The sequence below is a fragment of the Cupriavidus lacunae genome, assembly GCF_003353055.1.
GTDB lineage: Bacteria > Pseudomonadota > Gammaproteobacteria > Burkholderiales > Burkholderiaceae > Cupriavidus > Cupriavidus lacunae.
In genome coordinates this window covers 113,152-169,515 of the sequence record NZ_QKWJ01000006.1, presented here as the reverse complement: position 1 = coordinate 169,515, position 56,364 = coordinate 113,152, and the positions used below count along the sequence as shown (strand labels likewise).

The window sequence follows — 56,364 nt, the reverse complement described above, 5'->3', positions numbered from 1 at the left end:
TCTGGTCGAAGGTGATGACGCAGAAGGCAGCGTGGTCGAGCAGCCCGGCATAGCGCGCGGCCTGCACCGCGGCGGATGCCTGCGCGCGCCGCTCGGGCTCCAGGTCCGTGATCGACCACAGCCAGTGCGGCGCGCCGCCTTCGGCGGCGGGCAGGCGGGCCGCGCTGGCGCGCAGCGCGAAGCGGCTACCGTCAGCGCGCACGCCTGCCAGTTCGCGATGGACCTCGGGCCGCGCCGCGGCATCGCCGGGAACGACACCGGTAACGCCGGTAACACCGGTCGCGCCGGGAACCAGGGTGTCCAGGCTGCGGCCGGCCAGACGCTGCGCATCGGTGCCGAACAGTTGCCCGGCCCGCTCGCTCGCGCGCACCACTACGCCCTGCGCATCGGTCATGAGGAAGCCGTCGGCCGACTGCGCCAGGCACGCCTGCAGCATGGCGCTGTCATCTTCCCAGGCATGCACGGCCTGCGCTTCGCGCTGGCGCGCGGCGCGGCCCTGGCGTGCCAGCGCATGGATGAGCCATGCCAGCAACAGCGTCGCCAGCGCGCCCGCGGCCAGTACCTGATATCGCTGCCGCGCGCCATGCGCGGCTTCGAAGGCAGGACGGGTGGCGGCGCGCAGCGTCCAGTTGCCCCCGCCATACTGGACCTGACGATCGCCCTGCAGCAACGGCGCCCTGCCGTCTTCGCGGCGTTCGCCCTCGGTGGGACCGCCAGACAGCAGCGCGCCGAGGGCGGCGGGGCTGCCCTCATACAGCGACAATTCCAGTTCGTTCGCCGCCGGGGCACCGACGGCGCGCAGCAGGTCGCCCAGCCGCAGCGACAGGTAGACGTAGCCGAGCACGGCCTGGCGCCGCTGCGCCACCGTGCTGACGGCGGCGCCGCCGCCATAGACCGGCAGGAAGACCAGCGCGCCGCGCTGGCGCTGCGCCAACTCGGCGTCGCGGACCAGGTCCAGGCCGGCGGTGAGGCGCGGCTCACCGCTGTCGCGGGCGGCTTCCAGCGCGGCCCGGCGGGTCGGATCGGACAGCATGTCGAAGCCGGCGGCGCGGGTATTGCGCCCGTCCAGCGGATCGATATAGAGGATGGGCGCGTACACGTCGCGCGTGCCGCCGGGATGGATGCCGTAATCGGCAAGGCCGTCGGCGCGGGCGGCCTGCACCAGCCGCGCGGCCTGGTGCTGCGGTGTGAGCGGAGCGTAGCCGATGGACTGGGTGCCGGCCGGCAGGTCGTCGAGCTGGGCGGTATAGAGATAGTTGCGCCACTGCGCGCGCGAGGTGCCGGGGTTGGCCGTCATCACCGCGGCCACGCCGCGCAGCAGCCGTTCGTTCTCCAGCATGCGCTCGCGCAGCGCGCTGCCGGCTTGTCCCAGCAGGGCGTCGAAATGCTGCTGCGCCTCGCGGCGCTCGAGCCGCTCGGCCTGCAGCCATGCCCCTGCCGTCAACAGCGCGCCGCCGGCCGCGACCAGCAATGACAACAAGGCAGGGGGAAGCGAAGTCAGTCTCATGTTGGATCGGTTCCGGCATGCAGCAGGGGCTTGCCGACTGCGTGGACGTGCCTTCGCATTAACGGGGGACTATACCGTGGCACAGGCAGCCCGCACACCCCCGCCCAAGGGTTGAACCCGTTCGGGGGGAAGACCGCATGCCCCGCCATGGCGGCATATGGTAGGGTTGCACCCGAGACGCCCCCCTCCAAGTACGCGACAGTCCGCGCCACCAGCGCAACTGCGCCCCACATGCCCGTCTACACACCCACGCTGAAAGCGCGCATTGCGATCATCACCACCGTGCTGGCCGCGGTGTTCGGCACCGGCATCGTGCTGACCGCCCTGTACGATGCACACCGCGACCTGCACGATGCGCTGCAGGTCCAGCAGGACTCCGTCGTCAAGCTGACCGCCAGCCAGCTCGACACCGCCATGAACGACCGCATCGCGCTGCTGTCGCACCAGGCTGCGCAACTCAGCGGCCTGCTGGCGCAGGCGCACGGCGCGCAAGCCGCCGCGGTGAGGGAGCGGGCGCTGGATGCGCTGTCCGCAGCGGTTCCGGTGCCGGCGGCGTTCAACGCGCTGCTGGTCGCCGACATGCAAGGCGATATCGTCAGCAACCGCGGCGCCGGGGCGGACATTGGCGACCGCAGCTATTTCCGCGAGGCCGCCCGCTCGCTCGTGCCCGTGGTGTCTGCACCCATCCGCTCACGCACCAACGGCCAGATGGGGGTGATGGTGGCGGTGCCGGTGCTGGCGCCGAACCAGGCCTTCGTCGGCCTGGTGGGCGGCTGGCTGGACCTGTCCAGCGCCAACTTCCTGGTCGAGATCCTGCACAACCGCCTCGGCACCACCGGCTACTACTGCCTGGTGTCGGCCGGCCCCGAGCCGGTCTACATCCGCCATCCCGATCCCGCGCAGGCGCGCCAGCCGGCCCTGGCCGTAGCCGATACCTGCGGCGAGGATGACAGCCCCGCGCCGCTCGAATTCCTCACGCCGGCGCGGCCAGTGATCGCCCGCTACCTGATGTCGAGCACCGGCTGGGAACTGGTGGCGCTGTTGCCCGCGCATGAGGCCTATGCACCGCTGCACCTGATGCAGCAGCGCTTCCTGGGCATGGCCGGGGTGGCCATGGCGGCAGTGGCCCTGCTGATCTGGCTGGCGGTGCGGCGCCAGCTGGCGCCGCTGGCGCGCCTGCACAAGGTGGTGCACGCCAGCGCCAACGACCTGTCCGCATTCGAGCGGCTGCCGACGCGCCAGCAGCGCGACGAGATCGGCGACCTGACGCGCGCCTTCATCAAGCTGATGCGCGACGTGCGCGAGCGCCGCCAGGCCCTGGACCACAGCGAACGGCGCTTGCGCGCCGTGACCGACACACTGCCGTCGCTGCTGGCCTTCATCGACCCCGATCAACGCTATGTGTTCAACAACCAGGCCTATGAGCGTGTCTTCGGCCTGAAGCCGGAGGAGCTGCGCGGCAGGCACGTGAGCGAAATACTGGGCCAGGCCCGCTACGCGCACGTGCAGCCGTTCCTGCAGCGCGCGCTGGCGGGCACGGCGGTGACCTTTGAAACCGAAGACAACGACCCCGAATACCACTGCATGGAGACCAGCCTGCGCCCGGAATGGAGCGCTGACGGCAGCGAGGTGGTGGGCGTGCATATCCATGTGCAGGACATCACGCAGCGCAAGCTGGAAACGCAGCGCCTGGCGCGCATCTCGCGCACCGACCACCTGACCCAGCTGATGAACCGCAGTGCCTTCGAAGGCCAGCTGCACGCGGCCATGGCGCGCAGCCGCGAGCACGGCACGCTGATGGCATTGCTGTACCTGGACATGGACCGCTTCAAGGCGGTCAACGATATCCATGGCCACGCCGCGGGCGACCTGCTGCTGCAGCACTTCGCGCAGCGCGTGCGCAGCTGCGTGCGCGAGACCGATACCGTGGCCAGGCTGGGCGGCGACGAGTTCGCCGTGGTGCTGGCAGACATGGCGCAGCCCGCCGCGGCGCGCCGCGTGGCGCAGGCCATCCTGCAGGCGATGGACGCCCCCTTCGACTTCGAAGGCGTGCGCGCCGACGTCGACGTCAGCATCGGCGTGGCGCTCTACAACGGCGGCCCGGCCCAGGACCGCGAGCTGATGCGGCTGGCGGACGTGCTGCTATACCGCGCCAAGGGCGCGGGCCGCGGGCGCTATGAGATCGGCCCGCCGGAACTGGCGGGCGAACTCAGCCCCCGGTAAGCCGCCGCCGGGGCTCAGTGAATGGTGCCGGCGGGCTTGTCCGACGCCGGGCCGCCCGCGCCTTCGGGCTCGAACGGCACGTGGCGGCCATCGCTGGACTGGTAGCCAAGCTGCGCATCGGCGCCCAGCATCTTCTCCCAGGCGATCATGGCCTCGGCGACCGCGTCGGGCGCGCCCTTGAACACCACCACGTCGTTGCCGCAGCTGGGGCATTCGCCGCCGAACACGGCGTCGATGCCGCGCAGGCCCGGCACGTCGAGTGCGTCAAATTGCGTGAACGCGGTCTTGCAGTGCCCGCAGACCAGCTGGGCGGGGCGCAAGGCCTCGATCTTTGCGCGTGCCTGTGCCGCGCGCTCCTCGGGGGTACCCCGTCGTTTTGCCTCGCCCATGATGTGCCTTCCTTCCCCGTGCTGCCGGTGTGTGTTTGCATCGGACCGGCCAGTGCGGCCGGTCCGTGCCTGTTAGATGCGCGATGCGGGCCGGTGGTGCCCGGCCATTGCCGCAGGTGACGGCCGCGTTGCGTGCGCGCTGTCGCCAATCTGCTGCGCTCAGCCGGCATTGTAACCAGCGCGGCGCAGCAAATACCGGGCCGACAGGAAGCCGCAGCGCCTGCTATTGTGGATAACGATGCCCGGTGCCGGTACGGATGCGCCGCTTCCGGCACCGCGGGCATGCAGGTTTCATCCACCTACCCCCGAAGGAGGACGTTCCATGATCCGACCCACCGTGCAGGAAAACGCCGCCCGTTACGCCGACTGCATTGCCGCCTGCAATGCCGCGGCCGCAGCCGCACTCAAGTGCGCCGCGGCCTGCCTGGAAGAACAGGACGTGCGCAAGATGGCACGCTGCATCGCGCTGGACATGGATTGCGCCGGCATCGCCCAGCTGGCCGCGTCCTACATGCTGCGCAACAGCGAGTTCGCGGCGCTGGTGTGCGAAGACTGCGCCGAAGTCTGCAAGTGGTGCAAGGAAGAATGCGAGCACCATGACGCCGAGCACTGCCAGGAATGCGCGCGCGCCTGCGCTGCCTGCATGGAGCAGTGCCTGAAGATGACGGCTTAGCGGTCCCCGCCCGATTCCTGCTGCCCCTGCGGCGGCTCGGCCAGCGCGACAAAGGCATCTATCAGCCTGGCGCCGCGCCGCTCGCGCAGGCAGTAGAGATACTCGTGCAGGCACGGCGAGGCATCGGTGAAGCCCAGCACGCGCAGGTCAGGGTGGCTGGGCACCTCGTGCCGGGCGATCACCGATACGCCCAGGTTGCGGATCACCGCCTCGCGGATCGACTCCCGGCTGCCGATCTCCATCTGCGCGGCGGGGCTCACGCACGCCTGCGCCAGCATGTCTTCGGTGGCGATGCGCGTGGTGGAGCCCAGTTCCCGCATCAGCAGCCGGCAACCTGCCAGCGCGCTGACCGGCACCTCGGTGTGGCCGGCCAGCGCATGGGTGCGATGCACCACCAGCATCAGCGGGTCCACACCCAGCAGCACGCGCGACAGCCGCGCATCGTCCACGCGCTGCGACGAGGTGGCGATATCGACACGGTATTCCTGCAACGCTTCCAGCACTTCTTGCGAGTTGCCCGTCACCACGCTGACATCGATGGCTGGAAAGCGCTCGCTGAAACCGCGGATCAGCTCCAGCACATAGTAGGGCGCGGTCGCCCCCACGCGCAGGCTGCCGGTGCGCAGGTCGCCGGAATGGCGCAGGAAGAAGCCGATTTCGGTTTCCTGCTGCACCAGCGCCTCCACGCGCGGCAGCAGCGCCAGCCCCGCGTCCGACAGCGCCAGCCGGCGCCCGCCGCGGTGGAACAGCTCGACCCCGTACGCTTCCTCCAGCCCACGTATCTGTGCGGTGATGGTGGGCTGCGACAGGCCCAGGCGCCTGGCGGCCTGGGTAACGCTGCCGATGCGGGCCACCATGAAGAAGGACTTGAGCTGGGCGATAAGCATGCTAAGGCAGGGCGAGGCGGCAGACGCCTGGGCGCCTGTCACGGTGAAGCGGTATTCTAATGGACTGCACCAAGCCACCCGGTCCAACCGTTCGCTGCCTTGCAAAGGAGTCCGCCCATGTCTGACCCGTCCACCTCCGCCACCCGCATCGAGAAAGACAGCCTGGGCGATGTGCCCGTGCCCGCCGATCACCTGTGGGGCGCGCAGACCGAGCGCTCGCGCCAGAACTTCCGCATCGGCACCGAGAAGATGCCGCCGTCGCTGATCGAGGCCTTTGCCATCCTGAAGCTGTGCGCGGCACGCGCCAACGGCGAGCTCGGCGTGCTCAAGCCCGAACTGGCGCAGGCGATCGAACAGGCCGCGACCGAGGTCATCGAAGGCCGCTGGCCCGACGAGTTCCCGCTGTCGGTCTGGCAGACCGGCTCCGGCACGCAGACCAACATGAACCTGAACGAGGTCATCGCCAACCGCGCCATTCAGCTGCTGGGCGGCAAGGTCGGCAGCAAGACGCCGGTGCACCCCAACGACCACGTCAACGCCAGCCAGTCCTCCAACGACAGCTTTCCCACCGCGATGCATATCGCCGCGACGCGCGCGATCCAGCAGGAACTGCTGCCGGCGCTGGAGGCGCTGCAGCAGACCTTCGCGCGCAAGGTGGAAGCCTTTGCCGATATCGTCAAGGTGGGCCGCACCCACCTGCAGGATGCGGTGCCGCTGACACTGGGACAGGAGTTCTCGGGCTACATGACCCAGGTGGCCGATGCGCAGTCGCGGCTGCAGCAGGCCATGCTGCGCGCAATGCCGGTGGCGCAGGGCGGCACCGCGGTGGGTACCGGCCTGAACGCGCCGCACGGCTTCGCCGCGGCGTTCGCGCGGGCGCTTGCCGACTACACCGGCCTGCCGTTCGAGCCCGCGCCCAACCGCTATGCGCTGCAGGCTTCGCACGACGCACTGGCCGACCTGTCCGGCGCGCTCAACACCACGGCCTCGTCATTCCTGAAGATCGCGCGCGACTTCATGCTGCTGGGCTCGGGCCCGCGTGCCGGCTTTGCCGAGCTGGTGCTGCCGGCCAACGAGCCGGGCTCGTCGATCATGCCGGGCAAGGTCAACCCGACCCAGGCCGAGGCGCTGGCAATGGTGTGCTGCCGCGTAATCGGCAACCACACCACGGTGACGCTGGCCAACGGGCTGGGCACGCTGGAGCTGAACGCCTACAAGCCGGTGATCATCTACAGCCTGCTGCAGTCAGTGAGTTTGCTGGCAGGTGCCGCGTCGAGCTTTGCCGAGCATATGGTCGAAGGCGTCGAAGCCGACCGCGAACGCATCGCCGAGCTGCTGGAGCGCTCGCTGATGCCGGTGACCGCACTCAACCCGCATATCGGCTACGACAAGGCCGCGGAAATCGCCAAGCTGGCGGTCAAGCGCAACCTGTCGCTGCGCGAGGCGGCGATCGCGTCCGGGCATGTCACCGAGGCGCAGTTTGCCGAGTGGATCGACCTGAAGGGGATGACGCGGGAGGTGTAGGCGGGGGGTGTAGCAGAGATGCGCCCCGGCGCGGACCGATCCGCGCCGGGACAAGCCGGCTTTAGTCGATGAAAATCTAGCCGACGAAAGCCTTTTCCAGCACGAAATGGCCGGGGTGGCTCATATTGCCTTCGGTGAAACCGCGCCCTTCCAGGATGCCGCGGACGTCCTTGAGCATGTCCGGGCTGCCGCACAGCATGATGCGGTCGTTCTCGGTCGAGAACGGCGCCACGTCCAGGCGCTCGAACAGCTCGCCGGAGGCGATCAGGTCGGTGATGCGGCCGCGGTTGTCGAATTCCTCGCGCGTCACGGTCGGGAAGTACACAAGCTTTTCGCGCACCAGTTCGCCCAGGTGCTCGTGCTGCGGCAGGTGTTCCTGGATCAGTTCGCGGTAAGCCAGTTCTTCCACGAAGCGGCAGGTGTGGGTCAGCACGACCCGGTCGTAGCGCTCGTAGACCTCCGGGTCGCGGATGATCGACAGGAACGGCGCCAGGCCGGTGCCGGTGGCCAGCAGCCACAGGGTCTTGCCGGGCAGCAGGTTGTCCACCAGCAGGGTGCCGGTCGGCTTCTTGCCCACATAGATCTGGTCGCCCTCGCGCAGGTGCTGCAGGCGCGAGGTCAGCGGGCCGTCGGGGACCTTGATGCTGAAGAATTCCAGCGTTTCTTCATAGTTGGCGCTGGCGATGCTGTAGGCACGCAGCAGCGGGCGACCGTTCACCTCCAGCCCGACCATGGCGAACTGGCCATTTTCAAAGCGGAAACCAGGGTCGCGCGTGCAGGTAAAGCTGAAAAGGGTGTCAGTCCAGTGATGGACGGAAAGAATGGATTGCTGGTTCAGGTTGCTCATGGCGAAATGCGGCTACAGCGGCGGAATACAGCACCAAAGACGGCTGGAAAGGAAGGATCTTAACGCATGCTTGGGGGCGGCGCAGGCGGAGCCAGCAATGCCAGCGCGGGAATTCCGCGACGGGGGCGCCAGTGCGGCGCATGCGGCACGCCGGGGTCTTGCGGGGATGCGGGGAAGTTCCGGCTAATGCATTGGGTTTCCCGCCTCAGCCCCCCGGTGTCGGCACTGACAGTTCGCAGCGCTGGCGCGCCAGCGCCTCGCGCGAGTAGCCATGGCGCACGCGCAGCTGGTGCTCCACGGCGTCGGCCTGGTCCAGGCAGGCAAAGACCAGGTCGTCTTTCACGCGCTGCGACACGCCCTTCAGGCGCGGCGCCTCGTATGCGACCTGGCGCGCGCGGCAGCGCAGGAACAGCAGCGTTTCCTGCGAGGCGGTGACAAGTTGGTCGTGCTCGATCCGCTTGCATTCGACCAGGTCCTGGGCAAGGGCGCTGGCGCAGGCAAAGAGCAATGGCAGGCACAGCCATCGGCACAACGAGCGGTGCATGGCAAACAGGGGCGCAGTGGGCCAGTTGAAGGTCTGGCTCGCATCATTGCCCAGACCCGCGCACAGTGCAAGCCGCAGCGCGTGCAATATCCTGTAGCGATTCGGCGCCAGACGGTCCTAAGCGGGATTCAGTGTCCAGCCTGGCGAACAATCGCCCGCAAACCCTGATGGTTGCGTCGCGGCTCAGTGATTATGCCGCACCGCAGCACACGGAATGGTGGGCAGGTCGCCCGGATCCGGCTACGCTTGGGTGGCAAATGCGCCGCAGTGCGCGCCAGTTCACGCCCCAGACCTATGGGCTCCCCGCCCGGCCTTCCCCGTGTTCCTCCTTGCCGCTCCGCCATGCCGGCGGACCTGCGGCCGCCGCATTTCCGGCCTATGCTGCCTGCACTGCGAAGCGCGACCTGACCCGCGGTTGCCACGCGCGACCCTGACTGCCAAGACAAAAAACATGACCGATCTCACCGCCACCCAAGCCCGGACGGCACCCCCGAGCCCCGAGGAAGTGCGCAAGCGCATCTTCGCCATCGTGGCCGCATCCTCTGGCAACCTGGTCGAATGGTTCGACTTCTACGTCTACGCCTTCTGCGCGATATATTTCGCGCCGTCGTTTTTCCCCAAGGCCGATCCCACCGCGCAGTTGCTGAACACCGCCGGCGTGTTTGCCGCCGGCTTCCTGATGCGCCCCATCGGCGGCTGGCTGTTCGGCACCATTGCCGACCGCCACGGCCGCAAGAACTCGATGCTGATCTCGGTGGTCATGATGTGCGCCGGCTCGCTGATGATCGCCTGCCTGCCCACCTATGCCAGCATCGGCAACTGGGCACCGGCGCTGCTGCTGCTGGCGCGCCTGATCCAGGGCCTGTCGGTCGGCGGCGAGTATGGCACCACCGCCACCTATATGAGCGAGGTGGCGCTGCGCGGGCGGCGCGGCTTCTTCTCGTCGTTCCAGTACGTGACGCTGATCGGCGGCCAGCTGCTGGCGGTGCTGGTGGTGGTGATCCTGCAGCAACTGCTGGACGAAGCCGAACTGAAGGCCTGGGGCTGGCGCATCCCGTTCGTGGTCGGCGCCATCACTGCGGTGGTGGCGCTGTTCCTGCGCCGCACGCTGCACGAGACCTCGTCGGCCGCCAGCCGCGGCAGCAAGGAGGCCGGCAGCGTGGCCGAGCTGTTCCGCAACCACAAGGCGGCTTTCTTCACGGTGCTGGGCTATACCGCGGGGGGCTCGCTGATCTTCTACACCTTCACCACGTACATGCAGAAGTACTTGGTGAATACGGCCGGCATGTCGATCAAGACCGCCAGCTATGTGATGACCGGTTGCCTGTTCCTGTACATGTGCATGCAGCCGCTGTTCGGCGCGCTCTCCGACCGCATCGGCCGGCGCGCCAACATGCTCCTGTTCGGCGCGCTGGGCGCGCTCTTCACGGTGCCGATCCTGACCGCGCTGGGCACGGTCAGCAGCCCTGAGCTTGCCTTCGTGCTGATCGCCGCGGCGCTGGCCATCGTCAGCTTCTACACCTCGATCAGCGGCATCGTGAAGGCCGAGATGTTCCCGGCCGAGGTGCGCGCGCTGGGCGTGGGCCTGGCCTATGCCATCGCCAATGCGATCTTCGGCGGCTCGGCCGAATACGTGGCGCTGGGCATGAAGACGCTGGGCCACGAGACTGCGTTCTACTGGTACGTGACCCTGATGATGGTGATCGCCTTCCTCGTCAGCCTGCGCCTGCCGCGCCAGGCCAAGTACCTGCATCACGAGCATTGATACGCACCCGCGGTGCAATGCCGCGGGACCCCTGCGCGAGCATGGCAATATACGGGGGCTGCAATCGCCCCCGTCTTTCATTGATCACCCCATGGACCTGAACGCCCTGCGCCTGTTCGTCGACATCGTCGACGCGGGCAACCTGAGCGCGGCTGCGCGCAAGCTCAAGATGACGCGCGCCAATGTCAGCTACCGGCTCAAGGCGCTGGAAGAAGAGCTGGGCGTGCAGCTGCTGCGCCGGACCACGCGCCATGTCGAGCCGACCCCGGTCGGCGCTGGGCTCTACGAGCACGGCCGCAACATCCTGGGCGAGGTGGCGGCCGCCAATGCGCTGATCAGCAATATGGGCAAGAGCCTGCAGGGCCATGTGCGGCTCTCGGTGCCGACCGGTCTTGGTCATTCGCTGCTGTCGCCGCTGCTGGTGCTGTTCAAGCAGCGCTATCCCGACATCACGCTCGACGTGGTCTTCGACAACCGCGTGCACAACCTGGTGTCCGAGGACGTGGAAGTGGCGCTGCGCATCATCTCCACGCCGCCGGATTCGGTGATCGCCACCGAGATCGGCGAAGTCGACTGGATCGTGTGCGCGTCGCCGGTGTACCTGGCCGGCCACCCGGCGCCGCAGACGCTGACCGGGCTGCAGGGGCATGCGTTCGTCTGCGCGTCGCCCGAGGGGCAGAAGCTCAAGGCAACGGGCACGCGGCACGATGGCGGCGATGGTGCTGTGACCCGGGAGCAGGTGGTGCTGGAGCCCACGCTCACCTCCGAGAACTTTGCCTTCCTGAAAGAGGCGGTGCTGGCAGGCCTGGGCATCGGCTTCTTCCCGATCTATGCGATCGGCGCGGAACTGGACAGCGGGGCGCTGGTGCCGCTGCTCTCCGACTACCGCATCAGCGTGTTCGGCAGCAAGCTCTATATGCTGACCATGCCCAACCGCTACCAGACGCTGGCCACGCGCTACCTGCTGAACTTCCTGAAGACCGAGCTGCAGGCGGTGTGGCCGCGGCTGCGTCGGTAGCTCGCCCCGTCAGGGATGGCGCCAGGCACTATAGTAGGAGCACAAGGATAACCGTTGGCGCATCCGCATCTAAGGAGCCACCATGGCCCTGGCTAGCACCCTGGCAAACTGCCTGAGCAGCAAGAACACCCAATATGACATCATCCGCCACCCCTACACCCTGAGCAGCATGGCCACCGCAGAGGCCGCGCATGTGCCCGGGGACCGTCTGGCCAAGACGCTGTTGCTGGAAGATGACCGCGGCTACGTCGCCGCTGTGATCCCTTCGAGCCATCACCTGCAGATGGCCGCCATCTGCGAACAGACCGGGCGCAACCTGGTGCTGGCGCATGAGGACGAGATCCGCGAGATCTTCAAGGATTGCGACCTTGGCGCGATTCCGCCGGTGGCCATGGCCTACGGCATGCAGACCTACGTGGACGACAGCCTGATGAAGCAGCCCGACGTGTATTTCGAGGGCGGCGACCACCAGGAACTGGTGCACATGAGCGGCGAGCAGTTCTCGCAGCTGATGTCGGATGCGGGGCATGGGCAGTTTTCGCGCCGCATGATGTAAGCGGCGCGCGGTAGGGCCACCACGCGGGTTGCGTACCCGCGCTGTGGCCGTTTTGCATTCTGGCGTAGGGCGAATTCAGCCCGCGGGCAGCGCCGGCACGCTGTCGTCCTTCAGGTCCACGCCGGAGCGCCCCAGCGCCGCCGCGCCGCGCAGCAGGAAGGCCAGCCGGTCGGCGGCCTGCACATAGGGCAGCCCTTCGGGCCGCACGTTGGAGATGCAGTTGCGCTCGGCATCGGTGCGCCCCGTGCGCGGCCCATGGGTCAGGTAGATGCCGAGGCTGTCGGGCGAACTCAGCCCCGGTCGTTCGCCGATCAGCATCACCACCTGGCGCGCGCCAAGGATCTCCCCGATCTCATCGCCCAGCGCCACGCGCGACTGCTCGGCCACCACCACCGGGCCGATGCGCCACTCTTGCGGCAGGCGCTGGCGCGTGGCATCCAGCAATGGCAGCGCATGGGTCTGCGTGGCCAGCGCGGACAGGCCATCGGCCATCACGAACACCACATCCGGCGCCTCGCGCGGCCGCGCCGCGGCCAGCCGCTCGCGGCTGGCATCGTCCAGTCGGCGGCCCAGGTCGGGGCGGCGCAGGTAATCCGCGCGGTCGGGCGCCGCACTGTGCACGGCCACGTTCGGCACTGCTGCCGCATCCAGCGCCGCGGTCACGGCGCCCACGTCCAGCGGCAGATGCACGGCATCGCGCGCCTGCGCATGGGCCAGGCCGAAGGCCAGCACGGCGTCGGTGGTCTGGCTGTGGCCGGTGCGGCCCAGCGCAATGCGCGCGCGCGTGAACCGGCGCAGGCGCTGCCAGGGATCGTCGTCGACCTCGGCGGCGGTGGCGGGACTGGCAGGGGGCTGGCGTCTGGCCGTCATCGGCGGGTCCTTACAGGCTGTGGGCCATCTGCAGCAACGGCTGGCGCGCCGCGGGCGCCAGCAGCCGGCCGGTGCTGTCGGCAATACCCATGCGCTGCAGCCAGGCCTCGAACTCCGGCGCCGGGCGCAGCCCGAGCACCTCGCGCAGGTACAGCGCATCGTGGAACGAGGTGCTCTGGTAGTTGAGCATGATGTCGTCGGCACCCGGCACGCCCATGATGAAGTTGATGCCGGCCACGCCGAACAGCGTCAGCAGCGTGTCCATGTCGTCCTGGTCGGCCTCGGCATGGTTGGTGTAGCAGACGTCGCAGCCCATCGGCACGCCCATCAGCTTGCCGCAGAAGTGGTCTTCCAGACCCGCGCGGATGATCTGCTTGCCGTCGTACAGGTACTCGGGCCCGATAAAGCCCACCACCGTATTGACCAGCAGCGGCGAGAACGCGCGCGCCACGCCATAGGCCCGCGCCTCCATGGTCTGCTGGTCGACGCCGTGGTGCGCGTTGGCCGACAGCGCGCTGCCCTGCCCGGTCTCGAAGTACATCACATTGTCGCCCACGGTGCCGCGCGCCAGCGCCTGCGCGGCGTCGTGCGCCTCGGCCAGCAGCGACAGGCTGATGCCAAAGGCCGCGTTGGCGCGCTCGCTGCCGGCCACGGACTGGAACACCAGGTCCACCGGCGCGCCCTGCCCGATTGCGCGCAGGGTGTTGGTGACATGGGTCAGCACGCAGGATTGCGTGGGAATGTCGAAGCGGCTGCGCAACTCGTCGATCATGCGCAGCAGCGAGACGATGGCGCCCAAGTTGTCCGAGGCCGGATTGACGCCGATGGTGGCATCGCCGCAGCCATAGAGCAGGCCGTCGATGATCGACGCGGCGATGCCCTTGGGATCGTCGGTCGGGTGGTTGGGCTGCAGCCGCACCGAGAGCCGGCCCGGCAGCCCCACCGTGCTGCGAAAGCGCGTGACCACCTGGCACTTGCGCGCCACCGCCACCAGGTCCTGGTTGCGCATCAGCTTGCTGACCGCCGCGGCCATTTCCGGGGTGATGCCCGGCGCCACCCGCGCCAGCATCGCGCTGTTGGTCTCATGCCGCAGCAGCCAGTTGCGCAGGTCGCCCACGGTGGTGGCACCGATGGCGGCAAAGGCCGCGGTATCGTGGCGGTCGAGGATCAGGCGAGTGACCTCGTCCTCCTCGTACGGCACCAGCGTCTCGTTGAGGAACCGGGTCAGCGGCACCTCGGCCAGCGCCAGCCGCGCCGCCATCCGCTCCTGCTCGCTGGCCGCGGCAACGCCGGCCAGGGCGTCGCCGGAGCGCGCGGGGCTGGCGCGGGCCAGCAGCGTACGGAGATCGGCAAAGACGTGGCGCCGGGTGCCGATAGTATGGGAGTAGGCCATGCGTTCCATTCCTGGACTTGGGGCCAGACGACGACAGCGGTGCGCCGGGCGCGATTCCCCCTAATATAGACACCCTTTGTGTGTGGCGTTATGCCAACATCGCGAAGACATTGCGACAGCGCGCGCGGCCTGACGCAGGCACAACATCTGGATCGGCGAGAATCCAGAATAATTTTCAGCAAATTGCATGCCGGAGACCCCGATGAAAGACCCCGACCCGACCACCACCCCGCGCCTGCTGCCGGCCGCGTGGTATAGCGTCGGCACCGTCGCCTACCTGCTGACCGCCCTCGCGCTCCTGACCGTGCTGCACGCCAACCTGGTGGCGGCGCTGCTGTCCGGGCTGCTGCTGTACTCGCTGGTGGACGTGCTGGCGCCGCGCCTGAAGCGCCTGAACCAGCGCCACGACGCGCTGGCGGTGGCCATCCTGTCGGCGGTGATCCTCTTCGGGCTGACGCTGGCGGGCTGGCTGCTGGTGCGCTTTGTCAGCGGCGAGGGCAATAACCTGGACGGACTGCTCAACCGTGTGGCGGACATCATCGACCGCTCGCACGGGCAGTTGCCGCGGTGGCTCAGCGATGCACTGCCCAATGGCGTGGACGAACTGGCCAACACGCTGATCGAGACCCTGCGCGAGCACGCCGCGATGGCACAGAAGCTGGGTGCCGAGGTGCTGCGCACACTGGTGCATATCCTGATCGGGCTGGTGATCGGCGCGATGGTGGCGCTGTACCGCGCGGTGGCGCGCCCCAACCGACGGCCGCTGGCGGCGGCGCTGGTGGCGCGCGCGCGCACGCTGCAGCAGGCGTTCTCGCAGTTCATCTTCGCGCAGATCCAGATCTCCACCATCAACACCCTGCTGACCGCGATCTACCTGCTGCTGGTGCTGCCGCTCTTTGGCGTGCACCTGCCGCTGACCAAGACGCTGGTGGTGATCACCTTCGTGGCCGGGCTGCTGCCGGTGCTGGGCAACCTGATCTCGAATACGGCCATCGTGGTCGCATCGCTGTCGGTATCGCTGCCGATCGCGGTGGCGTCGCTGGTGTTCCTGGTGGTGATCCACAAGCTGGAGTACTTCCTGAACGCGCGCATCATCGGCGCGCGCATCCAGGCCGCGGCGTGGGAACTGCTGATGGTGATGCTGCTGATGGAAACGCTGTTCGGCATCCCGGGCGTGATCGCCGGGCCGATCTTCTATGCCTACCTGAAGCGGGAGCTGGCCGGCGCCGGGCTGGTCTGAATGCCGCCGCCGGCACGCCGGGGCGGTGGTAGGACCAATGTCCGGCCAGGCGGCTCAGGCGCCGTCCTGCTCCACCCGGCTGCGCACGAAGTCGATATGGGTCTGCATGGCGGTGCGCGCCTCTTCCGGGCGGCGCGCGCAGATCGCATCGCACAGCGTGCGATGCTGCAGCAGGAGCAGGTCTGACGCGCTGTCGTCCTGTTCACGCAGGCCGGTGCCGTTGATGGTGATGTGCTCGCGCAGCATGCCGATCACGCTGGTATGCAGGTGCAGGAACATGGTGTTGTGCGAGGCCTGGGCGATGGCGTCATGCAGCCGGGCATCGGCATCGGCCTCCGCCTGCTTGTCGTCGGCGGCACGCGCGCGTTCCAGTTCGGCCATCAGCGCGCGGATGCGCTTGACGTCGGCGGTGTCGGCGCGCAGCGCCGCGAAGTAGGCCGTGGCACCCTCCAACACGCGGCGGAACTCCAGGATGTCGTCGCGCAGCGCGGGATGGTCCGCCACCAGCTGGCCCCACGGCGAGGCAATGCCGGCGCGCAGCTGGTCGGTGGCGTAGACGCCCGCGCCGCGCCGGCTCTGCAGCAGGCCGCGCGCGGCCAGGCGCTGGATCGCCTCGCGCACGGTGTTGCGCGCCACCTCGTATTGCCCGGCGAGCACGCGCTCGGCCGGCAGGCGCGTGCCGGGCGGCCAGGTGCCGTCGAGCAGCGCGGTCTCGATCCGGCGCATCACCGACTCCACGCGTCCGCGGGTGCGCCCGTGGCTTGCTGCCGTCATACCGTGTGTCCTCGCTCCTGAACTTGCGCGGGTCGCCGGGAAAACTGGTCCAACCAATTTGTCACGCCGCGCGGAAGCGGGAATTATGCGCCGAAACGTGCGACCCCAGCACGCCCGGAGCGAGACATGAAGGATCGTCAGTACCCCACCGGCCCTGCCCCCACGCAGGTCTACCTGTTTGCCACCTGCCTGGTCGACATGTTCGTGCCGCAGGCCGGCCTTGACGCCGTGCGGCTGCTCGAACGCGAAGGGCTCACCGTGCACTTCCCGCGCGGCCAGAGCTGCTGCGGCCAGCCCGCCTACAGCAGCGGCAACCCCGACGCGGCCCGTTCGGTGGCGCGCGCCCAACTGGACCTGTTCAGCCAGCCCTGGCCGGTGATCGTGCCGTCCGGTTCGTGCGCGGGCATGATGCGCCACCACTGGCCGCAACTGTTTGCCGACGATCCGGTGGCCGGCCCCAAGGCGCTGGAACTGGCCGGGCGCATCTATGAGCTGGGCGAGTTCCTGCTGCACGTTCTGAAGCTGGACTTTGGCGACGCCGCACCGGCGAGCCAGCCGCAGGAGCGCATCGTGCTGCATACCTCGTGCGGCGCCCGTCGAGAAATGGGTACGCGCCAGCACGGCGTGGCCCTGGTCGACGCCTTGCCGGGGGTGACCCGCGTTGAGCATGAACGCGAGTCCGAATGCTGCGGTTTCGGCGGCACCTTCTCGCTCAAGCATCCCGATATCTCCGGCGCCATGGTGCGCGACAAGGTGGCCTCGGCCTGCGCCACCGGCTGCGACCGGCTGGTCTCGGCCGACTGCGGCTGCCTGCTCAATATCGGCCATACCGCCGCGCACGACCGCGCCCCGCTGCAGGTGGAACACCTCGCCACCTTCCTGTGGCGCCGCACCGGAGGTGCCGCATGAGCACGCCCGGCGCCCGCGAACGCATGCTCGGCCGGCTGCGCGCCGCCGCGCCTGCGCCTTCCCCCGCCACTGCGGATCTCGACCGCCGCATCGACGGCCATTTCGAGACCCGCCGCCACGGCACGCCGGCAGTGGGTGAACTGGTCGCCGCGATGCAGGCAGCACTGCAAGGCCTGCATGCCGAGGTCTGGTGCGCCGGCGAAGCGGCGTGGCCGGCGTTGCTGGCCACTGAGCTGGCCAATGCCGACGTCAAGCGCCTGCTGCTTGATCCCGCCAGCAAGGCCGGCGCCGCGCTGGCGGCCGCATTGCCGGCGCATATCGAAGCCGTTGGCTACGACCGCCCCATCGAAGCCTGGAAGGCCGAGCTGTTCGACACCATCGATGCCGGCTTCACCGTGGCGCGCTCCGGCATCGCCGCGACCGGCACGCTGGTGGTCGCGCCCGACGCGGGCTCGCCGCGCACGGTGTCGCTGGTGCCGCCGCTGCATGTTGCGCTGGTGCGCGCGTCGACCCTGCACGCCGACCTGCACCTGGCCGCGCGCGCCGAGCGCTGGTCCGACGGCATGCCGACCAACCTGGTGCTGATCTCCGGACCGTCCAAGACGTCTGACATCCAGCAGACGCTGGCCTACGGCGCGCATGGTCCGCGCCGGCTGTGGGTCGTCATCGAGACCGACACGGCGGAGGCCGGGCAATGAGCCAGCAGACACTGAATTTTGTTCCCCCGCAGGACTTCAAGGCACGCGCCCGCGAGGCGCTGGATGATCCCAAGCTGCGCCAGAGCTTCCGCGGCGCGATGGACTTCCTGCAGGGCAAGCGCCTGGCGCAGTTCCCCGACGCGGATGAGCTGGAGCGCCTGCGCGACCTGGGCGAGGCGGTGCGCCAGCATGCGCTGGCCAACCTGCCGGACCTGCTGGTGCAGCTGGAGGCCAGGCTGACCGCCGCCGGCGTGCAGGTGCACTGGGCCGAGAATGCCGACGAGGCCAACGCGATCATCCACCGCATCGCGGCATCGAAGCAGGCCAGGCGCGTGATCAAGGGCAAGTCGATGGCCAGCGAGGAGATCGAGCTGAACCATTACCTGGCCGAGCGCGGCGTGGACTGCATCGAGTCGGACATGGGCGAATACATCGTCCAGCTCGCAGGCGAAAAGCCCTCGCATATCGTGATGCCGGCCATCCACAAGACCAAGGGCGATATCGCGCAACTGTTCGAGGCGCATATCCCCGACACGCCCTACACCGAGGATGTCGACGCGCTAATCCAGACTGGCCGCCGCGCGCTGCGCCAGGCCTTTGTCGAAGCGGATATCGGCCTGTCCGGCGTGAACTTCGCCGCCGCGGACACCGGTACGCTGTGGCTCGTGGAGAACGAAGGCAACGGGCGCCTCTCCACCACCGTGCCCGACGTGCATATCGCCATCATGGGCATGGAGAAGGTCGTGGCCCGGCTGGAGCATATCGTGCCGCTGTCCACGCTGCTGACACGATCGGCCACCGGGCAGGCCATCACCACCTACTTCAACCTGATCTCCGGGCCGCGCCGCGCCGGCGAGCGCGACGGCCCACGCGAGGTCCACCTGGTGCTGCTCGACAACGGTCGCACCCAGGCCTATGCCGATACGCAACTGCGCGCCACGCTGCAATGCATCCGCTGCGGCGCGTGCATGAACCACTGCCCGGTCTATACGCGCATCGGCGGCCACGCCTACGGCACGACCTATCCCGGCCCTATCGGCAAGATCATCTCGCCGCACTTGCTGGGGCTGGAGGCGACTGCCGACCTGGCCACCGCGTCGAGCCTGTGCGGTGCCTGCGGCGAAGTCTGCCCGGTGCGCATACCGATTCCGCAACTGCTGGTGCGCCTGCGCACCGAAGCCAACCGCGATCCCGAAGAGCAGGTCGCCAACCCGCTGCGCGGCCAGGGCGCGAAGTACAGCCGCGGCGAACACCTGGTGTGGCGCTTCTGGAGCGGCGCGTATTCGCACCCGGCCACGTACCGCCTGTTCCGCTGGGCCGCCACGCGGCTGCGCGCGCTGACGCCGGCGAAACAGATGGGATGGACGCAGCACCGCACGCCGCTGAAGCCGGCGGCGAAGAGCCTGGCGGATTTTCTGAAGGAGAAGGGGCAGCCGGAGTAAGAGCGCCGGCCAGCACCACTAGCGCGGGCGTGCTCCCTCTCCCGCTTGGGAGAGGGCTGGGGAGAGGGCCGGCGCATCGACGAAGTGCAGCACTGTCGCATCACGACGGCCAACCCTCTCCCCCGGCCCCTCTCCCGCAAGCGGGAGGGGAGAGGGGAGCAAATCAGCGGGAGCTTCAAGGCCCGCAAGTCCTCACCAACAAAACAAAGATTTCCCGAAACACCACCAAAGCAGGAGACTAAACCGTGCAACCCTGGACCCAACTCTATACGCCGCTGGGCAGCCTGTGGCTGTCGTCGCTGGCGGCAGCCATTCCCATCGTGTTCTTCTTCATTGCGCTGGCCGTCTGGCGCATGAAAGGCCATGTGGCCGCAGCCGTGACGCTGCTGCTGGCGCTGGCCGTGGCGATCTTTGCCTACGGCATGCCCGCGCAGCAGGCGCTGGCCTCGGCGGGCTTCGGTTTTGCCTACGGCCTGTGGCCGATCGCGTGGATCATCGTGACCGCGGTGTTCCTCTACAAGATCGTGGTCAAGACCGGCCAGTTCGACGTGATCCGCGCTTCAGTGCTGTCGATCACCGACGACCAGCGCCTGCAGATGCTGCTGATCGGCTTTGCCTTCGGCGCCTTCCTGGAAGGCGCGGCGGGCTTCGGCGCGCCGGTGGCGATCACCGCGGCGCTGCTGGTGGGCCTGGGCTTCAACCCGCTGTACGCGGCGGGCCTGTGCCTGATCGCCAATACCGCGCCGGTGGCGTTCGGCGCGATGGGCATCCCCATCATCGTCGCCGGGCAGGTGACGGGCATCGATCCCTTCCATATCGGCGCGATGGCCGGCCGGCAGCTGCCGCTGCTGTCGCTGATGGTGCCGTTCTGGCTGGTGTTCATGATGGACGGCGCCAAGGGCGTGCGCGAGACATGGCCGGCGGCGCTGGTGTGCGGCGGCAGCTTTGCCGTGACGCAGTACTTCACCTCCAACCATATCGGGCCCGAGCTGCCGGACATCACCTCGGCACTGGTGAGCCTGGTGTCGCTGGCGGCGTTCCTGAAGGTATGGCAGCCGCGCAGCGCGTTGCAGCGTGCCGGCGGCAACGCGGGTGGCAACGTCAGCGGCGGCACCGTCGCACTGGCCGGTTTCGGCGGCGGCTTCGGCGGCGCCATGTCCAGCCGCAAGGCCTCGCCCTACACCCTGGCGCAGACGCTGCGCGCGTGGGCGCCGTTCGGCCTCCTGACCGCCGTCGTCACGGTGTGGAGCCTGCAGCCGTTCAAGGCGCTGTTTGGCGCCAACGGTGCGCTGGCCGGCACGGTGCTGAAGTTCAAGATCCCGGGGCTGGACCAGATGGTGATCAAGGCCGCGCCGATCGTGGCCACGCCCAAGGCCTATGACGCAGTGCTGAAGATCGACCTGCTGTCCGCCGTCGGCACTGCCATCCTGCTGACCGCACTGATCTCCGCGGTGCTGCTGCGCATGAAGCCGCGCACGCTGCTGGCGACCTTTGGCGAGACCCTGGTGGAACTGGCGCGCCCGGTGCTGTCGATCGGCCTGGTGCTGGCGTTCGCCTTTGTCGCCAACTACTCGGGCATGTCGTCGACGCTGGCGCTGCTGCTGGCCGGCACCGGCGCGGCGTTCCCGTTCTTCTCGCCGTTCCTGGGCTGGCTGGGGGTATTCCTGACCGGATCGGACACCTCGTCCAATGCGCTCTTCTGCGCGCTGCAGAACACCACCGCGCATCAGATCGGCGTGTCCGACACGCTGCTGGTGGCCGCCAACACGACCGGCGGCGTCACCGCCAAGATGATTTCGCCGCAATCCATCGCGGTGGCCTGCGCGGCAACCGGGCTGGTGGGCAAGGAGTCGGAGCTGTTCCGCTTCACGGTGAAGCACAGCCTGCTGTTTGCCGTGATCATCGGCATCATCACGGTGGTGCAGGCTTACCTGTTGCCTGGGATGATTCCGGGGTAACGGACCGGTCGGCATCGATGGAAAAAAGGCGGCCATGTGGCCGCCTTCTCTCTTGCAACGACGCAACGCCGCGTCTAGTCCAGGAACTCGTTCCCTTCGGTGAGCGGTGCATGCCTGTACGTCGCCGGCGTCCGGCTCAGCTTGACCGGTGCGCCCAGCCCCTTGTAGCCACCCTCCATCTCCACCACCATCTCGCGGTGCTGTGTATGCGGATGCTGCAAGGCATCGGCCACGGACAGCACTGGCGCGCACGGCACGCCAGCGGCCACCAGTTCGTCGGCCAGCACCTTGCCGTCGAATTCGCGCAGGCTGGCTTCCAGCTCTGCCTTCAGCGCCACGCGATTCACCGAGCGCGCGCCGGCCGTCGCATAGCGCTCGTCGTCGGCCAGCGCAGGCAGTTGCAGGTGCTCGCACAGGATGCGGAACTGCCGGTCATTGCCCACCGCGAGGAAGATCGGGTCGGTGGCAGTGGCGACGGTGTCGTACGGGTAGATGTTCGGATGCGCATTGCCGGTGCGCTGCGGCGTCTTGCCGCTCATGAACCAGTTGGCTGCATGCGGATGCAGCAGCGACAGCCCGGAGTCATAGAGCGCGGCCTCGACAAACTGGCCGAGCCCGCTGCGCGCGCGCTCCTGCAAGGCCAGCAGCACGCCGATCACGGCATTGAGGCCCGTCACCATGTCGACCACCGGCAAGCCCACGCGCAGCGGATCGCCATCGGCCTCGCCGTTGATGCTCATGATGCCGGACATGGCCTGGATGGCGGCGTCATAGCCGGGCAGGCCGCCCAGCGGGCCGTCGGCGCCGAAGCCGGACACGCGGCAATGCACCAGCCGCGGGAAGCGCGCGGACAGCGTGTCGTAGCCCAGCCCCCATTTTTCCATGGTGCCGGTCTTGAAGTTCTCGACCAGCACGTCGGCCTCGGCGAGCAACGCGAGCAGGACTTCGCGATCCGCGTCGGCGCTCAGGTCCAGCCGCATCACGCGCTTGTTGCGGTTCAGGCCGAAGTAGTAGGAGGCCACGCCGTCCTTGAACGGCGGCCCCCAGGTGCGGGTGTCGTCGCCCTGCGGCGGTTCGATCTTGAGCACATCGGCGCCGTGGTCGCCCAGGACCTGGCCGCAGTACGGGCCGCCCAGGATGCGCGACAGGTCGACCACGCGGATGCCGGCGAGCGCGCCGGGGCTGGTTTGGGTCATGGCTGGTATCTCTGTGCGGTTCAGTCAGGCGGTTCAGTCCAGCTGGGCGCCGGATTTCTGCACCACGGTGCGCCACTTGCCCACCTCGGCCTTGACGAAGCCGCCGAGCTGCTCGGGCGTGGTCGAGGGCGCGAACTCCAGGCCCTGCGCCTGCAGGGTCTTGCGTACCTCGGGCTGCTTGAGCGCATCGGCAAAGGCACGGTTAAGCTTGCCGATCACCTCCGGCGGCGTGCCGGCGGGCGCGACCACGCCGAAGAACACCGATACATCGAACCCGGCCACACCCTGCTCGGCCACGGTCGGCACGTCCGGCAGCGCCTGCGAGCGCGCCTTGGTGGTCACGCCCAGCGCGCGAAACTTGCCGCTCTTGATAAACGGCATCGCGGTCAGCACGTCGGTGAAGGCCATGCTGACCTGCCCGCCCAGCAGGTCGTTGAGCGCGGGACCGGTGCCCTTGTACGGGACGTGCTGAAAATCCGTGCCGGTGACGTTGTTGAACAGCACCCCGGCCAAGTGCGACGACGCGCCGTTGCCGGACGAGGCATAGGTCAGCTTGCCCGGGTGCGCCTTGCCATAGGCAATCAGCTCGTTGACGTTCTTCGCCGGCACCGACGGATTGACCACCAGCACGTTGGGCAGCTGGCCGATCTGGATCACCGGGGCGAAGCTCTTGACCGGGTCGTAGTGGATCTTGCGGTACAGGCTCACGTTGATCGCCAGCGGCGCCGAAGTGCCGAACATCAGCGTGTAGCCGTCGGGCTCGGCGCGCGCCACCGCCTCGGCGCCGATATTGCCGCCGGCGCCGGCGCGGTTCTCCACCACCACGGGCTGGCCCAGGCTGGACTTGAGCGCGGCCGCAAGCGTGCGCGCCATGGCATCGGTGGGGCCGCCCGGCGGGTAGGTGACGATCATCATGATCGGCTTGGACGGGAAGTCCTTCTGGGCGAAGGCGGGGGCGATAAAGAGCGAGCAGGCGGCGATGGCCGCTACGCGGTGCCAGAGTTTCATGGCGTTGTCTCCTGGGTGTAGGACGTCTCCCGCCCTGGGGCGGGATGGTATTGCGGGGGAATTGGTGCCGGCCGTGGGGCCGGTCAGAACACGTTGACCTGGTCGATCGCGCCGGCGGCGCGCACCGTGCCGTCAGCCGGCGCGACGGTCTCGGCCAGCCACTCGGGCTCGGCCTGCGCGGCCAGCGGGTCTTGCGGCAGCACGCGGTGGCGCAGGACCAGCTGGGCCAGCCGCATGCGGCGCACCGAGCCGATGCGGCCGGCTTCCCATGCCATCGCCACCGCGCTGGTGACGTGGTACAGCGCCGAGGCCGCCTGGCGCGCCGTCAGGTCACCGTCGGCGCCGGCATCGGCGGCCTGCGCGGCCAGCTTTGCAGCGGCGGCGATGGCGCCTTCAAACGTGGCACGCGCGGCCGCATGCATCGGCGTATCGGCCAGCAGGCCGGCCAGGTGCGCCTGCAGCACCGGCAGCGCGCCTTCGCGGCGGATGGCGCGCAGCACGTCGAGCGCGACGATATTGCTGGTGCCTTCCCAGATCGAACCGAGGTGGGCGTCCCGCACCAGGCGCGGATCGCTCCATTCCTCGATATAGCCGCAGCCGCCGCGGATCTCCATGGCATCGCCGGTGACCTTGCGTGCGTCGCGGCAGGCGCGGAACTTGATCAGCGGCGTCAGGATGCGCATCAGCGGGTAGGCGTCGGCCTCGCCCGCATCGGCGCGGCGCAGGGCCTCGGCGGTCTGGAACACCATGGTGCGCGCCTGCTCGGTGGGCAGGGTCAGCTTGAGCAGCTGGCGGCGCATCAGCGGCATGTCCTGCAGGCGCTTGCCGAATGCCTGGCGCTCGCGCGCGATGAACAGGCCCTCGGTCAGCGCGCGGCGCATCAGGCCGGCGGCGCGCACGCCGTTGGACAGGCGCGAGTTGTTGATCATGTCGGCCATCTGCACGAAGCCGCGGCCGGGTTCGCCGACCAGGTACGCATGCGCGCCTTCCAGCCGGATCTCGCCGCTGGCCATCGAGCGCGTGCCCAGCTTGTCCTTCAGGCGGATGATGCGGTAGTGGTTGTCGCTGCCGTCGGCCAGCTTGCGCGGCAGCAGGAACAGCGACACGCCCTTGTGGCCCGGCACGGCGTTGCCAGCCTCATCCTCCACGCGCGCCAGCACCATTGCCAGCGCGGCATCGGGGTTGGAGCAGAACCACTTGTCGCCCAGCAGGCGCCAGCCGCCCTCGGCCGAAGCGTCGCGCACCGCGCGGGTGGCGGTGGCGGCCACGTCGGAGCCGGCGCCCTGCTCGGTCATGAACATCGCGCCCTGGTAAAGATCGTCAAAGACCTGCGTGGTCAGGTTGGGCAGGAAGCGCTCGACCAGCGCCGGATCGCCGAACTTGCGCAGCGTGCGCGTCAGCGAATCGGTCATCGAGAGCGGGCAGCACAGGCCAAATTCGGCCTGCACGAACAGATAGGTGAGCGCGTACTTAGCCGCCGGCGGCATGGGCTTGTCCCAGCCCAGCACACCGCCGCGGTGCGACGCCGCTGCCAGGCCGAATTCGGCAAAGGCCACGCGCTCCAGCTCCACATAGGCCGGATGCTTGTCGATGCGCTGCGCGTCCACGCCGGCGCGGGTGCGGTAGGTGAGTTCGGGGGGATGGTGGTCGGCCACGCTGGCCAGCTCGTCGAGCACGCCGCCGGCCAGTGCACCCATGCGCTCGAGGTGCGGCAGCAGGTGGTTGAACAGGTCGGCCGGCAGGTACAGCGGCAGCAGCGCGCGCAGGTCCGGGTCGGCGGCGAACAGGCTGCCGCCCTGGCGATCCGGTACCGGATGGGCAGCGGCCGGTGCGGCGGGGTGGGCTTGTAGTGTGGTGTCGCGCACGGCGCTGGACGGCATGGCTGGTCTCCTGGAATTGGGCGGGCTCCGGCTGACGGTCCCTTGGACTCCATTATTGGAACCCCAAGGATTCGCGTCTAATTCTAAAATTGGCTTGATCCATATAATTTCTGTATCGCCATGGAATTCCGACACCTGCGTTACTTCCTCGTGCTGGCCGAGGAACTGCACTTTGGCCGGGCCGCGCGCCGGCTTGCCATCTCCCAGCCGCCGCTGTCGCTCAACATCCAGCAGTTGGAGGCCTCGGTCGGGGCGCGGCTGTTTGACCGCGACAGCCGCGGCGTGCGGCTGACCGCGGCCGGGCGCGCCTTCCGCGAATCGGCCACGGCGCTGCTGGCCCAGGCCGAGGCCGCGCGAGTGCTGGCACGCGAGATCGAGGCAGGCGCGGTCGGGCGGCTGCGGGTGGGCTTTGTCGGCTCGATGCTGTATCGCGGGCTGCCGCAGACGCTGCGCACGTTCCAGGCGGCCAATCCCGGCATCCAGGTGGCGCTGACCGAGCTCAACTCGCAGGAGCAGATCGATGCCCTACTGCACGACGAACTCGACGCCGCGTTCATCCACACCGGCCGCGTGCCGGACTCGCTGCAGGCAACGCTGGTGCACACTGAGCCCTTTGTCGGCTGCCTGCCGGCGGACCATGCGCTGGCCGCGCTGCCGGAACTGCCGCTGGCGGCGTTGCGCGGCGAGCCGTTCGTGCTGTTCTCGCGCAAGGCCTCGCCGGACTACTACAGCCGGATCTTCGACATGTGCGCGGCGCAGGGCTTCTACCCGCACATCCGCCATGAAGTCCGGCACTGGCTGTCGGTGGTGTCGCTGGTCTCGCAGGGAATGGGCGTGGCGGTGGTGCCGGCGGCGCTGGCACGCTCCGGCATGGCCGGGGCCGCATTCCGGCCGCTGGCCGACGCGACGGTGCGCTCGGAGGTCTACTGCGCGTGGAAGGCGGCGCCGGACCACCCCGCGCGCGACCACTTTGTCGGCATGGTGCGAGAAATGGCCGCCGCCGCGCAGGGCAGCGCCAAAGAAAAAGCCATCGGTCCATAGGCCGATGGCTTGTGAAGTACGCGTGGAACGGGGTGTTCAGCGTGCTTGCAGCTTAACGCCACCGGCTTTCGGCATCCAATAACGCAAATGAAGTAATTGATCGGTGTTGCATGAGGCTGGTTGCATTCCGTTTCACAAAGCCGAACCGCGCTGCATCGAGCTGAATCCATGCGCAGTCCTCCACACTTTGCGCAATATTGTCGCTAAATGTCCACACATTGCCACACGCTCGTCTAACGGCTTGGCTTTTAGCACTTTTAGCATTTAATCTGCTCAGCGACGCAGAAGTGACTTGGGAGGCCCGCGCTCCGCCAGGCCACTGGACATGGAGCTAGCTGTGCATAACAAGAAGAACGCCGCAGCCTCAGCCTGCACGCCACCGCCGCCTACACCACCAATCTCGATACCGCCACGCGCAACAGCCTGACCGGCTATTCCGGCGCGTGCTGGAGCTGGTAACGGCACGGGGCGCGAGCGGGCATTGCCCCCGCTCGCGCCCTGTCATCCGACCCCTGAGCGGTTATCATTCGCTTCCTGCCGCGCCCTGACGCGGCAATGGCCGGCATGCCCACCCTTTGCGGGGGCAACGCCATGCCTTATTTGCTATACAATGAAAACGATTTTCATTTACAAACCCCGGCGTGGTCGCGCAGACCGCTTGGCGGCAGACCGCGCCACGGACTGGAAGCATGATGCGGTTGTCTGAACTTCCACGGCGCACGCCCGCCGTCGTGCAATCGGTGGACGACACCACCCCCGGGGACCCGGTCGCGCGCCGTCTGCGCGAACTGGGCTTCGTGCCCGGTGAAGCCGTGCAGATCATCGCCCACGGGCCCTTCGGCATGGACCCGCTGGTGGCGCAGGTAGGCTTCACCCGCTTTGCGCTGCGCCGCTCGGAGGCGGCGCGCATCGGCGTAGAGATCGCCAGCGCCTCGGTCACCAGCATCGCCCCCGTCACGCAGGACGGCGACCAGACCGCCAAACCGTCCGTAAAACGGACTGCCTGAGCCTTCCCCGGATTATGTCTGCAGCTCCTTCTACTTCTGCCCTGCGCATTGCGCTGGTCGGCAATCCCAATTGCGGCAAGACCGCACTGTTCAACCGCCTGACCGGCAGCCGCCAGAAGGTGGCCAACTATGCGGGTGTGACCGTCGAGCGCAAGGAAGGCTACTTCGTGTCGCCGGGCGGGCGCCAGGTGCGCATCCTGGACCTGCCCGGTGCCTACAGCCTGCACGCGGCCAGCCTCGATGAAGCCATCACGCGCGACGTCTGCATGGGCGTGCGCGCCGGCGAGCAGCGCCCGGACCTGCTGGTGTCGGTGGTCGACGCCACCAACCTGCGCCTGCACCTGCGCTTCGTGCTGGAGCTGCGCCGCCTGGGCCTGCCGATGGTGGTGGTGCTCAATATGAGCGACGCCGCCGCGCGGCGCGGCATCCAGATCGACCGCGACAAACTGTCGGCCGCGCTCGGCGTGCCGGTGGTGAGCACCGTCGCGGTCAGGCACGACGGCGCGGCGGCACTGGTCAGCCTGCTCGACGACACCCTGCCGCCGGCCCCGCCGGCCACCCCGGAACCCGCCAGCGACATGGACGTGCACGCCGAGGTCAACCGCCTGCTGGCGGCCGCGGTCAGCATGCCGGCGCGCACTGCCGCGCTGGACGACCGCATCGACCGCATCGTGCTGCATCCGGTGTTGGGCCTGCTGCTGCTGGCGGTGCTGCTGTTCCTGATGTTCCAGGCGGTGTTCTCGTGGGCCGCGCCGCTGATGGAAGGCATCGAGGGCGGCGTGCACTGGGCCGGCGAGATGCTGGGCGCATACCTGCCCGAGGGCATGCTCAAGAGCCTGCTGGTCGACGGCCTGGTCGCGGGCCTGGGCAGCGTGGTGGTGTTCCTGCCGCAGATCCTGATCCTGTTTCTGTTCATCCTGACGCTGGAAGAATCCGGCTACCTGCCGCGCGCGGCGTTCCTGCTGGATCGCCTGATGATGGGCGCGGGGCTGTCGGGGCGCTCGTTCATCCCGCTGCTGTCCAGCTTTGCCTGCGCCATCCCGGGCATTATGGCCACGCGCACCATCCAGGACCCGCGCGACCGGCTCACCACCATCCTGGTGGCGCCGCTGATGACCTGCTCGGCACGGCTGCCGGTGTATGCGCTGCTGATCGGCGCCTTCATCCCCGAGCGCACCGTGATGGGCCTGTTCAACCTGCAGGGGCTGGTGCTGTTCGCGCTGTACGTGGCCGGCATCGTCAGCGCGCTGGTGGTGGCCTACGCGCTCAAGTTCTTCCGCCGCGACCGCACTGACCATCCGCTGCTGATGGAGCTGCCTTCGTACCGCATTCCCAACCCGCGCGATGTGGCCATCGGCCTGTGGGAACGTGCCCGCATCTTCCTGTCGCGGGTGGGCAAGGTGATCCTGGCGCTGACGGTGCTGCTGTGGTTCCTGTCGACCTTCCCGTCCGCGCCCGTGGGCGCGACCGCACCGGCCATCGACTACAGCTTTGCCGGCATGATCGGCCATGCGCTGCAGAAGGTGTTCGCGCCGGTGGGCTTCAACTGGCAGATCTGCATCGCGCTGGTGCCAGGCCTGGCCGCGCGCGAGGTGGCGGTGGGTGCGCTGGCGACCGTCTACGCGCTGTCGGGCAGTGAAGAGACCGTGGCCACGCAGCTGGCGCCGATGATCGCCGCCCAATGGTCGCTGGCCACCGCGCTGTCGTTGCTGGCCTGGTACGTGTTCGCGCCGCAGTGCATCTCCACGCTGGCGGTGATCCGGCGCGAGACCAACTCGTGGAAGGTGATGGCGCTGTCGGCGGCCTACCTGACCGGGCTGGCCTACCTGGCGGCGTTCGCGACCTACCGCGTCGCGCTGATGTTCAGCTGAGGCAAGCCGACGCCATGACCCTCTACCACGCCATCGAAACGCTGCTGGTCCCGCTGATCGTGCTGGCGTGCGCGGTGTCGGTGCTCGCGCGCTACGCGCCGCGCACGCGCGAGCGCGTCAAGGCCGCGCTGGCCGGGCGCCTGGGCGGCACCCCTGCCACCGGCTGGCGCGGCCGGCTGGTGCGCTGGCTCGCCCCGCAGGCCGCGACGGGCTGCGCCAGCGGCTGCGACGACGGCGGCTGCAACACGTGCGGCGCCAATACCGCCAACAACGCCGCCAACAACACCGCCAACAACACCGCCAGCGGGCAGGACAAGCCTGCCGAGCAGGTGGTGCGCTTCGTGCGCAAGCGCTGAGCTGCGCGCTTTCCTCCTCCAGATTTTCCACGCAGAAACGGGTACGCCCGCTGCTTCCGCCAGGCGCGGAAGCAGCGGTTTGCGCTTGTCTGCGAGCTGTCTGGCGGTGGTAGAAGGCCCCCGCAAAGGCTTGCGCCGTGGCACGCAGAAACGGGTACGCTTTGCGCGCGGGCTGGCCTGCCGCGCATCTCGTGGACGTGTTGCAAGGGCAGGCCCGGCCTTGTTCTGACGCCATTGGCGGCAGGCGCCGGCATCAACAGAATCCCTCGCGCCGGTCACGCAGAAACGGGTACGCTTTGCCGGCATTTGTTCCGCCAAAGGCAGAACGCCCTCCGGATGGAGGGCGTTTCGCCAGGGGCGGGAACCTGCTGCTTACCTGACCGTACCGTAGAAGACCAGCTTCAGCGGCGTATTGTCGGCGACCGCGGTGCAGGTCGCGGTAATGGTGAAGGCGCCCGCTGCGGTGCCGGTGGCGCGCACCTGGTTCGGCAGCATGAGCAGGCTCGGGCTCAGTGACACCGGACCGGTGCTGGACCATGCCCAGTTGCTGCAGGCGGTGTACTGCGCGTCGTCGCCCAGATGCTTCATGCGTGCCGTCACCTCGACCGGGATCGGCTGCATCAGCAGCAATGTCATCGGGTCCTGGTTGTCGCTGACCAGCGCCCAGGCCGGATTCTCCGTCACCGTCAGGGTGGCGCTGCGGCGCTCGCCAAGCTTGCTGCTGACCGCGGTCACCGTCAGGCTGCCCTGGACCGGTCCCTTGTCATTGGCCAGGCTGGTGCGCACCGTCGCATCATGCGTACCCGCGGCTTCCGATGCGGACAGCGTGGCCGAGGTCGCCGTGTAGGTCCAGGTACCGTCGAAATCCGCAGTCACGTCCTGGCCATCCTGACGCAGCACGCGCGAGGTGAAGGTATCCGGACGACTGCTGAACACCTGCAGCGCGTTGACTTCACGTCCACCCTTGGTGGTCACCACGCGATAGGCGGCGGCGCCGTTCTTCTGCACCGTCACCGCGAGCACGCCACCGAGGGTATGCCCGTCGGGCGCGGTCACCGACACCGAGACACTGGCCGTGGCCGCAGTGGTGGGTGAACTGTTGCTCGCCTTCAGCGTGGCATTGTTCTGGCTGGCGGTGACCTGGACCGCGGTGCCGCTGCTGGACCAGGCCCAGCTGTTGACGCTGGCCGAGACATCGCTGCCGTTGCTGTCGACCAGCGATACCGCTACCGGCAGCTCCTGGCCGTCGCTCATCGACAGGCTGGTGTTCGGGATCGACAGGCTATAAGTCAGCGCCGACGCCGGCACCACGGTGATGGTGGCCGATTGCGCGGGCAGCTGCACCGTCGTGTTGTCGGCGCTCTTGACCGTCGCCACTACCTGCACGGTGGTGGTTCCGGGGGCAACGCCCTTGACCACGGCGCTGCCCGGCGTGGTGGCGCTCGCGTCCACGGTGGCAACGGTGTTATCGGTGCTGGTCCAGTTGAAAGTGGTGCTGCCCGATACGTCGACGCCGGTGCTGTCCACCGCCAGCGCGCTGATGGTAATCGTGCGCCCGACGCCGACCTCGCCGGAGGTCACGCTCATCTTCACGATATAGGTCAGCGGCGTGGTGGTGCCCGCGGCCGGCGCAGCCGGCGCGCTTGAGCCGCCGCCTCCGCCGCAAGCCGCCAGCAACATCGTCACGGCAGAGCCTGCCAGCCAGGATGCCCACGTTCTCATTCTCATGATGATCCCCCAGTCGCTTGTTTTTTTTCCGCGATATCAGCCTAGGCACAAAGGTGCCCGCGCAATACCGTCCAGAGGACTGAGGTGCAGCGCACAGAACATGCGCGTGACTCATCCATTCAGCGCAATGTCACCACCATACGGGCGAGGAAAAAACGGGCGGCAATGGCCCGGCGGCGGGCCGCCCCCAACCGTTTGGCCCAATCCGCGCAGAGCGATCCCCCGATCGGGCCACGCTGGCGTGCCGCGCACTGCCGCACCCCTCCGCCGCTTGACCGAGGTGGGGCTTGTCGACTAATCTTGGCCGGTCATGCGGTCCCGCGCCGCATGCGCACAAACCCAGAGCGGCTCCGGCCCACCCTCTCCAGCCACGATGAACCGTGACACCAGCACTCCCTGCCAGGCTGCCGATGCGTCCCGCATCGCTGCCCGCGCACGCGTGCTGGCTGCCCTGGCATCGGGCCGCGCCCTGCGCGCTTCCTCGCTACTGCTAAGCCTATCGATCGGTTGCCGGGCCTAGCGCCCTGTGGCAGTTCGGCAGCCTTTCGCCACCCTTTTTCCGTGATTTCCGTTTTTGACTTCCTTAGCGAGGAAGGAGACCCCCTATGCTCAGCAATCCCGCCACCAGGTACCAGCCTGCCGCCACCGTCGACATCCCTGACCGCAGCTAGCCCGGCCGTACCATCACGCGCGCACCGCGCTGGATGAGCACCGACCTGCGCGACGGCAACCAGGCTCTGATCGAGCCGATGAACCCGGCGCGCAAGCTGCGCTTCTTCGAGCAACTGGTGAAGATCGGCCTGAAGGAAATCGAAGTGGCGTTCCCCGCGGCCTCACAGACCGATTTCGACTTCGTGCGCATGCTGATCGAGGAGCAGCGCATCCCCGACGACGTCAACATCGTGGTGCTGACGCAGTCGCGCGAAGACCTGATCCGCCGTACCGTCGAATCCGTACGCGGCGCGGCGCGCGCCACGGTGCACCTGTACAGCCCGATCGCACCGGCATGGCGGCGCATCGTCTTCAACGCGTCGCGTGAAGAGATCAGGGAGGTCACGGTATCGGGCACGCGCCTGATCAAGGCGCTGACCGATGCCATGCCCGAGACCGCGTGGACCTACGAGTATTCGCCCGAGTCCTTCAGCCTGGCCGAGCTCGATTTCTCGCTGGAAGTGAGCGACGCCGTCTCCGCCGCGTGGCAAGCCGGCCCGGGCCGGCCGATGATCCTGAACCTGCCGACCACGGTCGAATGCAGCACGCCCAACGTGTTCGCCGACCAGATCGAATGGATGCACCGCCGCCTCGCCCGGCGCGAACATATCGCGCTGTCGGTGCACCCGCACAACGACCGCGGCACCGCGGTGGCCGCCGCGGAACTGGCCGTGATGGCGGGCGCCGACCGCGTGGAAGGCTGCCTGTTCGGCAACGGCGAGCGCACCGGCAATGTCGACCTGGTGACGCTGGCGCTCAACCTCTATACGCAGGGCGTGGCGCCCGGGCTGGATTTCTCCGATATCGATGCGGTGCGCCAGTGCGCGGAACACTGCAACCAGCTGCCGGTGCATCCGCGCCATCCGTATGTGGGCGACCTGGTGTTCACCGCGTTCTCGGGCTCGCACCAGGATGCGATCCGCAAGGGCTTTGCGCAGCAGCGGCCGGACGGCATCTGGGAAGTGCCCTACCTGCCGATCGATCCGGCCGACCTGGGCCGCAGCTATGACGCGGTGATCCGCGTCAACAGCCAGTCCGGCAAGGGCGGCATGGCCTACCTGCTGGAACAGGTGCATGGCATCTACATGCCGCGCCGTCTGCAGATCGAGTTCAGCCGCGCGGTGCAGGCCATGACCGACGACACCGGGCTGGAAGCGAGTGCCGATGATCTTTATGGCCTGTTCCAGCGCGAGTACCTGGCGCAGCAGGCGCCACTGCGCTATGTATCGCACCACCTGGTATCGGACAGCGGTGGCGCCACGGAAATCGAGGTACGGATGGTGCGCGACGGCACGCCGTGCAGCGTGCGCGGCACCGGCAACGGGCCCATCGACGCCTTCGTCAATGCGCTGGACTTCCCGGTACGCGTGATGGACTACCACGAGCATGCGATGACCGCGGGCGCCGATGCGCGCGCAGCGTGCTACGTGGAAGTGCGTGTGGGCGATTCGCCGACAGGGTTCGGCGCCGGCATCGACGCCAACCTGGTCACGGCATCGCTGCGCGCGGTGATCTCGGGTGTGAACCGGCACCTGCAGACCGGCTTCGGCGTGACGCCGCAGCCGGCGGTGACCGCAGTGGCTGACGCGGCCGCCGAGGCCTGACACCGCCAGCGGCCGCAAGAAAACCGGTGTGCCCCGCCCCCACGGGGCACACCCGGAAAGACGCCCTTGCGGACGCCCACGACATGCACGGTGCCGATCCGCGCGCGCTGCCGGCGTGCGCGGATCTTTCGCACAGCGTAAGGGGCGGCACCGCGCGGCGCCACGAATAATTCCGCATGTGTTTAGAAGCCCGGCTGCAAGTCGCGCCTGCGCACGGGCTGCGCTGTGGCGTCATTGCGACGCCGCGCGCCCCATTGCCTTCTGCTTGTTTTGGGTCAAGGCCCCGGCCGGCCTGCCCGGCCAAACTGGGCCCGGATTCGACACCAGACCAAGCAGAACCTCATGAAAACTCTCTCTCTTCGCACCCGGGTCACCTGTTCCGCCATCGCCGCCTGCGCCATGCTGGGCGCCTTCGCCACCCCTGCTGCCGCCGCTGACGACGCACAGGGCAACTGGATGGTGCGCCTGCGCGGCACCTACCTCGACATGGCCAACAGCTCCGACCCCGTCGGCGGCGTCGGCCCGTCGGACCGCATCACGGTCAACAACAAGTGGATTCCCGAACTCGACGTCACCTACTTCTTCACGCCCAACATCGCCGCGGAACTCGTGCTGACGGTGCCGCAGAAGCAGGACGTCTACCTCGACGGCAACAAGATCGGCACCTTCAAGCATCTGCCGCCGACGCTGCTGGTGCAGTACCACTTTATTCCCAACGGCACTTTCCGCCCGTATGTCGGCGCCGGCCTGAACTTCACCCGCATCTGGGGCGCGGACATCGCCAACAACTCGCTGCAGCTCGACAGCTGGAGCGTCGCTCCGGCGCTGCAGATCGGCATGGACTACAAGCTGACCAAGAACTGGTTCCTGAACGCCGACATCAAGAAGATCTGGCTGTCCAGCGATGTGAAGGCGGGGGGTGTGAAGGTGTCCAAGGTGAATCTGGATCCTTGGCTGTTCAGTATGGGGGTGGGGTATCGGTTTTGAGTTAGGTTTTGGGTTGTTGGTTATGGGGTTGGGTGGTGTTCTTGGCGGGCGCGGGCTGTTTCGCCGGCGTGGCCGGCGGGGCTCTTTGCTCGTTGGCTTGGGGGATCTAGGTCGGGTTCCATGTTGTCGTAGGTTTGACCGCCTGGTTCCGCCCTGCTGGGCGGGTCACTTTTTGTCCGAGCGACAAAAAGTAACCAAAAAACGCGTCGCCTCTGGCGGCTGGCCACCAATTTGGTGGTGTTGGTGGTTCGGGCGGAGGTGCTTGCCGTTTTGCGTGGTTGGCCGTTCGACCCTGCTACGCACCCTGTCCGGTGCCTACGTCGACGGACTATTGGACGAACCCGACTTTAGGCTATTGGCACCCTGCTAACGAGGTCATCGGTAGGACGCCTTCGGCTGCGCTGCGCGCACTCAGTATCGTAGGTCGAAGGCACTGGCACGGAGTGCGTCGCTGCGCTCGCACGGCGTTCTCGTGATGCCGGGCAGAAGGCGCAAATCAGGACGTGGTCCGCAGCTCTGCCACGTTAGGGCCGGCGCGAAGCGCAGCCGAAGGCGTCCCACCGACGCGGTGCTTAGCAGGCTGCCAACAGCCTAAAGTCGGGTTCGTCCAATAGTCCGTTGATGTGGGCACAGACAGGGTGCGTAGCAGGCTCGAACGGCCAACCACGCCAAATGGCAAGCACCGCCGCCCGAACCACCCCCACCATCAAATTGGTGGCCAGCCGCCTGAGGCGACGCGCTTTTTGGTTACTTTTTGTCGCTCGGACAAAAAGTGACCCGCCCAGCAGGGCGGAACCAGGCGGTTAATCCTACGACAACACAGGAATCACCCCCCAAGGCCAACCACCCCCCCAACCTCATCACCGAAACGCCGGCTCATCAAAACTCCGCAACTTGCGCGAATGCAACTGCTCCACCCCATTCTCACGGAGGATACGAATCGCCTCCAGCCCGATAGTCATATGCTGACTCACACGCTGGCGATAAAACGCATTGGCCATGCCACGCAACTTGAGTTCGCCATGCAGCGGCTTGTCCGACACGCACAGCAACGTGCCATACGGCACCCGCAGCCGGAAACCATTAGCCGCCACCGCCGCGCTTTCCATATCGATGGCGATCGCGCGCGACTGGTTGAAGCGCGCATACAGCGACTTGGACTTCAGCTCCCAGTTGCGGTCGTCGGTCGACACCACCGTGCCGGTGCGCATGCGGGTCTTCATCTCGTTGCCGGACAGCCCGGTCACGCGCGCCACGGCTTCCTGCAATGCCACCTGGATCTCGGCGATCGGCGGCACCGGCACCCACGGCGGCAGGTCATGGTCGAGCACGTGGTCGTCGCGCACATAGGCGTGCGCCAGCACATAGTCACCCAGCTGCTGCGAGCGGCGCAGGCCGCCGCAGTGGCCCACCATCAGCCAGCAGTGCGGGCGCAGCACCGCAAGGTGGTCGGTCATGGTCTTGGCATTGGACGGGCCCACGCCGATATTGACCAGCGTCACGCCCAGCTTGTCCTCGCGCACCAGGTGGTAGGCGGGCATCTGCGGCAGCGCGCGCGGGCGCGTGGCGTCGTCGGGCTCAGCCTCGCCGAGTTCCTGCATCAAGTCGCCGGGTTCGACAAAACGGGTATAGCCGCCGCCGTCGCTGCTGGCCATCAGCCCGCGCCCCAGCGTGACGAACTCGTCGACATAGCGCTGGTAGTTGGTGAACAGCACAAAGCGCTGGAAGTGCTGCGGCGCCGTGCCGGTGTAGTGGTACAGCCGCTGCAGGGCCAGGTCCACGCGCTCGGCCGGGAACAGCGACAGCGGCCAGGCCTCGCCCGGCACCGGCTCATAGGTGCCGTTGGCGATGCCGTCGTCGATGCGGCTCAGTTCCGGCAGCACGAACGATGCCTCCAGCTCGCGCGCCTGGGTGTAGCTGATGTCGGTGGTGGAGGCCTCGATCACGAACGGCAGCGGGATCGGGCGGCGGCTCAGTCCCACCACCACCGGCACGCGGTGATAGCGCATCAGCCGCTCGATCTGGTCGCGGTAGTAGTCGGCCAGCAGGTCGGGGCGCGTCACCGTGGTGCCGTACACGCCCGGGTAGGCCACCGTGCCCCATGACGGCCGGCTGTCGGTGACCATGGTCTCGATGTTGACCGAAATGCCCAGGTACGGATAGCACGCGTGCGCTGCCGAGGGCAGCGGCTTGCCGCTGGCGAAGGCGTCGAAGCGCGCGCGCACGGCGCCGACCGAAGCATCGTAGATGTCACGGATGCGGGCGATCGCCGCATCTGCGTCGGTGAATTCGGCCAGTTGGTCGGCCGGATGCGCGGAGGAGAAGACTGGGGCGTTCATGGAGGCCATGATACCGCGCCGGCGCGCCCGCGTGAGCAGCCCCCCACCCCGCCGCAGGCCAAATTGACGCGCCCGCGCACGCTCGCTACACTCCGCCAATTGTGCGGCATGGGTTCCCGTGCCGTTCTCGACTCGCGGCGCCCCTGGTGGCAAGGGGCGGCGAGGGGCCGTACACGTTTTACTGGGAGAGCCGCCAATGGAAATCCGTAACTTGTTGCCCGACGACATCGAGGCAGCCAGGCAACTACTGATCGCCAATGGCTGGGCTCACCGGGTGGGCGGCCCGGAGAAATTCGCGCGGCTGGTGGCCAATTCCCAGCGCGTGGTCGTGGCGGTCGAAAAAGGCGAGGTCGTGGGCTTTGCCCGCGCGCTGTGCGACGACGTCTGCGACGGATTCCTGTCGATGGTTGCGGTGGCGCCCAGCCACCGCCGGCGCGGCATCGGCCGTGCCCTGGTGCGGCATATCGTCGGCAACGACCCTGATATCAACTGGATGCTGCGCGCGGCGCGCTCCTCGGAAGCCGCCTTCTTCGGTCAGCTCGGCTTTACGCCATCGATGGTGGCCATGGAACGGCGCCGGCCCTGACCTGCGCGTACCGCCGGCGGACGGTCAGCGTGCAAGCGTACCCAATTCTGCGAGCAGCGGGATGACAGCCTCCGGGCGTCCTGACGAGAACAGGGACCATCCGTCCCATACGCCAGACTGGTCACCAGGATGACTCCCGGCCAAGCGCAACGAACCCGCGTGCGCCAGCCCACGCAGTCCTTCAGGAGGCAACCCCGGCAGGTGGCGGTCCGCGCAGGAGGCCAGCGCTCGGCCCGACTTGGCCGGGCCTTGTCAGTCAAGGCCGGAAGCACCAAAGCGTACCTACTTCTGCGTAAAAAACGGGGCCGCGTGGCCCCGTTTTCCATGCATGGGAGCTTGTCCTGCTCCGTGCTCACTCTGGCTGGATATTCGCCGCCTTGATGATGCGCCCCCACTTGCCGGACTCTTGCGACTGGAACTTCGCCAGCTCGGCGGGCGTGCTGGTGAACACCTCGGTGCCGGTCGCCTTGTAGAAGCTGGCCGCGGTATCGCTGCGCGCGGCCTTGACCATCATGGCGTTGAGCTTCGCCACCAGCGGCTGCGGCGTGCCCGCGGGTGCATAGGCGGCGAACCAGTAGCTCATCTCGTAGCCCTTGACGCCGGCTTCGTCGATGGTGGGCACCTCCGGCGCCAGCGGCGAGCGCGCCTTGCCCGACACGCCCAGCGCGCGCAGCTTGCCGCTCTTGACCTGCGGCAGGCCGGTAGCGGTGTCTGTGATCATCATCTGGATCTGGTTGCCGAGCAGGTCGGTGATGGCCAGCGGGTTGCTCTTGTACGGCACGTGCAGCAGCTCCACATGCGCCATCTGCTGGAACAGCTCGCCGGCAATGCGCGACGACGAGCTGCCGCTGCCGAAGCTGAGCTTGCCCGGCTGCTGCTTTGCCAGCGCGATGAACTCGCCCACGGTCTTGGCCGGCACCTGCGGGTTGACCACCATGATCTGGCCGCCGCGGCCCAGCGCGGTGATCGGCGTGTAGTCCTTGACCGGGTCGTACGGCAGCTTCTTGAACAGGTGCTCGTTGGCCGCATGCGTGGTGTTGGTGCTGATCAGCACGGTGTAGCCGTCCGGCGCGGCCTTGGCCACGTCCGACGCGGCGATGAAGCCGTTGGCGCCCGGCTTGTTGTCGACCACGACGGTGGCCTTGCTGTCCACGGTGATGGCCTGCCCGATGGCGCGCGCCAGCTGGTCGGTGGCGCTGCCGGCGGCAAACGGCACCACGAAGCGGATCGGCTTGTCGGGGAACTCGGCCCAGGCCTGCCCCGCGGGCAGGATCAGCGCAAGCGCGGCAACGGCCAGTGGCTTGAGAAACGGGGTCATGGTGGTGGTCTCCTGTTGAAATCGTTGTCGGTGTGAAGCCATGAATCAGTGGTGATCCGGGGCGCCGCCAGCGAGCCGCGGCGGCACCGGAATCTCAAGCTGCAGCAGGCGGAAGGACAGCGCCTTGCCATGCGTGTCGAGGTTGAGCGCGTCATTGACGCCGCCATCGAGCACGCCGTCGAGGACGAAGTTCATCGCCTGCAGCGACGGCACCAGGTAGCGCGTGACGGCCGTGGGCCGCCGCTCGCGGAACAGCGCGCGCACGGCGTCTTCAGTCACATGCGCGACCAGGTGGTCGTAGTCGCGCGCGTCGTAGGCGATCACGCTGATGTTGGAACGGTTGCCCTTGTCGCCGGTGCGGCCATGGGCGAACTGGTAGAGCGCGGCGGTGGCGGTCATGTGCGGGCCTCCTCAGGCGATAAAGGTATGGGTGGGCGCGACGGCCTCGCGCGGCACCAGGCAGGAGACCGCGTTCAGGCGCGCGCGCTGCGCGGTGCGCACGCCGCCGCCGCCGGCCGGGCCGCAGGTATAGAGCGCATTGACCTCGCGCTGCAGGGCCTGCGCCACCGCCAGGTCGTCATGCGCCAGCGCGGCGCGCAGGCGCACGTCCTGCGCCGCTTGCTCATGTGGCTGGCGCTGCGCGAACATGGCGCCGCCGTCGTCGGCCAGCACGCTGAGCACGCCGATCAGGTCGAAGCGGATCGGCGCGTCATGGCCCAGCAGCTGCATGCGCCGGCGCAGGATGTCGGCGGCCAGCCGCGCGCGGGCGGCGGCGTTGGGGCCGGCGTATGAGATCTCGCCCTCGGCCAGCCAGCCGCCGTGGCTGAAGACATTGGCCTTGAGCTGCGCCGGGCGCGGGTGGCCGCGCACATTGCGCACGGCGACGCGGTCCGGGCCCAGTTGCGCCACGGTGACGGCGCCGATGTCGGCGACCACGTCCGGCGTCAGGTAGGCGGCCGGATCATGGACCTCGTACAGCAGCTGTTCCTTGACCGTGCGCAGGTCCACGCAGCCACCGGTGTTGGCGGCCTTGAAGATCTCGATGCCACCCTCGGCGTCGAGCTGGGCGATCGGGAAGCCCAGCGCATGCACATCGGGCACGTCCTTCATGCCGGGATCGGCAAAGTAGCCGCCGGTGACCTGCGCCCCGCACTCCAGCAGGTGGCCGGCCATGGTGGCGGCGCCCAGCCGGTCCCAGTCGTCCCACGACCAGCCGAAGTGCGCCATCGCCGGCCCCACCGCCAGTGCCGGATCGGCCACGCGCCCGCATACCACCACCTGGGCGCCGGCGGTGATCGCCTCGGCGATGCCTTGGGCGCCGATATAGGCGTTGGCGCTGACGAAGCGATCGGCGTCGAAGGCATCGCCAAGAATGCCTTGCAAGCGCGCGCGCCCCGCATCATCGGAGAGGTCATCGCCCTCCACCACCCCCACGCGCGGCGCGGGCAGGCCCAGTTCCTTCGCCAGCTGCAGCACGCGCCGCGCCGCGGCGCGCGGATTGGCGGCGCCGAAATTGCCGACGATGGGAATGCGGTGTTGCAGGCACAGGCCCAGCACCGGCACCAGCAGCGCATCGAGCAGCGGCTCATAGCCCAGCGCGGGATCGTTGCGCCGTGCCAGCTGCGCCAGCGCCAGCGTGCGCTCGGCCAGGGTCTCGAAGATCAGCGCGGACGGCTGCCCGCAGGCAATCAGCGTGCGCACCACCGGCAGCGCGGCATCGGTGCGGTCGCCGGAGAAGCCGGCGCCGGAGCCGATCAGCAAGGGAGCAGTCATGGTCGGGGGCAGGGTTGTTGGTGGGGTCGATCCCATTCTAGGGCGAGTACGTCCAGCCAAAAAACGGATTATTTGGATTAATCTATCGACTTGCTCGATAAATCCAACAAACCCCATGAACCTCTCGGTCAAGCACCTGCGCGCCTTCGTGGCGCTGGCCACTTACCGCAACTTCACGCGCGCGGCGCGCGCCTGCCACCTGTCGCAGTCTGCCTTCAGCGCGCTGGTGCAGACGCTGGAGGAACAGGCCGGCAGCCGGCTGTTCGAGCGCACTACGCGGCATGTGGAGCTGAGCAGCGATGGCGTGCGCTTCGAGCAGACCGCGCGCCGGCTGCTGGCTGACTTCGAAACCGCGTTCGAAGACCTGCGCGCGCACGCGGAGCGGCGCAAGGGCCGGGTGTCGATCGCGGCGCTGCCCTCGCTGGCCGGCGGCGACCTGCCGCCGCTGCTGGCGCAGTTCCGCGCGCTATATCCGGGCATCGTGCTGGAACTGTTCGACCAGCTCGCCGACGGCTGCATCGAACTGGTCCGCCAGGGGCGCGCCGACTTTGCCCTGGCCCCGGCGCCGGCCCAGGACGACGACCTGCGCGTGGAGCCGCTGGTGCGCGACAGCTTCCACCTGGTGTGCCCGGCGGACCATCCGCTGGCGCGCAAGCGCCGCATCGCGCCGGAGATGCTGGCCGGCCTGCCGTTCATCCAGCTGTCGCGCACGACCAGCGTGCGCCAGCACCTGGACGCCGCGCTGCATCCGTTGCGCCTGACCAGCGTGATGGAGGTGGAACACCTGGCGACGGTGGCGGCGCTGGTGCAGGCGGGGCTGGGCATCAGCGCGGTGCCTTCGCTGGCGCTCTTCCAGTTCCGGCGCGAGGGACTGGCGATCCGGCCGCTGCAACTGCCGTCGCTGGTGCGCGATATCTGCCTGGTGCGGCTCAAGGACCGCGGCGACTCGGCCGCGGCGGCCGCGATGATCGACTCCCTGCGGGCGTTCTACCGCGGTGGCAAAGCGCCGGCACGGCGCTGAAAAGCCGACGGAGAGCCGGCAAAAGCGGCACGCAGAATTGGGTACGCTTTGCTGCCGGCGGCTCGTCAGAAGTGCCCGAGATAGCCGCCGTCGACGGCCAGCACCTGCCCGGTGACATAGGACGCGGCCGGTGACGCCAGGAACACCACCGCGCCCGCCACTTCCTCCGGCTGGCCCCAGCGGCCCAGCGAGGTGCGCTGGCGCAGCCACTCTGCCACGCTCTCGTCCTCGACCATCGGCTGGTTGGGTTCGGTGGCGAAGTAGCCCGGGGCGATCGCGTTGACGGTGACGCCATGGCGGCCCAGGTCGGCGGCCATGGCCCGCGTGAGCGCATCCAGGCCGCCCTTGGTGGCGGGATAGAGCACGTCGCCGGCGCGCGCGACCTGGCCCGCGATCGAGCTGACATTGACGATGCGCCCGTAGTCGCCGCGGCGCATGCGCTGCGCGGCGAGCCGGCACAGCGCGTAGGGGGCCACCAGGTTGGTTTCGAGCATGGCGCGCAGGTCGCCCGCATCGAGCTGCGCCATGGTGCTGCGATTGCGCGCGCCGGCGTTGTTGACGAGGATGTCGAGCCGGCCATGGTCCGCGTCGATGCGCTCGAACGCCGCCGCAACGGCAGCCTCGTCGGTGATGTCGAGCACCAGCGCCTCGGCGCTGCCGCCGCGCGCGGCCAGCGCGGCGACGGCCTCATGCACGCGCTGCGCATTGCGCGCCACCACCAGCACATGGGCGCCGGCATCGGCCAGCCCGGCGGCGATCGCCAGGCCCAGGCCCTGCGCGCCGCCGGTCACCAGCGCCACGCGGCCGTGCAGCGAGAACGGGGTACGGGAATCGGGGGAAGGGGAAGGAGTAGCCATGCGGGGACTATACCGCAGCCCCCCACCCCGACGGGTTTCAGCGAATCAGCTTGCCGGTGGACGAGACGATCGACATTTCCACGAACGACGAACCGGTGTGGCGCGCGGCGCTGTAGCTGATCAGGATGCCGCCGAGATCATAGTCGCGCATGCCTTCCAGCGCCGTGACCAGCCGCTCGCGCGTCAGGTCGGGCCCGGCGCGGCGCAGCCCTTCGACCAGCACCTTGGCGGACATGAAGCCCTCCATGCCGGCGTTGGACGGCTCCACGCCCTGCTGCCTGGCCAGGTTGCGGTATTCGCTGGCCAGCGTCATCTGGCTCGAGTTGGTGCCGGGCACCACCTGCGTGATGATCAGGCCGCGCGCATCCTCGCCCAGCTCGCGGATAAAGGAATCGGCGGCATTGTTGGACAGCGTGACGAACTGCGCCTCGCTGCCGGCGCGGCGCAGTTCGCGGATGATGCGCGCCGCCTCGGAACCCGAGCCGATCACCAGCACCGCCTGCGGATTGGCCTTGTTCATGGTGGCCACGCCCTGGGTGATGTCGCCCATGGGCCGGGCGTAGTTCACCGTCGCCGCCGGCTGCACGCCGCGCGCCTGCAATGCCGTGCTGTAGCCTTCCAGCACGTCCCGGCCGAAGCCGTCGTTGGCGTAGAAGATGCCGATGCGGCTCATGCCAGACGTGGCCAGGTGGTTGATCGCCCGCGCCACTTCGTCCTGGTACTTGGCGCGCACGTTGAACACGTAGCGGCTCACCGGCCGGTGCAGCGTGATGGCACCCGTGAGCGGCGCCACCAGCGGCACCTTCTGCGCGGCGATGATGGGCAGGATGCTTTCGTTCTGGGGCGTGCCGCGCACCATGAAGAGCGCGAACACCTTGTCCTCGTCGATCAGCTTGCGCACGTTGTCGGGCGTGCGCTTGGCATCGAAGCCGTCGTCGTAAGTGACCAGTTCGATGCGCCGGCCCGCCACGCCGCCGCTGGCATTGACAGTGCGCAGGTACACCTGCGCGCCGGCGATCTGCTCCTTGACCGAGCCGGCCACCGGGCCGGTAACGCCGGCCGACTGGCCGATACGGATGGTGTTGCGGGTCACGCCCGCTTCCGCCAGGGCCGTCTGCGCCCATCCCAGCGTGGCGGCCAGCATGCCGCACGCGATCCATTTCGCCTTCATTGTCTCGCCCCCCCCGCCTGTGCGGCTGACCTTCATTGTTGTATTGCGGCGCGGCATGGATGGCCCGCGCGCCGTCATGCAAGTTACCGCATGCGTCTGATGGGGGCAAACCGGGAAAGATGCGAGTGTTGCAGCAGCATCACACCGGAACCGCGGGACGGCTCCGGTGTGTGCCGGGGCGCGCTAAGAGATGCGCGCCGGAACGCGCCGCATGGGCGCGCAGAGACATGCAACAGCGCCGTATGGCGCTGTTCGGCGATGCGTGCCGGTCAGGGGAAAGCTGGTACCGCGGGGTCCAGCCCGGCAAAGCTGGCTTCCGGATGCGCGTTCTGCAGCAGGGTTTCGATTTCCTCGACACGACCGCGCGGAACGTCCAGCATCAGCAGGATCTTGCCAGCCTCGATGTCCTTCTCGAAGGCACGCAGCCTGCTGTTGGGCGCCGAGCTGCCGATCATGCTTGCGGCCCATGCGCCGAACACCGCGCCCAGCACCGCCAGCACGCCGACGAGGCCCCACTGCGGGGAGTCGCTGACGATCGGGAACATCGCCACCACCACGCCGGCCACGACGCCCACGCCGCCGCCCACCATCAGGCCCATTTCCGCGGCATGCACGATGTCGGAGGTCTGGAACAGGTTGGCTTCATGCAGGCCCGTCATGTCGGCACCGTCGCGCGCCACGAAGTGGATGTGGCGGTTCTCGACGCGGGCAAGCAAAAGGTCGTCCATGGTGCGACGGGCACTCGCCAGGTCGGGCAACAACCAGAAGATGCGTTTGCGCATGTCTCTCTCCTTTTTCAGGCCGCACCACCGGTGAGGTTGAACCTGCTAAGAAAGTACCGCTGGCGGCGCGGGGTTATTTCTTTGTACGCCGTTCATGAGGCCAGCGCAAGGCGCGTTTCGGCGCTTGCGCACCGTGGCGCCGGATGTGATGCGCACGCGTGCCCGGCGCATGCGGGGCACGCGTCACGTCCGGCGCAAATGCGCAGGAAGGCGCGTCAGAAAGTGATCGGCAGGCGCAGATTCACCTGCAGGTCGGGCGTATCGCGCGTCAGCCCCGCGCCCACCGACAGGTTCAGCGTGTAGCGGTTGTTGAAGCGGTACGAGTACCCCACCAGCAAGGTGCCCTGCGTCACGCGTACCGAACCCGGCACGGTCTGGCCGTTCTGCTTGGTCGGCCAGATGATGGCCTGGTCGTAGCCGATACTGAACGACGCCTTTTCGTTGAGCGACAGGCCCATGCCGAAGCTGAACTCGAAGATGTCTCCCGGCGCGATCTTGCCCAGGTTCTCCTTCTCGCCGTTGAGCACGGTGCGGCTCACGTTGTCGCGCGCAAAGTTGTGCAGGTAGCTGAAGGTGCCGAAGAACACCGCCGGATCGGTCGGCAGCAGCCAGGTGATGCCGGGCTGGATCGCCTGGAAGCCGGTACCGGTTGGCAGCCCCAGCGGCAGTCCGGTGCCGGTGGTATTGCCCACGCAGCGCGTCACGCAATCGGTCACCACCTCGAACGGGTCCTTGCCGGTGTTGGACTTGTAGCGCAGCCAGCCGATGAAGTACGGGATCTTCTCGTTGCCATAGTTGAGCTGGTAGCGCAGCGTGGCCTCGACGTCGCCAAGACCCTTGCCGCTGGAATCGAACACGTTGTTGACGGCGGTGCCGGTGAACACCTCGCGGCTGATGGTCGAGCCCGAGGTCTGCACGTACGGCACCTTGGCCTCGATTTCCAGCCGCTTGGTGATGCCGTAGCGCAGCGCGATCGATTCGATATAGGTCGAGGTCTTGACCTCGCGTACATCGATCAGGCCGATCAGGATGGCCGGGATGATCGTGTAGCCGACCAGCGCCACCCGGTTGTTCGACGAATAGCCGTACTGGAAGCCGGGCTCGACCACGAACTTGCCCTGCGCGGTGAGCACGCCGGGCTGGTCGATCAGCGGCGCGATCTCGGGCGGACGCTGGTCGCTCTCTGGCGGGCGGCCCACGGGCTGATCCGCGGCCACCGTCTGCGGGCTCGCGGACTCGCCCTGCTGCGCCGCCGTCTGCGGCGGCTGGTCGGTCACCTGCTGCGGGTTGTTCACCAGGCCCGGCGCGCTCTGCGTGGCGCTGGCCGCCGCCGCCGCAGTGGCAGCGTTGGTGACGTTGTCCGCCGGCATCACGCCGGGCCCTGAACGCTGGCCGCCGCGCTTGGTGGCCAGCACATCGTTGCCGATCACACTGCGCAGTTCGCGGATCAAGACCTCTTGTTCGGCCAGGGCGCGCTTCATGGCGTCGAGCTGGCTGGCCTGATCGGCGAGTTCCCTCTGCAGGGATTCAAGTCCGGCCGCGGGGGGTCCCGCATCCGGCGGCGTCTGGGCCTGTGCCAGCCCGCCGAGCAACAGCAACGTGGAGCACCCCGCGGCATTGCGGATGCCCTGCATCGACCGCTTCTTCATCACGTCTTCCTCCCCCGGGACGGCAGACTTGTTGTGCAGGAGCCTGAGACCTGTCCTGCCTGATACCTCGCTAACGGCTACCTCATGCTCGCGGCCCGCAACAGCGCGTTGTTCAGCGCCGTGTTGGCCAGTTGTGACCGGAAGGCCTGCAGCGTATTCACGCTTGCGTCGATTGTCATTAGGCTCCGGATGCTCTGGTTGTTCAGGGTGTTCTGGATCACGGTCACCGGCGTTCCCGCCAGCGCCCCCACCGATGCGGCATTGCCCGGGCCGTTCTGGATCACGTTCAGCAGCCCGTTGGTCACGACCTGGCCGGTAGCGGTACTCACTACTGTCGTCGGCAGGCCTGCCGCAGCTGCCGCACCCGCTGTACCCGCGGCGCTCGCGCTGGCTCCCGGCGCGCCCGCACTGCCGGACGTGCCGCCATTGGCCGCCACCGCGGCAGCCCCGCTGCCCGCACCAGCGGCACCCGCTCCACCAGCGGCCGACGCCGCCGCGCCGGTATTGCCCGCGCTTGCGCTCGCGCCACCGGCGCCCGTCGTAGCGGAGGCACCGGCCGTCACCGGATTGCCAGCCAGCGCGTTGGAGACGGCGGCATTGGTGCTGGCCACGATGGCCGGGCCCAGCACCGAGGCAAGGTGCGCTGCCTGGTCCGCCGTGATGCGGCTGACGTCTGGGATGTTAAGGCGGGTCGCGACCACCAGGTCACCGTTGATGTACACCGCACGTTCGATACCGAACGAAACATGCAGGCCAGACTTCTCGAAGCCGCCCCGCATGTCGTCGAGCTTTTCCTGTGCCACCGGCTTCCAGCCGGCCATGCTGCCGCGCGCGGCAGCCAGAGAGTTGGAACCAGCCGAGTCGCGCGCGGGCATGGCCGCCTGCGACGGCAGCGCCGAAGCGTCGAGTGCGTCGGGCTGCGGCTGCATGCTGGCCTGTGCCGTGCCGGCGCAGGCCAGACCGGCGCCAAGCAGCATCGCGGCGGCCGCCGAAGCGGCGCTGCGAGGGACTGCCGGGGCCGGCAAGGAAGTCTGCAACATGATGCGTTCCTCAAAAATCACTCGCGCCATGCTTGGGCATGACGGTGAAGAACAGGCTATCCCGGTTGACTCCCATCCAGTAAGGGCCGCTGGGCGCAACGCGCCAGTCCGCGGCCAGGTTGAAGCGCGCCATGTCCGTGCGGTTGTGGATCACGAACAGCAGCTGGCTGTCCCAGATCTTCTCGAACTGCGCACGCGACATCGCGCGCGTGCCGCGCGCGGGATCGCCAACCAGCACGCGGTCTCCCTTCACGCCCTTGACCACCACGAAATGGTGGTAGCCGTTCTCCACGATCAGCACGATCGCCGGCACCTGCGTTTCTTCCAGCTTGGACAGCGGCAACTCGAAGCCATCGGCCTCGTAGCCCAGCGCGGCCAGGAAGCGCTTCATGTCCAGCAGCGAGAACCCCTCGGCGCGGATCTTCTGCCGGTCGCCGTTGATGTACATGCTCTGGAAGACCGCGGCCTCGTTGATCGGATGGCCGTACTGGTAGGTCAGCAGCGTGGCCACCGCGGCAGAGCCGCAACTGAAGTCGAACTGCTGGCGGATGGTGGACTTGAAGCGTGCCTCGCGAACACTGGTGACCCTGACGTTGTAGGGTTCGCCGACCGGCCCGTACAACGGGATGTCGGCAGCGTGGGCGCAAGGAACGCCCCCCGCGGCCAGCAGGAACGGCACAGACGCCAACAGGATGCGCAGCGGCTTCATTGCTTGAACTGGACGTTGACGATGGTCGCGTTCTGGATCAGCACGTTGGAGCCCGAGTTCTGGATCGCGGTCGGTATCCCCGCCGCATTCGCGAACGCCCCATCCGAGATGTGGTTGGAGCCGGACAAGGTATTGACCGCGGCGTTGTCGGCCACGGTGCCGTGTAGTCGCATATCGTTGACTGTGACTTCGGCGCCGCCACGGATGACATCCAGTTTAGACACAGGAACAGCTTTCGCCACCCCGGCGAACAAGCCAGCCCTGGCTGCCGGCTGTGCCGTGCCTGTGGCCGCGCGCGCGGCCACCATGGCGGCGTCCAGCCCTGGCGGCTCCGCGTGAGCCTGCAATGGTGGCCAGGCGAGTAATACCGTCGCGAATACGCCGACGGTGAAGCGGACCGGTTGCATGGTGTCTCCCCCCTGCCAGTGCGCCGCCCCCATCCGGTCGGCTGCATGGCAACTAGGCTTGCGTAGGCATGACAGGGCCCGGGCGCCCGCACACAGGATGCGGGCGCCGGTCCTGCCGGCATGACTGCGAAACTGCCGGCCGGCCCAGGGCAAAGTCCCCGGGGTCCGGCCGCGTTGCGCGTCTTACCTGCCGCCCACGTTGAGGTTGGCCTGCACGTTCACGCTCTGCTGCACCAGCGATGCGGCGCCGCTGTTCTGGGTCGCCATCATGATGCCCGCCGCCGTCTGACCAACGCTGGTCATGGTGTTGGACATGTTGAACGTACCCGCGTCGACCAGGACGTAGCCGCCGCTGCCACCAGTGCCGCCAAGGCCGCCGTTGCCGACGCCGCCGGTACCACCGGCACCGCCGGTCGCTGCGCCGCCGCTGCCGCCGCTGCCACCGCTGCCGCCGTTACCACCGTTGCCGCCGTTGCCGCCGTTACCCGCGGTGGCGCTGCCGTTCGTGGCCACGCTGGTGGCCGCCCCGGAGGTGGCCGCCGCACCGCCGCCGCCTGCGCCGCCGATGCTGCTCTGCGCGCCGCCGGCACCGCCAGTCGCCGTGCCCGTGCCAGCCGTCGCCGTCGAGCGCGCGGCGCTCGAACCACCAGCGCCGCCAGTGCCGCTGCCGGCACCGCCGGTTGCGGCCGAGCCGGAAGTACCGGAACCGCCCGCACCGCCGGTCGCGCCTGCGCCGCCGCCCGTGCCCGTGCCTGCGCCGGCCGTGCCGGTTGCGCTCGAGCTTCCTGCGCTGCCACCCGCGCCGCCATTACCACCGTTGTCGGCACCCAGGCCGGCACTGCCGCCGCTGCCGCCCGCGCCACCGGTCGAAGCGGCCAGACCGCCCAGGGCACCGCTGGCACCCAGGCCGCCGCCGCCGGTCGCGCCAGCGCTGCCGCCCCGGCCGCCCGCGCCGAGCGAAGCGCTCAGCGCGCCGCCGCCAAGACCAGCGGCATCGCCACCGCCGCCGCCCTTGCTGCCCGCTGCGCTGAGCGCGCTGCCGCCCCTGCCAGAGGCGTTGCCGCCATCGCCGCCAAAGCCGATCGCCGCGCCGCCATTGCCACCGTCACCGCCGTTGGCACGGCCACTGGTCGCCTCGCCAGCCCTGGCGCCGCCGTTGTAGGCAAACGCCTTGGCACCGACCGCGCCGACTGCGCCGGCAGCACCGGCAGCACCGACAGCACCGTTTCCGCCCACGCCGCCAGCACCGGTACCGCCGTTACCGCCGGTGCCACCCTTGCCACCGAGGCCGGTGCCGCCGTTGGCGCTACCGGTGTTCGATGCATAGTTGCCGATGTTGTGGACGTTGTTGCCAGACACCGTGCCGTTCAGCTTGCTGAGCGCGATCGCCTTGCTGGTGTTGAAGGAGTTGGCGATACTCGACGATGCATTGCCGCCATTGGAGCCGGCATTGCCAATGCCATGTTCCATCGTCAGCTTGGCGCGGTTGTCGGAGTTGGTCTTGGTCTTGTTGTTGGAGTTGGTGTTGGTCTTGTTGTTGGAGTTGTTGGTCGACTTGTCGACCGCAACAGTGGCGGTCCTGTTGTTCGAATTCGTATTCGACTTGTCGACATCGATCGTGGTGGTCTTGGTGCTCGTGCTGTGATCGGAGTTGTCCTGGTTGGACGTCGAGTTCTCGTTGGCCGAGGACCCGCCGCCGGATTGGAGTGAGTTGGCGGTGGCGGTCTGGTGGCTCCAGCCATCGGTGTTGTTATTGGTCGGGTTACCCCACGCCGAACCAGCAAAGGCGAGGGCAATCGCCGACGCCAGAAGTGTCTTGTTCATACGATGCTCCCAGGAGGATTTCACAGTCACAGCGGCTCAGCCTCCGAGCGGCGCTCCGCTGTGGAACGACGTCTGGAGGTTCAGGTCCGGCTTCCTGCCAAACCAGCCTGCCCTTGCGCATAATCGGTGCCAGCTTCGTCACCTGCGGCGGCAAGTCCTTGTATTACAAGGGCCACCCGGCGCCCCGCGGGGAACTTTCCGATGTTTGGCCGGACCCACACCGGCCCCGGCATTGTGTGCGGCAGACGACATGTCACATCGCTGTGACAGTGCCGCCCCACGCCGCCCCAATGTGGCGCCTTAGCCTTGAAAAAACACCTTAGTTTTCAGGTGCTTATGACACCCACTCAGGACTTGCCCTGATCAGCCAGTCGCGTATCGAGGGTGAAACACGGGCGCGAGGGTGCCCTCGCCGTCGCCCGTGTGGGGCGGCCCACATAACCTGGCTGACGCGTTTCTGGCGCCATGTGCAAGCCTTGGCCGCCAGCGTTGCCAGGCTGCGCAAGACAGGCCGGCGTGCCGCCAGGCAGACTTGGCCGGCCCTGGCGCAATCGGGATGCATCGCTGCAACAGTGCCGGTTGCCCTGTCGTGAAAACACCTCAGCGTTTTTCCGCGCTAGGCCCCATGTCTGATTTAAAGTACATTAGAGGCATTACAGACTTGTCATCTCTTACGCAAGGGAAACCATGAGTGAAGCCGTCGTTCCCCTGTATCACCAGATTTACGTGGTGCTGCGCCAGCAGATCGTTGAAGGCCGCTTCGGCCAGGGTCCCCTGCCCGGCGAGATCGACCTGGCCAAGCAGTTCCACGCTTCGCGCGTGACCATGCGGCGCGTGTTCGACCGCCTGGTGCAGGAAGGGCTGGTGCGCCGCCACCGCGGGCTTGGCACCTTCGTCAATCCGCATCCGGTGCGCCCGGCCGAGGCGGCCGGCGAGGAACGTGGCACCAGCCTGCTCGACAACATCATCGACATGGGCCAGAAGACGTCGGTCAAGGTGATCTCGATCGACGAAGTCCATGCCACGCCAGACGTGGCCGAGTCGCTGCAGATCGAGCCGGGCGACCCGGTCGTGAAGATCGTGCGCGTGCGCCACTACCGCAACCGGCCGCTGTCGCACATCACGGTCTACCTGCCGGCCGAACTGGGCCGGCCGATCACGCGCAAGTTGCTGGAAGAAACCCCGGTGCTGCGGCTGCTGGAAGCCGGCGGCGTGAAGCTGGGACGTGCCAGCCAGGTGTTGTCGGCTCGCCTGGCCGACGTGGTGGTGGCCCCCCTGCTGGACGTGCCGGTAGGCGGCGCGCTGCTGGCGGTGCGCCGCGTGGTGAAGGACCAGGCCGGGCGCCCGGTGCAACTGCTGCTCGGCCAGTACCGCCCGGACCGCTACGAGTACCGGATGGAGCTGTCGCCCGCCGGCGTCGACAGCGCCAATGTCTGGGTGGAAAGCGAGACCCGCCCCGGCCTGCGCGACTGACGCCGCGGGCACTGCAGGCCCGCTGGCAGCGCCGCATGCAGTGCGTCCCGTCACATTCCGGGCGATACTGCGCATTCCTGATCACATCAAGCGAGGAGCCGCCGTCATGCCAGTGTTCCGCCTGGTCCCGTCCAGCCCGTCCCGTTTGCCCTCGATTGCCCGCCGCGCCGTGGTACGACGCCTCGGTGCTGTTGCCGGCTTGGCGGGCCTGGCCGCGTGCGCGCTGGTACTGCCGCTGTCCGCCGCTGCGCAGGCCCAGCTTGCCGGCGGCAAGCCGATCCGGATCCTGGTAGGCGCGCCCGCCGGCGGCACCACCGACACGCTGGCGCGCACCATCGCCCAGGAAATGTCCCAGGAGCTCGGGCAGCCGGTGGTGGTCGAGAACCGCCCCGGCGCCGGCGGCAATATCGCCGCCGACCTGGTCGCCAAGAGCGCGCCGGACGGCAGCACGCTGCTGATGAGCTTCACCAGCCATACCATCAACGCCACGCTGTACAAGAAGCTGCCGTTCGACCCGATCCAGGACTTCACGCCGATTACGCTGGTGGCCACCGTGCCGAGCGTGCTGGTGGCCACGCCCAAACTGCCGGCCAGCAATGTGCCCGAGCTGATCCGCCTGGCCCGCGCCGAGCCGGGCAAGCTGAACTTCGCCATCGGCTCGGTCGGCTCGTCGCTGCATATGGCGGGCGACATGTTCAAGATGATGACCGGCACCTACATCGTCAACATCCCGTACAAGGGCACCGCGCCGGCGCTGACCGACGTGCTGGCGGGCCAGTGCGACCTGATGTTCGCGAGCACCATCAACGTGTTGCCGCACGTGCGCGCCGGCAAGCTCAAGGTGCTGGGCGTGACCAGCCCCGCGCCGCTGCCGCAGTTCCCCGGCGCGGCGCCGATCGGCAACACCGTCAAGGGCTTTGAGTCGAGCGCGTGGTTCGGCCTGTTCGGACCGGCCGGCATGCCGCACGAGGTCACGCAGGCGCTGTACCAGGCCGCGCGCAAGGGGCTGGAAGCCCCCGCGGTGCGCAAGCGCCTGGAGAATGACGGCGCGCAGCCGATGGGCACGCCGCCCGAGGCCTTCGCCGCCTTCGTGAAGCAGGACGTCAAGCGCTGGGCGGCCGTGGTCAGGTATTCGGGAGCATCGCCGGAATGAGTTCTACCCCCGCCACACTGGCGCAAAAGCTGGTGGCACGCGCCGCCGGGCTGGCGCATGCTGCGATCGGCACCGTGGTGATCTGCCGGGTCGACCTGGCGATGTCACACGACTCCAGCGGCCCGCGCCGCGTGGCGCCGCTGCTGGATGAGCTTGGCACCGGGGTCTGGGACCCGTCGCGCTATGTGGTGGTGACCGATCATTTCGTGCCGGGCGGCGATTCCCAGGCCGAGGCTATCCTGCGCTTCACGCGCGACTGGACGCGCCAGGCCGGGGCCCACTTCATCGACGCCGAAGGCATCTGCCACGTGGTGCTGCCCGAGCGCGGCCATGTGCTGCCGGGCCGGCTCATCGTCGGCGGCGACAGCCACAGCCCCACCGGGGGCGCCTTCGGCGCCTATATGTTCGGCGTGGGCGCGACCGAGATGGCCGGCGTGCTGGCCACCGGCGAGATCTGGCTGCGGGTGCCGCACACCATCCGGCTGCAATGGGATGGCCAGCTTGCGCCGGGGGTCTGCGCCAAGGACATGATGCTGTTCCTGTGCGCCACCCTCGGCATGGGCGGCGCGCGCTACGAGGCGCTCGAATACACCGGCAGCGCCGTCGCCGCGCTGCCGATGCAGGAGCGCATGACGCTGGCCAATATGAGCGCCGAACTGGGCGCGCAGACCGGCCTGGTGGCGCCTGACGCGGTGACGATCGACTGGCTGGCCGAGACCGGCGTGCCAGCGCAGACGCTGGCGGCGATCGACCTGGCCCACTGGCGCACCGACCCCGGCGCGGCGGTGCTGGCCACCCACCGCTTCGACGCCGCGGCGCTGGCGCCGCAGGTCGCGGCGCCGCACTCGCCCGCCAACAGCGCGCCGGTGGACCAGGCCGCCGGCGAGCCCGTGCAGATCGCCTACCTGGGCGCCTGCACCGGCGCCAAGCTGGAAGACCTGCGCATGGCCGCGCGCGTGCTGCGCGGGCGCCGCGTGGCGGCGGGCGTGACGCTGCAGGTGGCGCCGGCCTCGCGCCGCGACCAGCTGCAGGCCGAGCGGGAAGGCACGCTCGGCATCCTGGCCGACGCTGGCGCCACGCTGCTGCCCAATGCCTGCGGTGCCTGCGCCGGCTATGGCGCGACACGCTTCCCGGCGGGCAGCCGCGCCATTGCCTCGACCGCGCGCAACTTCTCCGGCCGCATGGGCGACGCGGGCAGCGCTGTGTGGCTGGGCTCGCCGATGACGGTGGCCGCCAGCGCCGTCACCGGCCGCATTACCGATCCGCGCACGCTGCTGAAGTAACGCCGCGGACCTGACTTAGAGCCCGCCTGGCGGGACAGACTGACTGCATGACCTCTGCTGACGCCCCCAACCCTGCCCCCGCCCCTGTTGCTGCCCCTGTTGCTGCCCCTGCCGGCCGCCTGTGGCGCTTCGGCGATAACATCGATACCGATGCCATGGCCCCGGCCGTGCTGATGAAATCGCCGCTGCCCGTGCTGGCCCGCCATTGCCTGGCCTCGGTGCGCCCGGAGTTTCCCGGCAGCGTGCGCCCCGGAGACGTGCTGGTGGCAGGCGCCAACTTCGGCATCGGCTCATCGCGCGAGCAGGCGCCGCAGGCGCTGCGCGAGCTGGGCGTGGCGGCAGTGGTGGCGCAATCCTTTGGTGGGCTCTTCTACCGCAATGCCATCAACCTGGGCTTGCCGGTGCTGGTCTGCGCCGACACCGGCCGGCTGGCCGACGGCGCGCACGCGGTGCTGGACCTTGACACGGCGCAACTGCGCCTGGACGACGGCAGCCTGGTCGCGTGCGAACCCATTCCGGACTTCCTGCGCGCAATCCTGGCCGCCGGCGGGCTGGTGCCGCACCTGAAGGCGCGCCTGGCCCGGGAACGCGGCCAACTGGGTTGAGCGGCGGGTTGAACGTCAGGGCGCGGGCGGTGCCGCCGCCGCGCGCAGCAGGGCCAGCGCCTCTTCGTCGCTGGTCTGGCTGAAATCCAGGTAGAAAGCTCCCACCGCGCCGAAACTGGGCGGCGTGTTCAGGCAGATCACTTCGTCGGCCGCCGCCGACAGGCTGGCCAGCCCGTCCTGCGCGCCCACCGGCGTGGCCGCCACCACGCGCGCCGCCCCGGCCATGCGCACGCCTTCCAGCGCCGCGCGCATGGTGGCGCCGGTGGCCACGCCATCATCGACCACGATCACCGTGCGGCCCGCGCGCGCCGGCACCGGCGCACCGCCGCGATAGCGCTGCTGGCGCCGCGTGATCTCATCGAGCTGCCGGCCGCGCTCGGCATCGAAGCTGCCGCTCTCGACGGCGCGGCGCGCCCACGGGTCGTCATTGACCACCGTATGCGGCCCGCCGCCGCCGGCATCGCCCTCCACCACCGCGCCCAGCGCCAGTTCCGGGTAGCCGGCGGCGCCGATCTTGCGCACCAGCAGCACGTCCAGCTGTGCGTCGAGCGCGCGCGCCACCTCATAGGCCACCGGCACGCCGCCGCGCGGCAGCGCCAGCACCAGCGCCGGCTGGCCCAGCCGCGCGGCGCCAAAGCCAAGCTCGGCCAGGTGGCGGCCCAGGTATTGGCCCGCCTCGCGGCGATCAGCAAAGCACGGTGGCAGTGGCATGGCGCAATCCAATGGATGGGGAAACCCGGCGCGGGCCGCCCCTCCGCCAATATAGACCCTGCCGCAGCAGGCGGCGGCGCAACGCATCGGCATGGGCCAACCGCAGGCAACAGCGGACAAGTCACATCGATTGGGCGCGATTTCGCAACAGTGTGTTCAGCCCGGGGTGGCTGACTGCGCCGCGCTGCAGCATTAGCATGGCTACAGCGCTGACAACGCCGTTCCGTCGTTGCCGGGAGGTTGACACTGCACCCGCCCGGCCCTTGAAAGTGAGCCTGACATGACTTCGCCATCCCACGCCCGCGCCCAGCATGCGCACCCCGAGCACCAATCCACGGACGACGCCAGCCCCATGACCGCGCCCGACATCCCGTTCGGCTCGCTCGAAGCCGCCGCCATGGCCGAGCTGCCCTACACCTTCCGTCCGGCTGGCACCTGCACCCGCTACTACAACGAGTTCTTCGGCTGATCCGCGGGCGGCGCTCCCGGCCCCATCACGGTCTCGCACAGCGCGGCCAGCCGCGCGGCCATGTCGCGCGCCGCGGCTGGCAGGTCCGGCTGCGCGTGCAGGCTGAGCTCGACGTCGGGCACCGCGGCGGGCCAGGCATCCTCCAGCACCGTGTGGTGGGCCGTGGCCAGGCGCCGCGGCAGCAGCGTCACGCCCAGGCCATCGGCCACCGCGGCCAGGATGCTGGCCAGGCTGGCGCTGACAAAGGCCACGCGCCAGCGCCGGCCGCCGGCATCGAGCGCGTGCGTCATCTCGCCGCGGTACAGCCCGCCCGCCGGAAATACCACCAGCGGCACGGGGTCGCGCGCCACCGCCGGACGGCTGCGGCTGTCGATCCAGCACAGCGGCTCGGGCCAGCTGGCCAGCCCCGGCGCCTGCCCGGTCCGCTGCTTGACCAGCACCAGGTCCAGTTCCCGGTCCTGGAAGCGTTGCCACAACTCATGGCTCATGCCGCTGGTCACCTCCAGCCGCATGCCCGGCCAGTCATCGGCAAACCCCGCCAGCACCGGCGTCAGCGGCCGCGCGGCAAAGTCCTCGGGCACGCCGATG

The 56,364-nt window shown here is 68.5% G+C and carries 49 protein-coding genes and 1 pseudogene (2 of these 50 cut by a window edge); 24 read left to right on the top strand and 26 right to left on the bottom strand.

Annotated features, from left to right (window positions below; translation table 11 throughout):
* Positions 1-1,507 carry the 5' portion of a bifunctional diguanylate cyclase/phosphodiesterase gene (locus tag DN412_RS08005; RefSeq protein ID WP_115014002.1) on the bottom strand. Its footprint begins 1,742 nt before the window's first position, so the window shows 1,507 of its 3,249 coding nt (coding positions 1-1,507); the start codon lies at positions 1,505-1,507; the stop codon falls past the left edge of the window.
* A gap of 231 nt (positions 1,508-1,738) precedes the next feature.
* On the opposite strand from DN412_RS08005, the gene DN412_RS08000 reads away from it, so the two are divergent.
* Positions 1,739-3,730 carry a sensor domain-containing diguanylate cyclase gene (locus DN412_RS08000; RefSeq protein WP_115014001.1) on the top strand — a complete coding sequence of 664 codons (1,992 nt, stop codon included), beginning with the start codon at positions 1,739-1,741 and terminating at the stop codon, positions 3,728-3,730.
* 14 nt (positions 3,731-3,744) lie between these two features.
* Here the strand turns inward: DN412_RS08000 and DN412_RS07995 are convergent, their stop codons facing one another.
* A complete protein-coding gene (locus tag DN412_RS07995; RefSeq protein ID WP_115014000.1) occupies positions 3,745-4,119 on the bottom strand; it encodes a hypothetical protein in 375 nt (124 codons plus the stop codon).
* 322 nt (positions 4,120-4,441) lie between these two features.
* Between DN412_RS07995 and DN412_RS07990 the strand changes: the two genes are divergently transcribed.
* Positions 4,442-4,792: a four-helix bundle copper-binding protein gene (locus DN412_RS07990; protein WP_115013999.1), complete on the top strand. Its 351-nt coding sequence runs from the start codon at positions 4,442-4,444 to the stop codon at positions 4,790-4,792.
* On the opposite strand, the gene DN412_RS07985 is transcribed toward DN412_RS07990, so the two are convergent.
* A complete protein-coding gene (locus tag DN412_RS07985) occupies positions 4,789-5,679 on the bottom strand; it encodes a LysR family transcriptional regulator (protein ID WP_115013998.1) in 891 nt (296 codons plus the stop codon). The genes DN412_RS07990 and DN412_RS07985 overlap by 4 nt on opposite strands.
* 117 nt (positions 5,680-5,796) lie before the next feature.
* Between DN412_RS07985 and fumC the strand changes: the two genes are divergently transcribed.
* A complete protein-coding gene (fumC, locus tag DN412_RS07980) occupies positions 5,797-7,203 on the top strand; it encodes a class II fumarate hydratase (RefSeq protein WP_115013997.1) in 1,407 nt (468 codons plus the stop codon).
* Between the two features lie 76 nt (positions 7,204-7,279).
* Here fumC and DN412_RS07975 read toward each other — a convergent pair whose 3' ends face one another.
* The gene (locus DN412_RS07975) at positions 7,280-8,050 is read right to left on the bottom strand and encodes a ferredoxin--NADP reductase (protein WP_078198742.1); all 771 of its coding nucleotides are present in this window, start codon (positions 8,048-8,050) and stop codon (positions 7,280-7,282) included.
* A gap of 205 nt (positions 8,051-8,255) precedes the next feature.
* The gene (locus tag DN412_RS07970; RefSeq protein ID WP_244222589.1) at positions 8,256-8,681 is read right to left on the bottom strand and encodes a hypothetical protein; all 426 of its coding nucleotides are present in this window, start codon (positions 8,679-8,681) and stop codon (positions 8,256-8,258) included.
* A gap of 364 nt (positions 8,682-9,045) precedes the next feature.
* Between DN412_RS07970 and DN412_RS07965 the strand changes: the two genes are divergently transcribed.
* The 3 genes from DN412_RS07965 (at position 9,046) to DN412_RS07955 (ending at position 11,933) form a co-directional block, all read left to right on the top strand.
* Positions 9,046-10,359, top strand: coding sequence for an MFS family transporter (locus DN412_RS07965; RefSeq protein WP_115013996.1), 1,314 nt, complete (start codon positions 9,046-9,048; stop codon positions 10,357-10,359).
* A 91-nt stretch (positions 10,360-10,450) separates the two neighbouring features.
* Positions 10,451-11,377: a LysR family transcriptional regulator gene (locus DN412_RS07960; protein WP_115013995.1), complete on the top strand. Its 927-nt coding sequence runs from the start codon at positions 10,451-10,453 to the stop codon at positions 11,375-11,377.
* Between the two features lie 82 nt (positions 11,378-11,459).
* Positions 11,460-11,933, top strand: coding sequence for an aminoacyl-tRNA deacylase (locus tag DN412_RS07955; RefSeq protein ID WP_078198738.1), 474 nt, complete (start codon positions 11,460-11,462; stop codon positions 11,931-11,933).
* Positions 11,934-12,008: 75 nt separating this feature from the next.
* Here the strand turns inward: DN412_RS07955 and eutC are convergent, their stop codons facing one another.
* Together eutC and DN412_RS07945 are read right to left on the bottom strand one after the other, a co-directional pair.
* A complete protein-coding gene (eutC, locus tag DN412_RS07950; protein ID WP_115013994.1) occupies positions 12,009-12,803 on the bottom strand; it encodes an ethanolamine ammonia-lyase subunit EutC in 795 nt (264 codons plus the stop codon).
* Positions 12,804-12,813: 10 nt separating this feature from the next.
* Positions 12,814-14,196, bottom strand: coding sequence for an ethanolamine ammonia-lyase subunit EutB (locus DN412_RS07945; protein WP_115013993.1), 1,383 nt, complete (start codon positions 14,194-14,196; stop codon positions 12,814-12,816).
* A 202-nt stretch (positions 14,197-14,398) separates the two neighbouring features.
* Between DN412_RS07945 and DN412_RS07940 the strand changes: the two genes are divergently transcribed.
* On the top strand, positions 14,399-15,436 hold the full coding sequence (locus DN412_RS07940; RefSeq protein ID WP_115013992.1) for an AI-2E family transporter: 1,038 nt from the start codon (positions 14,399-14,401) through the stop codon (positions 15,434-15,436).
* 54 nt (positions 15,437-15,490) lie between these two features.
* Here the strand turns inward: DN412_RS07940 and DN412_RS07935 are convergent, their stop codons facing one another.
* Positions 15,491-16,210 (bottom strand): FadR/GntR family transcriptional regulator, encoded by a 720-nt coding sequence (locus tag DN412_RS07935; protein ID WP_208647578.1) that lies wholly within the window; start codon positions 16,208-16,210, stop codon positions 15,491-15,493.
* Between the two features lie 126 nt (positions 16,211-16,336).
* Between DN412_RS07935 and DN412_RS07930 the strand changes: the two genes are divergently transcribed.
* The 4 genes from DN412_RS07930 (at position 16,337) to DN412_RS07915 (ending at position 21,217) form a co-directional block, all read left to right on the top strand.
* Positions 16,337-17,119, top strand: coding sequence for a (Fe-S)-binding protein (locus DN412_RS07930; RefSeq protein ID WP_115013991.1), 783 nt, complete (start codon positions 16,337-16,339; stop codon positions 17,117-17,119).
* Positions 17,116-17,817 carry a LutC/YkgG family protein gene (locus tag DN412_RS07925; RefSeq protein ID WP_115013990.1) on the top strand — a complete coding sequence of 234 codons (702 nt, stop codon included), beginning with the start codon at positions 17,116-17,118 and terminating at the stop codon, positions 17,815-17,817. The genes DN412_RS07930 and DN412_RS07925 overlap by 4 nt, the downstream gene beginning before the upstream one ends.
* Positions 17,814-19,259 (top strand): LutB/LldF family L-lactate oxidation iron-sulfur protein, encoded by a 1,446-nt coding sequence (locus DN412_RS07920; protein ID WP_115013989.1) that lies wholly within the window; start codon positions 17,814-17,816, stop codon positions 19,257-19,259. Before DN412_RS07925 ends, DN412_RS07920 begins: the two co-directional genes overlap by 4 nt.
* A 245-nt stretch (positions 19,260-19,504) precedes the next feature.
* Entirely contained in the window at positions 19,505-21,217 is a 1,713-nt protein-coding gene (locus tag DN412_RS07915) for a lactate permease LctP family transporter (protein ID WP_115013988.1), read from the top strand.
* 74 nt (positions 21,218-21,291) lie between these two features.
* Here the strand turns inward: DN412_RS07915 and DN412_RS07910 are convergent, their stop codons facing one another.
* The 3 genes from DN412_RS07910 to DN412_RS07900 form a co-directional block, all read right to left on the bottom strand.
* A complete protein-coding gene (locus DN412_RS07910) occupies positions 21,292-22,413 on the bottom strand; it encodes a CaiB/BaiF CoA transferase family protein (protein ID WP_115013987.1) in 1,122 nt (373 codons plus the stop codon).
* A gap of 33 nt (positions 22,414-22,446) precedes the next feature.
* Positions 22,447-23,421 (bottom strand): Bug family tripartite tricarboxylate transporter substrate binding protein, encoded by a 975-nt coding sequence (locus tag DN412_RS07905; protein WP_115013986.1) that lies wholly within the window; start codon positions 23,419-23,421, stop codon positions 22,447-22,449.
* Positions 23,422-23,504: 83 nt separating this feature from the next.
* Positions 23,505-25,301, bottom strand: coding sequence for an acyl-CoA dehydrogenase family protein (locus DN412_RS07900; protein ID WP_115013985.1), 1,797 nt, complete (start codon positions 25,299-25,301; stop codon positions 23,505-23,507).
* 120 nt (positions 25,302-25,421) lie between these two features.
* Here DN412_RS07900 and DN412_RS07895 point away from each other — a divergent pair, with 120 nt between their 5' ends.
* The 4 genes from DN412_RS07895 (at position 25,422) to DN412_RS07880 (ending at position 29,576) form a co-directional block, all read left to right on the top strand.
* Positions 25,422-26,342, top strand: a complete 921-nt coding sequence (locus DN412_RS07895; protein WP_115013984.1) for a LysR family transcriptional regulator — start codon at positions 25,422-25,424, stop codon at positions 26,340-26,342.
* A gap of 692 nt (positions 26,343-27,034) precedes the next feature.
* Positions 27,035-27,349 (top strand): FeoA family protein, encoded by a 315-nt coding sequence (locus DN412_RS07890; protein WP_115013983.1) that lies wholly within the window; start codon positions 27,035-27,037, stop codon positions 27,347-27,349.
* 14 nt (positions 27,350-27,363) lie between these two features.
* Positions 27,364-29,220 carry a ferrous iron transport protein B gene (gene feoB, locus DN412_RS07885; RefSeq protein WP_115013982.1) on the top strand — a complete coding sequence of 619 codons (1,857 nt, stop codon included), beginning with the start codon at positions 27,364-27,366 and terminating at the stop codon, positions 29,218-29,220.
* A gap of 14 nt (positions 29,221-29,234) precedes the next feature.
* Entirely contained in the window at positions 29,235-29,576 is a 342-nt protein-coding gene (locus DN412_RS07880) for a DUF6587 family protein (protein ID WP_115013981.1), read from the top strand.
* A gap of 372 nt (positions 29,577-29,948) precedes the next feature.
* Here the strand turns inward: DN412_RS07880 and DN412_RS07875 are convergent, their stop codons facing one another.
* Positions 29,949-31,304, bottom strand: a complete 1,356-nt coding sequence (locus DN412_RS07875; RefSeq protein ID WP_115013980.1) for a hypothetical protein — start codon at positions 31,302-31,304, stop codon at positions 29,949-29,951.
* Positions 31,305-31,909: 605 nt separating this feature from the next.
* Here DN412_RS07875 and leuA point away from each other — a divergent pair.
* Both leuA and DN412_RS07865 read left to right on the top strand, forming a co-directional pair.
* Positions 31,910-33,619: pseudogene (gene leuA, locus DN412_RS07870) on the top strand (2-isopropylmalate synthase).
* A 342-nt stretch (positions 33,620-33,961) separates the two neighbouring features.
* Complete coding sequence (locus tag DN412_RS07865) at positions 33,962-34,606, top strand: OmpW/AlkL family protein (protein WP_115013979.1); 645 nt, start codon at positions 33,962-33,964, stop codon at positions 34,604-34,606.
* A gap of 860 nt (positions 34,607-35,466) precedes the next feature.
* On the opposite strand, the gene DN412_RS07860 is transcribed toward DN412_RS07865, so the two are convergent.
* Entirely contained in the window at positions 35,467-36,954 is a 1,488-nt protein-coding gene (locus tag DN412_RS07860; RefSeq protein ID WP_115013978.1) for an AMP nucleosidase, read from the bottom strand.
* 187 nt (positions 36,955-37,141) lie between these two features.
* On the opposite strand from DN412_RS07860, the gene DN412_RS07855 reads away from it, so the two are divergent.
* Positions 37,142-37,531: a GNAT family N-acetyltransferase gene (locus DN412_RS07855; RefSeq protein ID WP_078198719.1), complete on the top strand. Its 390-nt coding sequence runs from the start codon at positions 37,142-37,144 to the stop codon at positions 37,529-37,531.
* Positions 37,532-37,883: 352 nt separating this feature from the next.
* Here DN412_RS07855 and DN412_RS07850 read toward each other — a convergent pair whose 3' ends face one another.
* Genes DN412_RS07850 through DN412_RS07840 form a run of 3 tightly spaced genes read right to left on the bottom strand, consistent with a single transcriptional unit; the run spans position 37,884 to position 40,622 of the window.
* Positions 37,884-38,849 carry a Bug family tripartite tricarboxylate transporter substrate binding protein gene (locus tag DN412_RS07850; RefSeq protein WP_115013977.1) on the bottom strand — a complete coding sequence of 322 codons (966 nt, stop codon included), beginning with the start codon at positions 38,847-38,849 and terminating at the stop codon, positions 37,884-37,886.
* 45 nt (positions 38,850-38,894) lie between these two features.
* Positions 38,895-39,248, bottom strand: coding sequence for an AtuA-related protein (locus DN412_RS07845; protein ID WP_078198717.1), 354 nt, complete (start codon positions 39,246-39,248; stop codon positions 38,895-38,897).
* Positions 39,249-39,260: 12 nt separating this feature from the next.
* Positions 39,261-40,622: an acyclic terpene utilization AtuA family protein gene (locus DN412_RS07840; protein ID WP_115013976.1), complete on the bottom strand. Its 1,362-nt coding sequence runs from the start codon at positions 40,620-40,622 to the stop codon at positions 39,261-39,263.
* Between the two features lie 115 nt (positions 40,623-40,737).
* On the opposite strand from DN412_RS07840, the gene DN412_RS07835 reads away from it, so the two are divergent.
* Entirely contained in the window at positions 40,738-41,643 is a 906-nt protein-coding gene (locus tag DN412_RS07835; RefSeq protein WP_078198715.1) for a LysR family transcriptional regulator, read from the top strand.
* Between the two features lie 65 nt (positions 41,644-41,708).
* Here DN412_RS07835 and DN412_RS07830 read toward each other — a convergent pair whose 3' ends face one another.
* From DN412_RS07830 to DN412_RS43380, 8 genes are all read right to left on the bottom strand, one after another.
* On the bottom strand, positions 41,709-42,500 hold the full coding sequence (locus DN412_RS07830) for an SDR family oxidoreductase (protein ID WP_115013975.1): 792 nt from the start codon (positions 42,498-42,500) through the stop codon (positions 41,709-41,711).
* A gap of 37 nt (positions 42,501-42,537) precedes the next feature.
* Entirely contained in the window at positions 42,538-43,671 is a 1,134-nt protein-coding gene (locus tag DN412_RS07825) for an ABC transporter substrate-binding protein (protein ID WP_115013974.1), read from the bottom strand.
* A 269-nt stretch (positions 43,672-43,940) separates the two neighbouring features.
* The gene (locus DN412_RS07820; RefSeq protein WP_115013973.1) at positions 43,941-44,453 is read right to left on the bottom strand and encodes a DUF1269 domain-containing protein; all 513 of its coding nucleotides are present in this window, start codon (positions 44,451-44,453) and stop codon (positions 43,941-43,943) included.
* 215 nt (positions 44,454-44,668) lie between these two features.
* Positions 44,669-46,102, bottom strand: a complete 1,434-nt coding sequence (locus tag DN412_RS07815; RefSeq protein WP_115013972.1) for an acetate kinase — start codon at positions 46,100-46,102, stop codon at positions 44,669-44,671.
* A 77-nt stretch (positions 46,103-46,179) separates the two neighbouring features.
* Positions 46,180-47,142, bottom strand: a complete 963-nt coding sequence (locus tag DN412_RS07810; RefSeq protein ID WP_115013971.1) for a flagellin — start codon at positions 47,140-47,142, stop codon at positions 46,180-46,182.
* 10 nt (positions 47,143-47,152) lie between these two features.
* Positions 47,153-47,851: a C39 family peptidase gene (locus tag DN412_RS07805; protein ID WP_115013970.1), complete on the bottom strand. Its 699-nt coding sequence runs from the start codon at positions 47,849-47,851 to the stop codon at positions 47,153-47,155.
* Positions 47,848-48,258 (bottom strand): hypothetical protein, encoded by a 411-nt coding sequence (locus tag DN412_RS07800; RefSeq protein ID WP_115014044.1) that lies wholly within the window; start codon positions 48,256-48,258, stop codon positions 47,848-47,850. Before DN412_RS07800 ends, DN412_RS07805 begins: the two co-directional genes overlap by 4 nt.
* 183 nt (positions 48,259-48,441) lie before the next feature.
* Positions 48,442-50,082 (bottom strand): hypothetical protein, encoded by a 1,641-nt coding sequence (locus DN412_RS43380; protein WP_161563991.1) that lies wholly within the window; start codon positions 50,080-50,082, stop codon positions 48,442-48,444.
* Between the two features lie 687 nt (positions 50,083-50,769).
* Between DN412_RS43380 and DN412_RS07790 the strand changes: the two genes are divergently transcribed.
* The 4 genes from DN412_RS07790 to DN412_RS07775 all read left to right on the top strand — a co-directional run bounded on the left by DN412_RS07790 (position 50,770) and on the right by DN412_RS07775 (position 54,596).
* Complete coding sequence (locus DN412_RS07790) at positions 50,770-51,555, top strand: GntR family transcriptional regulator (protein ID WP_115013969.1); 786 nt, start codon at positions 50,770-50,772, stop codon at positions 51,553-51,555.
* Positions 51,556-51,661: 106 nt separating this feature from the next.
* The gene (locus tag DN412_RS07785) at positions 51,662-52,708 is read left to right on the top strand and encodes a tripartite tricarboxylate transporter substrate binding protein (RefSeq protein WP_115013968.1); all 1,047 of its coding nucleotides are present in this window, start codon (positions 51,662-51,664) and stop codon (positions 52,706-52,708) included.
* Entirely contained in the window at positions 52,705-53,991 is a 1,287-nt protein-coding gene (locus DN412_RS07780; protein ID WP_115013967.1) for a 3-isopropylmalate dehydratase large subunit, read from the top strand. Before DN412_RS07785 ends, DN412_RS07780 begins: the two co-directional genes overlap by 4 nt.
* 47 nt (positions 53,992-54,038) lie before the next feature.
* Positions 54,039-54,596: a LeuD/DmdB family oxidoreductase small subunit gene (locus DN412_RS07775; RefSeq protein ID WP_115013966.1), complete on the top strand. Its 558-nt coding sequence runs from the start codon at positions 54,039-54,041 to the stop codon at positions 54,594-54,596.
* A 15-nt stretch (positions 54,597-54,611) separates the two neighbouring features.
* On the opposite strand, the gene DN412_RS07770 is transcribed toward DN412_RS07775, so the two are convergent.
* Positions 54,612-55,307 carry a phosphoribosyltransferase gene (locus DN412_RS07770; RefSeq protein WP_115013965.1) on the bottom strand — a complete coding sequence of 232 codons (696 nt, stop codon included), beginning with the start codon at positions 55,305-55,307 and terminating at the stop codon, positions 54,612-54,614.
* A 280-nt stretch (positions 55,308-55,587) separates the two neighbouring features.
* Here DN412_RS07770 and DN412_RS07765 point away from each other — a divergent pair, with 280 nt between their 5' ends.
* On the top strand, positions 55,588-55,776 hold the full coding sequence (locus tag DN412_RS07765; RefSeq protein WP_115013964.1) for a hypothetical protein: 189 nt from the start codon (positions 55,588-55,590) through the stop codon (positions 55,774-55,776).
* Here DN412_RS07765 and DN412_RS07760 read toward each other — a convergent pair.
* A protein-coding gene (locus DN412_RS07760; protein ID WP_115013963.1) for a LysR family transcriptional regulator crosses the window boundary here: on the bottom strand, positions 55,755-56,364 show its 3' portion. 290 nt of this gene lie beyond the right edge of the window; the window shows 610 of its 900 coding nt (coding positions 291-900); its start codon lies off the right edge, out of view; its stop codon occupies positions 55,755-55,757. The genes DN412_RS07765 and DN412_RS07760 overlap by 22 nt on opposite strands.

Bases quoted from the DNA above. Each gene is read 5' to 3' on its own strand.
- DN412_RS07855 (WP_078198719.1), top strand. From the start codon at position 37,142: ATGGAAATCCGTAACTTGTTGCCCGACGACATCGAGGCAGCCAGGCAA.
- DN412_RS43380 (WP_161563991.1), bottom strand. From the start codon at position 50,082: ATGAACAAGACACTTCTGGCGTCGGCGATTGCCCTCGCCTTTGCTGGT.
- DN412_RS07790 (WP_115013969.1), top strand. From the start codon at position 50,770: ATGAGTGAAGCCGTCGTTCCCCTGTATCACCAGATTTACGTGGTGCTG.
- DN412_RS07955 (WP_078198738.1), top strand. From the start codon at position 11,460: ATGGCCCTGGCTAGCACCCTGGCAAACTGCCTGAGCAGCAAGAACACC.
- DN412_RS07815 (WP_115013972.1), bottom strand. From the start codon at position 46,102: ATGAAGAAGCGGTCGATGCAGGGCATCCGCAATGCCGCGGGGTGCTCC.
- DN412_RS07830 (WP_115013975.1), bottom strand. From the start codon at position 42,500: ATGGCTACTCCTTCCCCTTCCCCCGATTCCCGTACCCCGTTCTCGCTG.
- DN412_RS08000 (WP_115014001.1), top strand. From the start codon at position 1,739: ATGCCCGTCTACACACCCACGCTGAAAGCGCGCATTGCGATCATCACC.
- DN412_RS07865 (WP_115013979.1), top strand. From the start codon at position 33,962: ATGAAAACTCTCTCTCTTCGCACCCGGGTCACCTGTTCCGCCATCGCC.
- eutC (WP_115013994.1), bottom strand. From the start codon at position 12,803: ATGACGGCCAGACGCCAGCCCCCTGCCAGTCCCGCCACCGCCGCCGAG.
- DN412_RS07805 (WP_115013970.1), bottom strand. From the start codon at position 47,851: ATGAAGCCGCTGCGCATCCTGTTGGCGTCTGTGCCGTTCCTGCTGGCC.
- DN412_RS07995 (WP_115014000.1), bottom strand. From the start codon at position 4,119: ATGGGCGAGGCAAAACGACGGGGTACCCCCGAGGAGCGCGCGGCACAG.
- DN412_RS07900 (WP_115013985.1), bottom strand. From the start codon at position 25,301: ATGCCGTCCAGCGCCGTGCGCGACACCACACTACAAGCCCACCCCGCC.
- DN412_RS07910 (WP_115013987.1), bottom strand. From the start codon at position 22,413: ATGACCCAAACCAGCCCCGGCGCGCTCGCCGGCATCCGCGTGGTCGAC.
- DN412_RS07960 (WP_115013995.1), top strand. From the start codon at position 10,451: ATGGACCTGAACGCCCTGCGCCTGTTCGTCGACATCGTCGACGCGGGC.
- DN412_RS07800 (WP_115014044.1), bottom strand. From the start codon at position 48,258: ATGCAACCGGTCCGCTTCACCGTCGGCGTATTCGCGACGGTATTACTC.
- DN412_RS07985 (WP_115013998.1), bottom strand. From the start codon at position 5,679: ATGCTTATCGCCCAGCTCAAGTCCTTCTTCATGGTGGCCCGCATCGGC.
- DN412_RS07840 (WP_115013976.1), bottom strand. From the start codon at position 40,622: ATGACTGCTCCCTTGCTGATCGGCTCCGGCGCCGGCTTCTCCGGCGAC.
- DN412_RS07930 (WP_115013991.1), top strand. From the start codon at position 16,337: ATGAAGGATCGTCAGTACCCCACCGGCCCTGCCCCCACGCAGGTCTAC.
- fumC (WP_115013997.1), top strand. From the start codon at position 5,797: ATGTCTGACCCGTCCACCTCCGCCACCCGCATCGAGAAAGACAGCCTG.
- DN412_RS07920 (WP_115013989.1), top strand. From the start codon at position 17,814: ATGAGCCAGCAGACACTGAATTTTGTTCCCCCGCAGGACTTCAAGGCA.
- DN412_RS07905 (WP_115013986.1), bottom strand. From the start codon at position 23,421: ATGAAACTCTGGCACCGCGTAGCGGCCATCGCCGCCTGCTCGCTCTTT.
- feoB (WP_115013982.1), top strand. From the start codon at position 27,364: ATGTCTGCAGCTCCTTCTACTTCTGCCCTGCGCATTGCGCTGGTCGGC.
- DN412_RS07925 (WP_115013990.1), top strand. From the start codon at position 17,116: ATGAGCACGCCCGGCGCCCGCGAACGCATGCTCGGCCGGCTGCGCGCC.
- DN412_RS07935 (WP_208647578.1), bottom strand. From the start codon at position 16,210: ATGACGGCAGCAAGCCACGGGCGCACCCGCGGACGCGTGGAGTCGGTG.
- DN412_RS07890 (WP_115013983.1), top strand. From the start codon at position 27,035: ATGCGGTTGTCTGAACTTCCACGGCGCACGCCCGCCGTCGTGCAATCG.
- DN412_RS07845 (WP_078198717.1), bottom strand. From the start codon at position 39,248: ATGACCGCCACCGCCGCGCTCTACCAGTTCGCCCATGGCCGCACCGGC.
- DN412_RS07850 (WP_115013977.1), bottom strand. From the start codon at position 38,849: ATGACCCCGTTTCTCAAGCCACTGGCCGTTGCCGCGCTTGCGCTGATC.
- DN412_RS07875 (WP_115013980.1), bottom strand. From the start codon at position 31,304: ATGAGAATGAGAACGTGGGCATCCTGGCTGGCAGGCTCTGCCGTGACG.
- DN412_RS07785 (WP_115013968.1), top strand. From the start codon at position 51,662: ATGCCAGTGTTCCGCCTGGTCCCGTCCAGCCCGTCCCGTTTGCCCTCG.
- DN412_RS07880 (WP_115013981.1), top strand. From the start codon at position 29,235: ATGACCCTCTACCACGCCATCGAAACGCTGCTGGTCCCGCTGATCGTG.
- DN412_RS07780 (WP_115013967.1), top strand. From the start codon at position 52,705: ATGAGTTCTACCCCCGCCACACTGGCGCAAAAGCTGGTGGCACGCGCC.
- DN412_RS07820 (WP_115013973.1), bottom strand. From the start codon at position 44,453: ATGCGCAAACGCATCTTCTGGTTGTTGCCCGACCTGGCGAGTGCCCGT.
- DN412_RS07990 (WP_115013999.1), top strand. From the start codon at position 4,442: ATGATCCGACCCACCGTGCAGGAAAACGCCGCCCGTTACGCCGACTGC.
- DN412_RS07945 (WP_115013993.1), bottom strand. From the start codon at position 14,196: ATGGCCTACTCCCATACTATCGGCACCCGGCGCCACGTCTTTGCCGAT.
- DN412_RS07895 (WP_115013984.1), top strand. From the start codon at position 25,422: ATGGAATTCCGACACCTGCGTTACTTCCTCGTGCTGGCCGAGGAACTG.
- DN412_RS07965 (WP_115013996.1), top strand. From the start codon at position 9,046: ATGACCGATCTCACCGCCACCCAAGCCCGGACGGCACCCCCGAGCCCC.
- DN412_RS07775 (WP_115013966.1), top strand. From the start codon at position 54,039: ATGACCTCTGCTGACGCCCCCAACCCTGCCCCCGCCCCTGTTGCTGCC.
- DN412_RS07860 (WP_115013978.1), bottom strand. From the start codon at position 36,954: ATGGCCTCCATGAACGCCCCAGTCTTCTCCTCCGCGCATCCGGCCGAC.
- DN412_RS07825 (WP_115013974.1), bottom strand. From the start codon at position 43,671: ATGAAGGCGAAATGGATCGCGTGCGGCATGCTGGCCGCCACGCTGGGA.
- DN412_RS07770 (WP_115013965.1), bottom strand. From the start codon at position 55,307: ATGCCACTGCCACCGTGCTTTGCTGATCGCCGCGAGGCGGGCCAATAC.
- DN412_RS07975 (WP_078198742.1), bottom strand. From the start codon at position 8,050: ATGAGCAACCTGAACCAGCAATCCATTCTTTCCGTCCATCACTGGACT.
- DN412_RS07765 (WP_115013964.1), top strand. From the start codon at position 55,588: ATGACTTCGCCATCCCACGCCCGCGCCCAGCATGCGCACCCCGAGCAC.
- DN412_RS07810 (WP_115013971.1), bottom strand. From the start codon at position 47,142: ATGTTGCAGACTTCCTTGCCGGCCCCGGCAGTCCCTCGCAGCGCCGCT.
- DN412_RS07835 (WP_078198715.1), top strand. From the start codon at position 40,738: ATGAACCTCTCGGTCAAGCACCTGCGCGCCTTCGTGGCGCTGGCCACT.
- DN412_RS07940 (WP_115013992.1), top strand. From the start codon at position 14,399: ATGAAAGACCCCGACCCGACCACCACCCCGCGCCTGCTGCCGGCCGCG.